Raw genomic sequence first — 53,201 nt, forward strand, 5'->3', positions numbered from 1 at the left:
CATGCCAGGCGCGCGCGTTCGTCAAACGCGCGCAGGTTCGCTCTCGATTCGGGGCGATTCCGCGCGCGCCTGGCATGTGCGCGCGCGTTTGCGACCCGCCGCGGGCTACACCCTGATGCGCAGCACCGAGATCCGCCCGTCCTCAGCTGTCTCGACGTAGTAGCTCAGGTTCACCGGGCTGCCGGGAAAGTCACCCGAGATCTCCGCCGTTGCCACCCGTCCGGGCCCAGATTCGACGGTGGAGAGCACGTCGTAGTGCACCTGCGGCACCTCGGTTCGCCAGCGACGGATCTCGTCGATGCCGTGGTGCTCGCGCCCTTCGTCCTCGACGACGGCGTCGGGTGTGAACTGGGCGAAGTAGGGCTCGGAGTCCGCCAGGGTTGCGAGCTCGAAGTAGCGTTCGATGATCTGTGATTCGTTCATGAACTCAGCGTCACCCCTCCCCTAGAGGGAGAGTCCAGTCTCCCCCAGGGGGGAGGGGTCAGAATATCGACATGAACGGATTGCTGACGATCGGCGAGTTCTCCCGCATCACGCACCTGTCGGTGAAGACGCTGAGGCGCTATCACGAGTCCGGTCTGCTCGAGCCTGCGACAGTCGACGGCTTTTCCGGCTACCGGTACTACTGCACAGATCAGGTCGCGACCGCGCAGATCATCAGCCGATTTCGCGGCATGCAGATGCCCGAGCGTGAGGTGCGGGCGATCGTGCACACCCCGGACCCCGACGCACGAGCCCGGTTGATCACCGAACATCTGGCCCGACTCGAACGTCAGTTGGATGACACTCGATCTGCGGTGACTGCGCTGCGTCGCCTACTCGATCCAACCCCGTCGAACATCGAGGTTCGACGCGTTCTCACCCAACAGTGTTCTGTAGCAGCAATTTCCGAGGTGGTCGATGCGTCCGATGTGCTGGGGTGGTACTCCGATGCGATGGCCGAGATCGACTCCGCGGTTCCCGAAACCACCGGACCGCCGGGTGGCCTGTACGACAACGAGTTGTTCACGGAGGGCCGCGGTGTCATGACTGTGTACGTACCCACCACAGATGTGCCGTCGAGCAACAGGATTCGACCGATGACGCTGCCACCCACAGAGCTTGCGGTCACAGTCCATGATGGCCCGCACGACGATATCGATGTCACGTACGGCGCACTCGGGGTGTATGTCGAAACAAATGGCTTGGCGATCGCGGGTCCGGTACAGGAGGTCTACGCCGTGGGGCCACGAGATACCGAGGACTCGTCGCAGTGGCGCACGGAAATCGGGTGGCCGGTGTTCGCGGCATCACCGAACAGTCAATAGTCAGCGACCCAGCTGCCTACTCGCTCCGTCGATTTCGGCGTGTGCGCCGATCTTCGCGTTTCGTCCGGCACGATCTCCGGCCTTACGGGCTCCCTCCGAGTACCCCGCGTTCGCGCTCTGACTCCGCCAGTGTCCTCGGGCCGTCGATGTCTGTCGATAGTAGTCACGGAGCTCGATCTCTTTGTTGCGCAGCACCAGCGCCGTCCCCGCCCCCTGCTGCTCCTGTTCGATCGCCTCGGCTTCGGTCTCCTTCTTGACCTCGCTCAGTCGTACACCGATGCGCGACGCGAATGCGGTCTGAAAGTTCAGCCGCGCGGTCACGGCAGCGACGGGAACTTCCTCGCGTCGTGTGTAGCGTCGGCGATTCATGACCTCGGTCACGGTCCGGATCGCGGTCTCCGATTTGTAGGCACCGGATTTGATGTACGCGTCCGATGCTCGCACCATCTGGATGAGCAGGGAGGAGTACAGCGCCTCGGTGGTCTCGATGTCGGAGTCGAAGCCGTAGGCGAACACCTGCGTCGATGATCGGGCCACATCGCACTGGACGTCGTTGGCGTGTGCGATGGACACGAACAACTGCACGTAGGTCTTGAGCCCGCGCTTGCCCGGCTCTCCGATGGGGATCACCTTCTGGCTCGGCGTGGCCTGGCGCTCCCGTGATGCGCTGTGCGAGCGCGCCACCGCGAGATCGACCGATGCCGACGTCGCCAACCGCTGAGCCGCCTCCATGAAGGCCTCGGCCTCGTGTGGATTGTCGGTGGACTCGGCCTGGCGCAACAACCCGCCGATCCGCGTCAGCATCTTGTCCGAACTCATGAGCGAGAGGCTACCGGCAGCCTCCGACGTGTCCGGGTTGACCGATTCAGGAACGCGATAATGGCCACGGTGGGGTGAGTTGTGTGCCACAGTACGCAGCGACATATGTGTCGGGGGGTTCGTTGCACGTTTCTGCATGCTGATCTCCGGGCGCATACAACCGCGTAGAAGTAGTGGAGAGAACACATGGCGTCTTTGATCACGAAGGTGGCGGTGGTTGCAACGGCGGCCACGCTGCTGACGCTCACCGGATGTTCGAGCGACAGCGGAACGAGCGGCGATTCCGGTGGCGCATCCGAATCCGCCGACGGCCGCGGGCCCATCACGTACGTCGAGGGCAAGGACACCACCGAGACCGGGGTCGTCCAGCAGATCGTGGCGGAGTGGAACTCCACCCACCCGGATGAGCAGGTCACCTTCAAGGAGCAGTCCAACGACGCCGATCAGGCGCACGACGACTTCGTCCAGCAGCTCCAGGCTCAGCAGAGCAACTACGACGTGATGGCACTCGACGTCATCTGGACCGCAGAGTTCGCGGCGAAAGGCTGGCTCGTGCCGCTCGAGGGCGAGTTCGCCCTCGACAACTCGGGCATTCTGCCCGCGACCGTCGCCAGCGCCACGTACAACGGCAAGCAGTACGCCGCACCGAAGAACACCAACGGTGGCCTGCTGTTCTACCGCAGCGATCTGATCCCCGAGGCCCCGACCACCTGGTCCGAGCTCACCGAAGACTGCCAGGTCGCGACCGAGAACAACATCGATTGCTACGCCGGACAGTTCGCGTCCTACGAGGGCTTGACCGTCAACGCGTCGGAGATCATCAACGCCTACGGCGGATCGTTCGTCGCCGAGGACGGTAAGACCCCCACCGTCGACAGCCCCGAGGCCAAGGCCGGACTGCAGACTCTGGTCACCGCCTTCGAGACCGGCGTCATCCCGGCCCAGGACACCACGTTCAAGGAGCCCGAGAGCCAGCAGGCCTTCGAGGACGGCAAGGTGCTGTTCCTGCGCAACTGGCCGTACGTCTACGGCACCGCCTCCCAGGAAGGCTCCGAGGTGGTGGGCAAGTACTCCGTCGCACCGCTTCCCGGATCGACCGGCGTCGGAACCTCGACGCTCGGCGGCTACAACGCCGCGATCAGCGCGTACTCCGAGCACAAGGCAACTGCTGCCGACTTCCTGCGGTTCCTGCAGAGCGAGCAGGCTCAGCGCATCATCGCCGAGGGTGCACTGCCGCCCGTCCTGTCCTCGCTGTACGACGATCCCACGCTGATCGCAGAGATGCCGTACCTTCCCGCGTTGAAGTCGTCCATCGAGAACGCAATTCCGCGGCCCGTCACTCCGTTCTACCCGGCTGTGTCGAAGGCTGTGCAGGACAACGTTTTTGCTGCCATCAAGGGTGAGAAGAACGTGGATCAGGCGATCTCTGACATGCAGGCCGGTATCGAAACCGCCGGCGCCAACTGATATCGGGAGAACCAATGGCTGTACCTGCTGGGAAAACCAGTGGGGCCGGCGCAACCACCGCGGCCGGGGGCTCGTCCCCCGGCCGCGGTCGGCATGTGCGGTCCAAGAACAAGCGATTCGGCCTGACGCCGGGTAGGGCTTGGCTGCTGATCGCACCGACGTTGGTGATCCTCGCGATCGTCATCGTCTACCCGGTGATCCGAGCGCTGGTGATGTCTTTCTCCAAGGATCCCGGTCTCGACCCTGCTACCGGCATGTTCGTCTCGGGTGGCTCAGCAGGTTTCGACAACTACTTGCACTGGATCCTGCAACAGTGCACCTCGGCGTCGGGCACATTGGTGCCCTGCCCGCCGGGGACGCTCGGGTCCCAGTTCTGGGGCGCAGTCGGGAACACCGCGTTCTTCACCGTCGTGACGGTGTCCATCGAGGTGGTCATCGGCTTCGGTATGGCAGTGATCATGGGCAAGACCTTCGCTGGACGCGCTCTGCTGCGCGCCGCGATCCTGATCCCCTGGGCCATCCCCACAGCGGTCACCGCCAAGCTGTGGTACTTCATCTTCGCGTACGACGGCATCGCCAATCGCCTTCTGGGAACGAACATTCTGTGGACCGGCGACGCGTGGCCCGCGCGATTTGCAGTCATCATCGCCGACGTATGGAAGACGACGCCGTTCATGGCGCTGCTGATACTGGCCGGTCTGCAGATGATTCCCGCCGACGTCTACGAGGCGGCGCGGGTCGACGGCGCATCGGCGTGGCAGCGCTTCACCAAGATCACGTTGCCACTGGTCAAGCCTGCGCTGATGGTGGCGATTCTGTTTCGCACGATGGATGCGCTGCGCATGTACGACCTGCCGGCCATCCTCACCGAGGGCAACCCCGCGACGCGCACCGTGTCCATCCTGGTGGTCGAGCAGATCCGGCAGGGCTTCAACAGTGCTGCCTCGCTGTCGACGATCTCGTTCGTCATGATCTTCGTCGTGGCGTTCATCCTGGTTAAATTCCTCGGTGCCAATGCCGTTGCCACTCAGGAGGATCAGCGTAAGGGGGCCGGTCGATGAAGCAGGCCCGCATCTATCTCGGTGTCGTCGTCATCCTCGTCTGGGGCTTGGCACCGTTCTATTGGATGGTCGTCACCGCGTTCCGTGACCCGCGCTACACCTTCGATACGACGCCGTGGCCGACGCATGTCACGTGGGAGAACTTCGACAACGCTCTCTCGACCGCGAACGGCAACAATTTCCTCCGGGCGGTCGGTAACAGTCTCATCGTGGGCGGAGCGACGACTCTGATCGCGTTGGTGATCGGTATCTTCACCGCGTATGCACTCTCGCGCATCGACTTTCGTTTCAAGTACGTGGTGACAGGCGTCATTCTCGGAGCCTCGATGTTCCCGGTCGTGGCGTTGGTGACTCCGCTGTTCCAGTTCTTCACCAATATCGGCTGGATCGGCGGCTACCAGGCGATGATCATTCCGAACATCTCTTTCGTCCTGCCTCTGACGATCTACACGCTGGCGGCATTTTTTGCCGAATTGCCCTGGGAGCTGGAAGAAGCCGCACGAATCGACGGGGCCGGACGCTTCCAGGCGTTCCGTCTGGTGATGTTGCCACTGGCTGCGCCTGCCTTGTTCACCACCGCCATCCTCGCCTTCATCGCGGCCGTGAACGAATACTTGCTCGCAAGTCAGCTCTCGAGCGACAAGACCGAGCCGGTGACAGTGGCCATTGCTCGATTCTCCGGTAACGACCCACACGTGGTGCCGTATGCGGCGATCATGGCAGCGGGAACGATCGTTGCCATTCCGCTGGTGATCATGGTGCTGCTGTTCCAGCGCCGAATCATCTCCGGCCTCACCGCTGGTGGTGTCAAGTCGTGACGGCGCAGGATCATCTCCAGTTGCTGGCAGGCATTCTGGGTTTCTTTGCGCTCGTAGCGCTCGGCTTTGCCGTCGCCGGGATCATCGGAGGTGATCCCGGCGTGGTGCCGTCGGTGGCCCTGCTCGGTCTGCTCGTCGCATTGTGGTTCACGGTCAAGAGGATTCGCTGAGGCTCGGCGTCACTGTGCGCGGATTTTTCCTTCGACGTCGGCAGTACTGAGCTCACGTGTGCAGAAGAACCAGTCCTGGCATTCGACGTCGGAGTCGGTGCCGTCCATCCGGTCTGCGGCAGTGCCGCACGAACCTGCTGTCGGAACGATGACCGGATCGCCGGGACGCCAATCTGCCGGTGTCGCAACGTCGAATGCGTCTGCGGTGTGGAGTGCTTTGATCAGGCGCAGGATTTCGTCGAAATTCCGACCGGTACTGAGCGGGTAGTAGATCACGGCGCGCACCACGCTGTCGGGGTCGACGACGAACACCGCTCGCACAGCTTTCGTCGAGCTTTCACCGGGCATGATCATGCCGTAGAGGCGGGCGATGTCCATCGTGATGTCCTCGACCAGAGGGAATGTGACCTCGACCCCGGACATTCCATTGAAGGTGATCTTGTCCTTGATCGTGCGCAACCAGGCGATGTGGCTGTACAGCCCGTCGATCGAGAGTCCGACGAGTTCGGTGTTGTACTCGCGCAATTCGTCAGCCATCGAGGCGAATGTGATGAACTCGCTGGTGCAGACCGGTGTGAAGTCTGCGGGGTGCGAGAAGAGAATCACCCATTTTCCGCGGTAGTCGGCGGGAAAGTCGATCGGCCCCTGGGTGGTGACCGCTCTGAACGACGGCGCGCGGTCGCCGATTCGGGGCATTCCGAATTCGGTCGTGGGTGCTGGCTGTGTGCTGGTCATGTCGGCCTCGTCCTGTGCTGTCGATGTCGTGAATGGGATCGTGCTGGATGTGTTCGTCACAGGTGTCTGTAGTTGGCCTCGTAGGTCTCGCGGTCGCGCTCTGCGCCGGGCATCGTGCGAGGAATCGAGGCAGCATCGATGCCGTGTTGCCCAAGTCGGAACGCTCGATAGACCAGATGCAGCCCGGTGGCGAAGTAGAGGACCGGGATGAGGATGAGCAGCATCATCAAGCCGGCGATCCAGTTCGGCCCCGGAAACAGCAAGAACAGCATGAGAACTGGGACGAGCGGCAGTAGGAACCGAGCGAGATACCGAGCGGTGGATCTGGGACCGGTCAGGTCGTGTCGGACCCAGTCCTGCAAGTCCTTCGGTAGGACGCCTCCGAGGTCGTAGCGCAGGCGCTGACGAAAGGTAGGTGTCTTCATGTCCTGACCGTAGGTTCGCGCCTGCCTTCTGCGCTGGGGTAGGAGGTCCCGATAGCCGCGCCGAACGTCACCTGTGCGGGGTGCCGGTCAGGGTGAGACCAACCCGAAGGCGCTCTGCGCCATCGACACCAATCTCGCCGACGCGGCGCTCGGGTTCGGTGCCCAGACGAGAGCCAGCAGGGCCGACGTAGTCGAGTCCGTCAGTTCCACAGCGGTCAACCGATTCCGGTAGGCACCGAGCATCGATGCGCTGAGGATTGCGGCGCCGACACCGCGAGCAGCGAGATCTGCAACAGCGTCCGGAGCGCTGGCCTCCAACGCGATCGACGGGGTGATCCCGACGCCGCCGCAGTCGCGATCGAACACCGTCCGCACTCCTGTGCCCACGGGAAGGGAGACGATGGGGTATTCGTTGACCTGCTCGAGCGTCACCCGTTTCTGTGACCCCAGCGGATGCTCAGGCGGTACGGCTGCAACGATCCGCTCATCGATCACCACCATCGACGTCAGTCCGTCGGGGGCACGGGCTGCGACGCCGACGAGCGCGAGATCGAGCACCCCGGTGCGGACTTTGTCGACCAGAGAGTCCGAATTGCCCTCCTGCAGAGAAAGTTCGATGCCGGGATGTCTCGAATGGAACCCCGCCAACGCGTCGAACAATTGTGGGACGGTGCATGCGGTGACCATGCCGACTCGCACCGATCCGCGCAGAAGCCCAGTGACGTCGTCGACGGATTGTCGAACCGAACCTGCTGCCGCGAGAGTCGCCCGCGCTTGGGCCAGCGCGGCCTGGCCCGCGGTGGTCAATGTTGCTGTGCCGCCGGATCTGTCGATCAGTTCGGCACCGAGTTCGCGTTCGAGGGCGCGGATCTGGGCGCTGACACCGGATTGGCTGATGTGCACTCGGGCTGCGGCACGGGTGAAGTTTGCTTCCTCCGCGACGGCGACGAAGTACTCGAGCTGTCTCAATTCCACTGCTGAACACCGATATTCGGGCCTTCGCCGGCGTCGAGTCGTGCCACGGCACGCCTCGGGGCGGTGACGCGATAGCTGCAGTCGATCAACTCTGCCGCCTCGGCCCAGACATCGTCGTCGGCATCGGAGAGATCGAAGCCCACCCAACCGGCCGGTCCGAGGTAGGCGGGGTGGAAGTAGCGGGGTTCGAGCTCGCAGGCGCGCTGCTCCTCGGCGCTCTCGCATTTGACGAGAATCGACAGGTCGTACTGCTCGCCGCCCTTGACGCCACCGCCGAAGTAGACGAACACCGAGGCCGTGCGGAAGGTCGGCCGGCCATGGGAGATCTTCTCGGAGACCTCGGGATAGGCGAACGCGAGCGCGCGGACGCGTTCGAGGCAGGGATGCTTCGAGGTGGGGTCGATGGCCACCCACACAGGGTAGCGCTACACGCTGCGACTATCAGCAAAAGTTGTAGAGCCGATCTGAACCAGCTGTTGGACTTCTGGCGACGCGGGTTCGCGACTCGATGTCATGACACAGACACCGAAAGACATTGCAGCGACCTACTTCGAGGCCTGGAAAGGCAAGGACTTCGACACATTGGCGTCGATCCTGGACGAGAACGCGACGTTTCGGGGACCACTCGGCACCGCGGCCAGCGGGGCGGAATGCGTAGCCGGGCTGAAAGGAATGTCGCAGATCATCACCGACATCGATATCGCGCACGTGTTCGTGGACGGCGAGAACGTACTGACGTGGTTCGACCTGCACACGTCGATCGCACCGCCCGCGAGCACCGCGAACTGGCAGCGAATCGAGAACGGCAAAATTGTGGAGATCAAGGTGACATTCGATCCGCGAGAGATCCTCGCGGCCGGATAAGCGAACGCCCACCGGTACTCAATGTGACATTTGGTGGCCTTTCAGGGGGTCAATGTCACATCGAGTGGACCGGCGGGCGTTGTTGCGGGCCCTGCGGGACTACGCGTCGATGATGAACGCTTCGAGCTGCTCACGAGCGACGTCGTCCGCGAGCTGCTTCGGCGGGCTCTTCATCAGGTATGCCGAGGCCGGGATGACCGGTCCACCGATGCCGCGGTCCTTGGCGATCTTGGCGGCGCGCACTGCGTCGATGATGACGCCGGCGGAGTTGGGGGAGTCCCAGACCTCGAGCTTGTATTCGAGGTTGAGGGGAACGTCACCGAAGGCGCGGCCTTCGAGGCGGACGTAGGCCCACTTGCGGTCGTCGAGCCAGCCGACGTGGTCGGACGGTCCGATGTGGACGTCCTTGGCGTTGAACTCCTTCTGGAGGTTCGACGTGACGGCCTGGGTCTTGGAGATCTTCTTGGACTCGAGGCGGGTGCGCTCGAGCATGTTGAGGAAGTCCATGTTGCCGCCGACGTTGAGCTGCATGGTGCGGTCGAGCTGCACGCCGCGGTCTTCGAAGAGCTTGGCCATGACGCGGTGGGTGATGGTGGCACCGACCTGGCTCTTGATGTCGTCGCCGACGATGGGGACGCCTGCGTCCTCGAACTTCTTGGCCCAGACGGGGTCCGATGCGATGAAGACGGGCAGGGCGTTGACGAAGGCGACGCCTGCGTCGATGGAGGCCTGTGCGTAGAACTTGTCGGCTTCTTCGGATCCGACGGGCAGGTAGGACACGAGCACGTCCACCTTGGCGTCACGCAGGGCCTGCGCTACGTCGACTGCGTCGCCGTCGGCCTCGGTGATGGTCTCGCGGTAGTACTTGCCGAGGCCGTCGAGGGTCGGGCCGCGCTGAACGGTCACGTCGGACGGGGGTACGTCGGCGATCTTGATGGTGTTGTTCTCGCTGGAGAAGATGGCCTCGGAGAGATCGAAGCCGACCTTCTTGGCGTCCACGTCGAACGCGGCGACGAACTCGACGTCGCGGACGTGGTACTGGCCGAACGTGACGTGCATGAGGCCGGGAACGTTGGCGTTCTCGTCCGCGTCCTTGTAGTACTCGACACCCTGGACCAAAGATGAGGCGCAGTTGCCCACACCCACGATGGCCACGCGGATTGCGTTGTTGTTCTCACCCATGGTCGGGTTCTCCTTCTGTCTTGACTGTCCTGTTTGGTGCTGTGTTGGACGGTGCTGGGTTGGGGTCGGCCTGCTCGGCTGCGATGACTTCGTTGAGCCACCGCACCTCGCGTTCACTCGATTCGAGACCGAGCTGGTGTAGCTGTCGGGTGTAGCGGTCGAGAGTCCCGTTCGCCTTGGCCACAGCGTCGCGGAGGCCTTCGCGGCGCTCCTCGACCTGGCGACGTCTGCCTTCGAGAATGCGAACCCGAGCTTCTGCCGGGGTACGACTGAAGAAGGCGAGATGTACGCCGAATCCGTCGTCGGTGTAGTTCTGCGGTCCGGTGTCGGCCACCAATTCGGCAAATCGTTCCCTGCCGAGTGGGGTGAGTTCGTACACCCGTTTCGCTCGTCTTTTCACGAGTAAATCGGGCCCGGCGTCCTCGGCGATGAGGCCGTCGTTCTGGAGTCGACGGAGTGCCGGGTACAGCGATCCGTACGAAAACGCTCTGAAAGCACCGAGTAGGCCGGTCAGCCTCTTGCGGAGCTCGTAGCCGTGCATGGGTGATTCGAGAAGCAAACCGAGAATTGCGAGCTCGAGCATGCAACTCCCCCTTCTCGAATCCGGATCGCATCCATGCGATGCGATTGACCACACTATCGAACAATGTATCGCGCCGATACATTGTGTGACAAACCGGTGTCTGACAGCCCACTGGGAGTCGACCGGAAGGTGGCTGTTCGGGTTCGAGGTCGTCAGTAGCGGCGATGCGCGCCAACCGAAAAGTCCGGCTCCCCCATGCGTGGCATGGGCGAGCCGGACTGATGAGCAGCGAGTGTCAGCCGCAGTAGCTCAGCGTGGGTTTCGGGAGCTACGCGTCGAGGCGCGTGGAGAGTATCTGGGCCTCGCGCACCGGACGGCGGTTGGCCTCGGAGAAGTCGGGGGCCGTGCACAGGAACAGGGTTCGACCGTCCTCTCCACCCAGCGCGCAGGCGAAAACACCTGTGGGGGTGGCGATCTCCTCGATTATCTTGCCGCCCTCGGCGACGTGCACGACCCTCGCGCCGATGGCGTCGGCGATCCACAGGGTGCCGTCGGCCTCGAGGTCGCAACCGTCGGGAGCAATCACGAGGCGCGCCATGGCCGGTTCGAGCGCGTCCGCGACCGGATCCGGGCCGAAGGTTGCCCAGTTCGTACGGTTGGAGAGCGACCCGTCCTCGGCGATGTCGAAGGAGGTCACCCGGTTACCGAAGGACTCCCCGACCAGCAGACGACCGTCGGTGGTCACGACCATGCCGTTGGGGAACCACAGGTCGTCGGCAACCTCGGTGGCGCTGCCGTCGGTGTCGACCCGCACCAGGTTGGTCGAGGTCACGGAGTCCCCGGCCATGAGGTCGAAGCCGAAGTTGCCGACGAAGGCCCGGCCACGGTCGTCGACGACCATGTCGTTGACGTGATGCGAGAACAGGTCGGAGAGATCTGCGTGGGTCGCGAGAGAGCCATCGCTTTCACGCCGTACGACGAGGCGGTCGTGCTGCGAGGCAATCAACAGGCGACCGTCGGGCAGCCATCCGAGTCCGGACGGTTGGCCCGGAACCTCGGCCTCGACCCGTAGGTCGGAGCCATCTTCGAAGACGGACATCGTTCGGTTGGTGTAGAAATCGGAGAACCACAGTCTTCCGTCTCGCCAGCGTGGCCCTTCGGTGAACGACTGGTCGGTGACGACGGTGGTGAACTCGCGTGTGGCCATGGTGATCATGCGCCTTTCGGGTTGAGGTTGTCTTGCGGAGATGTGCTGTGACCGGCGTTCAGTCGGGGGTCGGCGCGATGCGCTCTGTCGGCCGCGGATAGGCGGCGCGAGCCCAACGAGGGGGGACGAACGGAGTCCAGCCGCCCTCGGGCTGCGCCAGTCGATCGGCGACGGCATAGAGAGCCGCCGCCTGGTAACCGAGGCCGAGGTGTGCGGCGTGGACCTCGATGTTCTCCGACCGCTGGGTCACGACGTCCAGGCAGGCGTGCCAGGAGACGATGCCGTCGAGGCGGCTGTAGATCGACGTGGTCGGCATCGGGAGCGGCGGCAGCCCCTCCTCGAGCGGCATGTCGAACTGCTCGACATGGCGCTTGCCGAACATCGCGTACAGACGGCGACCGTGGCTGTGATCGTGGGTTCGGATTCGGATCGGGCTGCCCAGGGTGATCACCTGACGGACCATCTCGGGCATCTCTCGGGCAAGTCGGCGCGCGATGAGCCCGCCCAGGCTCCAGCCGATGACGGTGACCGGCCGGCCATGCTTGTCGTGAATCGCTCGCAGCTTGGTCGGGGCTCCTTGGGCGATCTTCGCGGTGGGTCCGACATTGACGCCGAGGCCCCAGCCATACGCGTCGTAGCCCAGGACGGTCAGGTAATTGCGCAGCGCCATGGTGGACACGTCGCCGGTCCCCAGGCCGGGGATGACGAGGACGGGTTGACCATCGCCGCGCGGCGCGCTCAGCAGCACTGGCCAGGTCACCGACATCGAGCCGAGATCGGCGAGGCCCCTGAGGAAGTCGGTGCCGAGCAGGAGCTTCCCGGGCGCCCTGTCGGGTGCGGTGACGGGCGAAGGATCGCGCAGAGTGGAGCTCGATGTCATGTCAACAATTCCCATCACGGTTGAAGCGCGTCGGCTATTCCGACGGCATCTATGGCGGACCAGGTGTCATGTGCGTGGTGGGCGAGCACGATGACGTCGTGAAGTCGCCCGTCGCGGTCGCGGATGTGACCTTGCAGGAGAGCCTCGCCGGTGAAACCCAGGTTCGCGAACATGCTTGCCGCGCCCTCCTGGTCGACTGCCAGCTCGATGACGACCTTGCTGATGCCGCGCGCGAGGCTGCGCGTCAGCGCATGCTGGGCGAGGGACCGTCCCAGCCCCTGGCCACGGTGGGAGGGCCCCACCACCAACCGCAGCTCACCGACGTGATCCGACCATCCGGGCAACCGAGCCACACCGACGTAGCCGGTGATGTGCGCGGACTCGTCGACCGCGACCCAGCTGGACCCACCTCGGATCAGATCCTCGACCGTTCTCGGGTCGGACAGCTCCTCGCGGATCAAGGTCAGGTCCCGCTCGGACAATGTCGCGAAGAACGCTCCCAGGTGGTCGGCGTCGGGCGGGCCGAGAGGGCGGATGCTCATGAGTGGGTCTCGCTTCGCTGTTTCAGAAAATCGACGATGGTCGGGATGGTGTTCCTCTGGGCACTCTTGCCGACGATGAGCCCCACGTGGCCGCCGTCGAGCCGCAGGAGTTCCTTCTCCTTCGAGCCCACGAGTTCCATCACGGGAGCGGTCGCGGTCTCGGGGATGATCGTGTCCCGGGTGCCGAGCACTGCGAGGAACGGCACCGTGATGTCGCGAAGGCTCACTCGGTCGCCGCCGAGTTCGATCTTGTCGTTCATGAGCCCGTTGTCGCGGACCAACATCGTGTGGGCCTGACGCATCGTGGACCCGGGGAAGGGGATGTGATCGGTCGCCCAACGAGTCATCATCTGGTGGGCCGCAACGAAGTCAGCGCACCACATTCGGTCCAGCAGGTTGACGTAGTTGGTCAGGTCACCCATTGGCGAGAGTGAGCGAAAACCCTGGCGGATGACGCTTGCGGGGACGTTCCCGTCCTCGTCGACAAGCTCGTCGACGTCGAGTTCCGTGCGGCCCATGATGTCCACCAGCGGCCCGAGTCGAGTGAAATCCACGGGGCAGGCGATGACGGAGAGGCTGCGCAGCGGGGACTCGGGATGGTGCGCTGCGTGCAGCAGCGTCAGCACCCCGCCGAAGCAGTAGCCCAGCAGGTTGACGCTCTCCGCCCGAGAGCGGCGACGGATCTGCTCCAAGGCACCCGGGATGGCGAGGTCCACGTAGTCCTCGAGGCGGTTGGCTGCGTCACGCTCGTCGGGAACGCCCCAGTCGAGCATGTAGACGTCGAGGCCGGCGTCGACCAGCGACTCGATGAAGCTGTTGCCCGGAGTGACGTCGATGAGGTAGCTCCGGCTCACCAGGCTCGGCACGATCAGGATCGGGGTGCCGTACTGCGCGTTGCCGCTGTAGTGCCACAGCTCAGCACGACCGAAGGTCCACACGGTGGTCTTCGGTGTCTGTCCGGTGGGGGTGGTCGCCGCGCCCGTCACCAAGCGGATCCCGTTGCGGGCACGCTGCCCTGTGCGCTCGATCTCACGGCGCACGCGGTCGAGGGTCGATTCCTGTTCAGACATGGAAACCGTCCTCCCGGGAAGAGAGCGCGAGGCGTAGCTTCCTGACCTCGCGGTCGAGCTCGCCGACGTGTCGGGTCAGGCGGCTGATGTCGGATCTCGCCGGCATGTTCACGGCGTGCAGGGCCCAGGTATTGGCATTGCCGACCATCCGGCCGACGGTCCTCCTGCACGTGTGGACGACGCGCAGGGCCTGCGCGAACTCGTCGGTGTCGAGGGCGTCTTGCAGACGCGGGTTCACGTGTTGCTCGATGGTCGAGTAGAGAGCAAAGGGCGACAGTCGCGGCATTGTTGCGATCTCCTCTCTGCTCAGCGCGGATCGATGGTCATCGGGCCGGCCGGAGTGGCTGACGACCATCGTCGGCGCGATGGATCAAGTTGATCCCACCGCGAGGTTCGCCGTCTCGCGCGGATGCGCACACGACTGTCGCGGACGCGCATATGTACCGAGTGCGCTCCGTCCGCCCGGTACGACGGGTGGGCTACGCAGAGTTGGAGGTGCCGGCGCGTACGTCGCGGGGGCTGACACCGAACTGGCGGCGGAAGGCAGCCGCGAAAGCGCTGGCAGAACCGAATCCGACAGAGGCACCAACGGCTGCGACGTTGTGGCCCGAGAACGAGGCGCTCGTCAACCGGATCCGGGCCAGCTCCAGGCGTTCGGTGCGGATCAGCTCGGTGGCGGTGGTGCCGTGACGGGAGAGCGCGGCCTGGATGTAGCGGCCCGACCAGTTGACGGCCGTCGCCAGTGTCGCGACGGACAGATCCGGGTCGGTGACGTTCTCGCGGATGTGGCGGCGTACGGCCTGGAAGACGGCCTCGGTGCCGGTCTCTTCAGCGATGTCGAGCTCGCCTGCCATCGCGATGCTGGCAAGGTCGACGACTTGGTCGCAGATCAAGTCGAACTGGCTGGCCGAGATCTCCTCGCGGGAGGTGTTGAGGCTGACCAGGAGGTCGCGGCACACGCGCGGCAAACCGCTGTCCCCCAGTATCCGCAGATCGGTCTGGCAGTGGGAGCGAGAGAGTCGATCGTCCAGGCGGGACGCCGGAACGATCAGGGTGAGCGCAGATGCACCCCTGCGGTGGGCGAGATGGAACGGGGAGTCGATCGGCAGCAGCGCGATGGTCCCTGGTGTCAGCTGCTGCTCGGGGCTCGCTGAGCCGACGTGCTGGTCTCCGTGCAGTGGCACCAGGAGTTCGTAGTGTCCACGCTCGTCGGTGCGGATGTGGCGACGCGAGCGAGCGACGACCTCCTCGCCGCTGCACCAGTTCACCAACTCGTAGGTGTCCGTGCGCTGCCGGGTTGTGTGCCCTTCGAAGGCCTGATCGCCGAAGGAGATCTGCAGTGCTCCGTGGATACTGGAGCACCACTCGCGCCACGCGTCTATCGACTGGGCGTCCGATGCCTGCGCCGTGAAGGTGTCGAGCTGGTACATGTGTCTCCTTGGCGGCGAAACTACCTTAGAGAGTGACGCCAGTCACCATCATCGATGAGACGGACTCCCGCGGTCAGCCTGTGCGCGTTGGCGACAGTGCAGTGCGCTCGGCAGGCAGACCGCCGTGGGTCCTCGGCCGTGAACTTGTCGTACGACTCCCGTCGACCACAGCCGAGAGGAACCGTCCATGACCGCGATCATCGAGATCCCCCGCACGCACAACCCATTCGTCCGCCGCGGCGTCAGCACCGACCAGTCGGGGCCGTATTACGACGCGCTGCCCGCCTCGCTGGTCGAGCTGCTCAGGACGCGGGCCGAGCAGACCCCCGACGTGGAGGCGGTCGCGGAGATCGGCGGCGAGCGAATGACCTACAGCCAGCTGTGGGACCGTGCGTCCCGCGTCGCCGGTGGCCTGCGCCACGCAGGGATCACGCGGGGGGACCGGGTCGGCGTCCGCTACCCCGCTGGGACCAACTGGGTGCTCGCGTTCTGGGGAACGCTGATGGCCGGCGCAATCGTCGTCGCGACCAACGTCCGCTCCTCGGAGCCGGAGACTGCCTTCATGCTCGAGGACGCCGGGGTGAAGCTCGATCTCGCGGCCGACTCGTCGCTGCCCGATGGGCCTGCCCACGTGGAAGAAAGCCTGGGGAACAACGACGTCGCGGCCTTCTTCTACACCTCGGAAACAACCGGGCACCCCAAGGCCGTGCCGACGACCCATGCGGCCTTTCTCACCAACGCCGTCAACGTCTCTCGCTGCATCGGTATCCCGGCCGACTCCGGCGCGGAGATGCGGACGCTGATCTCGGTGCCACTCTTCCACGTCACCGGGTGCAACACGCAGCTGCTCGCCGCCCTCTATGTCGGTGGCACCGCGGTGATCCTGCCGACGTTCGATCAGAGCCTGCTCCTCGACACGCTCGTCACCGAGCAGATCACCTTCATGGTGTCGGTGCCGGCGATCTACGCGCTGATCCTGCGCAACCCGAACTTTGCCGCCACCGATGTTTCCCGCGTCCGATGGGTGGGCTATGGCGGCGCTCCGGTTGCTCCGACCCTGGTCGCCCAGATCCAGCGAGGATTCCCCGATGCCAGGGTTTTCAACGGCTACGGGATGACCGAGTCGGCCTCGCTGATGACGGTCCTGCCGCACGAGGATTCGATCGAGCACGCCGACTCGATCGGCTACGCGGTGCCCTCGATCGAACTCGGCGTGATCCCGCTGAGCGACGACGATCCGATGACCGGTGAGCTGGTCGCCCGAGGTGCCAACGTGACCGCCGGCTACTGGAACCGTCCCGAGGCCAACCGCGAGACCTTTGTCGATGGCTGGCTGCATACCGGAGACGTCGTGCGGGTCGACGAGGCGGGACGCGTGCACATCATCGATCGGAACAAGGACATCATCATTCGAGGCGGCGAGAACATCTCCAGCCTCGAGGTCGAGGCCGCTTTGCTGAGCGCACCCGGGGTCGCGGACGCGGCAGCCATCGCGGTGCCCGACGAGGTCATGGGCGAGAAAGTGGGCGCAGTTCTGTATGCGGACAGTGGTCACATAGTGCTCGACGACGTGATCGCGCACTGTCGAACGGTGCTCGCCGACTACAAAGTGCCTCAGTTCGTGCGGATCCTGGCGCAGCCCCTTCCGCGTAATGCGGGTGGAAAGCTACTCAAGGCCGAACTCCGCCGTTCGGATGCCTGGAGCGAGTTGCCGCGTTGAGCCGGACTCGATTGGTTCGAAAGCCGATGCATTGCTCAGTTGTTCTCTCTCGTAGAGGGTTCGGCCGTTGGGGGCGATGATCTTCGTCGGCAGTCCGAACGCGAACGTGCTCTGTGGTCGGTTGCCTGCCGAGTAGATCGGCGGCTCGTACGGGGCCCCGAGCTGTGCGGTCATCGCTTGATCGGTCCGTGGTAGTTACCGACTACACCTTCTGCAGCCGAGCCGAGAGTGTTCGAGACCGAGCCCGCAGTGCGGCCGGCGTGCGATTTGTGTCTCTCGCCCGTGTCGAGGGGAAGACCACGTCGGCGCAGGTGAAGGTCAATTTCCCGGTGTCGAAACGGACCGTCTTCGCCCGCGAGGCGGGGGTTCGCAGAGTCCCGCCGAAAGGGGCGCACGTACTCTGGTTCTCGTGCGACTTCAGCGACAGGTGGTGGACTACGCCCTTCAGCGTCGGTCGCTGCTGGCCGAGGTCTACTCCGGTAGGACCGGTGTCGCAGCGGTCTGCGATGCAGACCCCTATCTGCTCCGCGCTGCCAAGTTCCACGGACGCGGTAGCGATCTGGTGTGCCCCATCTGTCGCAAAGAGCAGCTCACCCTGGTTTCTTGGGTTTTCGGGGAGAAGCTCGGTCCGCTGTCCGGGTCAGCGAGAACGGCCGACGAACTGGTCCGACTCGCGTCGACCCAGGAGGAGTTCTCGGTCCATGTGGTCGAGGTCTGCCGCTCGTGCAGCTGGAACCATCTCGTCCAGTCGTATGTCCTCGGGGCCGTCCCCGCACCGAAGCAACCCCGTCGTTCCCGATCGGGTTCCCGCCAACCGAACCGTCGAACCGCGAGTGAATGACACAATCGCTCTTCTGATGCCCTCGCGTGAGACGCGGCCGCCGAAATTACTGGAGATTTGTACGTGAGTTCCTACGACGACAACCCGGGTAGCAACGAACCTGGCCGTAGCGACTCCGGACGGCGTCCCGACGTACCCGAGACTCCACGTGGCAGTCGACACTCCGATCCCCCCGGGCGTCGGCCCGGCCCCCCGCCCGGTCAGCGTCCAGGGCCTCCTCCTGGTCAGCGACCGATGCCGCCGCAGGGTCGACCCACACAGGGCAGACCACCACAGGGCAGACCACCACAGGGCAGACCCCCGGTGGATCCGGCCACCGGACGTCCCGTCGCCGATCGCCCCTACGGCGAACGCCGCTACGGCGAGCCGCCGATCACGCCCGCGGCAAGGACTGCGGCCGCGTCGGGTGTCACTCGGTCCGGCTCTGTGCCACCACCGGACGAACCGAACGATCCATCAGTCAGCTACTCGGGCAGTGAACCGCCCGAGCCACCCGAGAGAGGTACCGCCGCGAATACGAAGAAGAGGTCCAAGTGGCGGGTCGTCCGACGCACGCTCTACGCGTTCATCGCCCTGGGCATGATCGTGCCGATTCTGGGATTCATGGTGGCGTACACGTTGGTGGACGTCCCGCGGCCGGGTGACCTCAGAACGAACCAGGTTGCGACGATCTTCGCGTCCGACGGTTCGACTGTGCTCGGCAAGGTCGTACCCCCCGAGGGCAACAGGACCGACGTGACGATCGACCAGATTCCTGTGCACGTGCGCGATGCGGTGCTCTCGGCCGAGGACCGTGACTTCTATTCCAATCCCGGATTCTCGGTCACCGGATTCGGCCGAGCCCTGCGCGACAACATGCTCGGACGTGACAGCGCAGGTGGCGGCTCGACCATCACCCAGCAGTACGTGAAGAACGCACTGGTCGGTACCGATCGGACCTTGACGCGAAAGATGCGCGAGCTCGTCATCTCCTCGAAGATGGCGCGGCAGTGGTCCAAGGACGACATCCTGGCGGCCTACCTCAACACCATCTACTTCGGTCGCGGTGCCTACGGCATCGCTGCCGCGTCGAAAGCGTATTTCGGAAAGTCCGTCGATCAGCTCTCGATCGAGGAGGGTGCAGTTCTCGCTGCGACCATCCAGCAGCCCTCCGGGTTGGATCCCGAGAACAACCCGACCGGTGCGCGGGCCCGGTGGGACTACGTGCTCGACGGCATGGTGTCGCAGGGCACTCTCGATCCCGCCCAGCGCGCCACGATGCAGTACCCGGCCTGGATTCCCACCTCGCAGATCGACTCGGGAGATGCCGACGATGCCGGCCCCAACGGCCTGATCAAGTCCCAGGTGCTCAAGGAGCTCTCGGCGGTCGGGGTCAGCGATCAGGACCTCAACACCGAGGGGCTGCAGATCACCACCACCATCGACCCGAAGGCTCAGGCCGCGGCCGTCGATGCCGTGAACAACAGTCTCGAAGGTGAGCCCTCGGATCTGCGGACGGCCTCGGTGTCGATCGATCCGCGTACCGGCGCGGTCCGTTCGTACTACGGCGGAGCGGACGGGCGAGGATTCGACTTCGCGCAGTCCGGCCTCCAGACCGGATCGTCGTTCAAGGTGTTCGGGCTGGCCGCTGCGCTCGATCAGGGCATTCCGCTGTCGAAGATGTACGACAGCTCCCCGCTCGACGTCAACGGCATCCAGATCAGCAACGTCGAAGGCGAGTCCTGCGGCACCTGCACCATCGCCGAGGCCCTCAAGCGCTCGCTCAACACGAGCTTCTACCGCATGATGCTCGGCATGGACGATGGTCCGCAGGCCATCGCGGACATGGCCCACAAGCTCGGTATCCCGGAGGAGATCCCGGGCGTCGGGCCCACTCTCACCGAGCCCGACAACGCCGGCCCGAACTACGGAATCGTGCTCGGCCAGTACCAGTCCCGCGTCATCGACATGGCCTCGGCCTATGCGACGCTCGCGGCGTCCGGGGTCTATCACGCACCGCACTTCGTGCAGAAAGTCGTCACCGCCGACGGCACTGTGCTGCTCGATCGAGCGCCCGATGCGGGCCAGCAGGTGGTCTCGGCCGCGGTCGCAGACAACGTGACCTCGGCGATGCGTCCGATCGCGGGATACTCCAACGGTCACAACCTCGCAGGCGGCCGCCAGTCCGCGGCCAAGACCGGTACCGCGCAGCTCGGCGATACCGGCGAGAACAAGGACGCCTGGATGGTCGGCTACACGCCGTCGCTGTCCACGGCCGTCTGGGTCGGCACCGAACAGGGCGTGGCGCTGGAGAACAGCTACGGCGGGCAGATCTACGGATCCGGCATCCCGTCGGACATCTGGAAGGCGACGATGGACGGGGCGCTGCAAGGCACCTCGAACGAGAGCTTCCCGACGCCCGAGGCCATCGCCGGTCAGGCAGGCGTGCCGCAGTACACCGCGCCCGCACCGACTGCCACGGTGGCCCCGACCACCGCTCCGCCGCCGATAACCCTGCCGATTCCGACGGAGATCTCACCGCCGGTCGTCATCACCCCGCGTCAGGTCGAGATTCTGCCCGGAGTCACCATTCCGCTTCCGGGATTGGCTCCGGCCGAGCCGGCGCCAGCTCCAGCACCGGCAGCGCCTGAACCGGCGACACCCGGCCAGTAGCGACTTCACCGGTGACGACCGAACCCGAGCGCACAGGTCGCGCGCTGGCGAGCCCTGGTCGCCTCGACACGACAGGCGCAGCGGATCGCGATGCCCCCAGCCGGACCGATCCGATGACCGGGGAACTGTCCTCGGTCATCGGTGGTCCGGTCGGACGGCACGCGTTGATCGGACGGCAGCGCTGGTTCACGGCGCTGCGAGTGATCTTGTTGCTTGCGGTGATCTTCCTGAGCTTCGGTTGGTTCGCGAAAGCCGCGTGCATTCAACAGGCACCGGTCGGGGCCAACGGTGAGCTGGGCTTGGACTGGAGCGGCAGCCGCCAGTACGTGGCGATGTGCTACTCGGACACCGTGCCGCTCTACGGTGCCGAAAGACTCGATCAAGGTGCATTCCCGTACAAGAAGTCCTGGGAAGAGACCAAGGCCGATGGGTCGAGCCAGGTTCGCTACATGGAATACCCGGTGCTCGCGGGTCTGTACCAGTACGGCTCGATGGTGGTCGGCAAGATGTGGAACTCGGTGAGTTTCCTACCGCAGGCGCTGCCCGTCGTCGTCTACTTCAATGTGGTCGCCCTTGGGTTGGCGGTGGCCTGGTTGGTCACCGTCTGGGCGACGGCGATAGCTGCCGGACGCCGAATCTGGGATGCGGCCCTGGTGGCAGCATCACCGTTGGTGATCGTGCACGGTTTCACCAATTTCGATGCCCTCGCAACAGCATTCGCGCTTACCGGACTGCTGGCGTGGGCCAAGAAACGGCCGGTGCTCGCCGGTGTGCTGATCGGCCTCGGCGGTGCCACCAAGCTCTACCCCCTGTTGTTCCTCGGACCGCTGTTGGTGCTGTGCTGGCGCACCGGCCGGATGCGGGAGTGGGGGCTCACAGGAGGTGGTGCGCTCGGAGCCTGGCTGGCGGTCAATCTTCCTCTCGCCCTGCTCTATCCGTCGGGTTGGTACGAGTTCTTCAGGCTCAACTCCGAGCGTGGTGCCGACCCGGATTCGCTGTACAACGTCGTCTCGTCGTTCACCGGTTGGTCAGGCTTCGACGGTCCGCTCTACCCCGGCGACAAGCCGTTGATCCTCAATGCCGTGACGCTGGTGCTGTTCGCCATCGTGTGTGCGGTGATCGCGTATATCGGCACGACGGCTCCGACGCGGCCACGCCTGGCGCAATTGGTGTTCCTGGTGGTGGCCGGATTCTTGCTCACCAACAAGGTGTGGAGTCCGCAGTACTCGCTGTGGTTGGTTCCGCTGGCCGTGCTTGCGCTTCCGCACCGCCGAATCCTGTTGGCGTGGATGGCAATCGACGCGCTCGTCTGGTTTCCGCGGATGTACTACTACCTGGGGGTGGAGAACAAGGGCGTGCCCGAGCAGTGGTTCACCGCGGCCGTCGTGTTGCGCGATATCGCCGTGATCGGGTTGTGCGCGTTGATTGTTCGGCAGATCTATCGCCCGTCCGAGGATCTCATTCGAAACGGCAGCGCCGTCGATCCGCTCGGTGGCGTACTCGACGGCGCTGCAGATCGGGCCCCGGCTCGAAAGGCCCCGGCCCGCAAGGTCACATATAGCGGCCGAGCTGTTTGACGGCTTCACCGGCGTGCTTGGCCTGAATGCCGTCGCCGATGGCCTGCAGCTTCCATTCACTGCCCTGGCGATACACCTTGGCCATCACCAAGCCGGTGAAGGGCATTCCGCCTTGGAGGGTGAAGCGGGCCAGTTCGGTGTTGGTGGTGTTGTCCACCAACCGGCAGAATGCGTTGTCCACCTGTTCGAACGTCTGCCCGCGGTACGAGGTGACCGTGAAGATGATGCCGGTGACGTGCTGTGGCACTCGCGTCAGGTCGACCACGATCACCTCGTCATCGCCCTCGCCCTCACCGGTGAGGTTGTCGCCCTGGTGCAGAATCGAACCGTCTTTGGCTTTGAGCTGCCCGTAGTAGACGACGTCGTTGACGCTGCGATCGGCCAGCATGATCGCCGACGCGTCCAAGTCGATGTTCGTCGCCCGGCCGCCGCCGCCGAACAGTCCACCCCTTTTCGGTGTGGTCACCGGGTCCCAGCCCAGTCCCATGCGAATGACCGTCAACGCCACGCCGCCGTCCTTGCGGAGGGTGACCTTCTGGCCCTTGGTGAGGCTGACGGGCTTGGACTTGGTGAGACTGACCTCGGGTGCCTCGGTGCGTACGGCCCCAGAACAGGCCGACACGACCCACTCCTTCAAAATCGTCGCCTACGCCCTCGGCATCCCCATCACCGGCTACTTCGCAGCCATGGGCTTCATGTCGTTCCTCGTCGACCACGGCTGGCACGCCTGACCCCCGCCCACCCTTCGCGCCACCGCCACTACCCGAGGAGCACACGATGACGACCACCCACCGGCTCGCCCGCCCGGACGAAACCACCCCCACCGTCGTGCTCAGCTACGGCCTCGGCGAAGACAGCACCGCGATCCTCCTCCGCTGGATCGAAGACCCCACCTCCCGCGACTTCGACCTCTCCGACCTCGTCGTCATCACTGCCATGACCGGGAACGAATGGGAATCCACCCGCACCGCCGTCGAAACCCACGTGCTCCCACGGCTCGCCGCCGCCGGAATCCGATACATCCAAGTCGGCCGCGCCCGCCGCCACGTCACCAAAGCCGGGGACGGAGTCGTCGTCCTCGACGACTCACGCACCCCCACCCAGCTGCACATCGACGGCGACTACACCCTCTGGGACGAGATGGTCGAATCCGGAACCATCCCCCAATCCGGCGGCGCCAGAATGTGTTCCGTACACGCCAAAGGTGATGTACTCGACCCCGTCATCGCCGCCATCACCCGCGGAGAGCCCTACCGGCACGTCATGGGCTTCGAAGCCGGGGAGCAGGCCGCGCCGTCAAAGACGCCACCTACAACACGGAACGTCGCACCGGCGACTACCCCCTCATCGACTGGGGCTGGTCCCGCGCCGACGCGATCGCCTACACCGAATCCGTCACCGGAAGCAGCGTCGGAAAATCGGCATGCTTCTACTGCCCCTTCGCATTCAACCGCGCCAACCGGCGCGAGGTCTTCGCCCGCTACGCCGCCGACCCTGCCGTCGGCGCCCGGACCCTGCTGATGGAACACCTCGCCCTCGCGCTCAACCCCGCACAAGGACTCGTTGGCGGCACCCGCCTTATCGACCTCATCCGCGCCGAAGGCATGACAGAGGTCCTCGCCGCTTTCGACGAGCTCCTCGCCGAACAGGAGTACGCCTTCTACGAAGTGCGCCGAATCCTGCGCCCCCGCATGGCCGACCCGACCAAACTCGGCAACGCCGCCCGCTCCCTACGTATTCGCACCCGCGGTCCCCGCACCCTGCTGCAGGGGACACTCGACCGCCTCGCCGCCCAGGGTGAAGAGCAACGAAAGGTCAAGAGCATCGTCGGCGAGGACAAGATCATGCGCCTCTACCAGTACCAGCGCGGTGCGACCTTCCCCACCGTCGAACGATTCTTCGTCGTGGCACCGGCCCTCGCGCTGGCGAAAGAAGCCGACAACTTCGACACCTGGTGGGCCGAGGCGCTCGCTGTCGCCGAGGGCGTCAGGGTGGGGTCCTGACCGCGCCGCGAACCTACGGGACATGCTGGTGCGCAATGCCACTCGAATCCGCCGCCAACTCCGCAGCTGAACACGGCCACAGACGAATCGATAGGATGGATACATGTCCGAGCCAGATACCGGCAGTGAGCTCACACCCCCCGCATCGCTACTCGCTGCAGCCGTCTCGACCGCCGAATGGACTGCAGCACTGGCAATCCTGCGCGACTACACCACCCTGCAAGGAACAGCAGAACTGCAACCGCACACCATCTGGAGCGGCTTCGACCTCGGGGCCTGGGGCCGACGAGTGCGAGGAGTGCGTAACAAAGGCCTCCTCTCACACGCCCAAATCGCAGAACTCGAAGCACTGCCCGGTTGGACATGGAAATACAACCTCAAGACTCTCCCCTGGGACACCGGGATCGCCGCACTACGCGACTACGCCGCGCACTACGGACTCGCTGTCGTCCCACGCAAGACGATATGGAAGGGCCTCGAGCTGGACGAGTGGGTCGCGAGGGTCCGCAAAATCTACACGCAGGGCGAGCTCGCCACCGACCGTGCCGACGAGCTCGGCTCACTTCCCGGCTGGTTGTGGTTCGCGGACGACCGAAACCTCCTCACAACAGACGCCGTCGCCGCATACATCCGGAAATCACCTGTCGCGGTCGAACAATGGCGACGAGACGGCACCGGACCGGCCCACTACACACTCGGGGACACCGCCTACTACGACAGAACCGTCGTCGACCGTTGGCGCCGCGCACACCCACACCTCTTCACCGTCCGGCACCCACCCCAGGCGATCACCGACACCGGCACGGCAACAACACGGAGAGGATAGCCAGATGGGCGACTGGATGAGCACCGCAATCTCGACCCGCAGCCGGATGCAACCGCGACACTACGAATCGGGGATCCTCGGCAACTCCGAAGTCGGACCGTACGCCACAGTCCTCCCCGGGCAGACATGACCACCGCAGAACGTTCCACCCCGCCCTCTGGCCGTGTCCGGCGCCGCAACCCGGGGTCGCCCGCGACCACCGTGAGCCGAGATGCTCCGCGTTCACGGACGGAAAGCAGTCGGGGGTTCATCGACACCAAAGGCAGGCCTGAGCTGATCGTGAATCCAGCAATCAAGCTGGGCCGCGCCTTCTTCGTCCCTGTACACCCCGCAGCCTGACGGCGCGTTCAGCGCCGGACAGTAGTTGGTCGACGAGGTTTCGGCAGCCGGGGCGGGCCCCGCCGATCGAGCAGGCAATGCGCTGGGGGAGAGAATCGCCCGAAGCCATCGCAGTTCGGCGTGCTCTAATCTCCAATCACAGCCACAAAGCATCCGGCCCCTCGGATCGGCGACGTAGGAGAGGTCCCATGGACGATCGAGTGAAGTTGGATCCCTGGTTCGTCCACGATCGGCTGATCGTCGGCCTGCTGACCGACCTCGAGAAGGCCGCCGTGGAGCACTCCCTGGGGCCAGCCAACTCGTCCCTCGCCGCCGTCTACAAATCGACGGCGCTCAGTGACGCGGTAGCGAAGTATGTGGTGACTCGCAAGGTGCCGAGCGGAGCCCGAGAATACGTCGCCGGAACGCTCCACAAGGGGCAACTCGTGTGGTTCGACCAGAAGTTCCACTTCAAAGGTGTCGCCGCAGCACACGGCAAAGGTCTTACGAGAGGAGCGTTCCTGCACACGAAGCTCGACGTCGACGAAAGCGTACGAGTGCACGGCGAGTTCAATCCGCAACGGGTGACGTCCGGTTCGAGCCTCGTCCAACTCAAAGGGCACCAGCAGCAGTTCGTGTTCGCACATGTATCGGACATCGACGAAGGCGGAATCGAGATCCGGCCAATTCTGCTCGGCCACATGATCCGGCCTGACGGAATTTTCGACGAATACGTCTGCAATCGTGTGAGCGTCCACCCCTCCCAAATCGACCAATTCAAAGATGTGAAGTTCGCCGTGCCAGGAGCTTCGCCCAAAGACCTCGAACCACTTCGGACAGTGCCTGAAGAACAGGTCAAGCGTTGGTTCGCGGAAATTCTTCACGAGCCGGTAGTCCCCAAGGACTGGGGTGGGGAACAATTCGACCTGTGGACCGACAAGATGACGATCGACGGTGAGAATCAAGTTGCCGCGATTCAATTCAAAGGACCGGCAAAATTCTCCCGGATGACGATCAAGACTCTCGGGGCGAACGGCGACCAGATCGACCGCCTCGCTCAGACTGATGCAGACTTGCTTGTCGTTCAGCACTGCCACGAGATCACCGCACCCGTTTCCAACATGCTGCGCGCTGTCGTATCGCAACCAGGCCGACAGCGCCGGTACATGATCATTGACGGCTACAAGACGCTCGCCATCCTGCGTCACTACGGGTACCTCACAAAGCGCTAACTCGACTGTCGAAGAAGCAAGGTGGTCTCGATGTGCGTTGCGCGGGTGGAGGTTCCGTGAAGATCCAGGCTATCGACCTTCGAGGTTCCCGGCGGCGAGGACTACATTGCGCTCCCGCAGTTGAATGGGCGTGCGGAGATAGTCGAGCCAAAAGTAGCGGCCGGTGTCGAGTGGATCGAACAGGGCAGGCAGAAATCGATCCTGATCCCGGCACCAGTCCAGAATGAGCGGATCGGAAACCCGGTCTACACCGGTCATCTCGGCGACCCCGGCGAGGACGGCATCCCATGCCGGGCGTCCAGTCCGTGGGGGTTCGAGATGGAAGGCGTCGATGTCATTCGGTGTGGTGAGTTCATCTGCGGCCATGCGGCATTGACGTAGGACGCGCACCATGAACGGCCAGTCGTCGTCCGCGGCGACGATCGTCGCGAACCTCGCGTACGTGGTCAGGTGGCCGGTCAGCAGCTCGGAGGTGCTGTCCAGGCGTGCGAGGACGCCCGCGCGAATTTGCTCCCGGCGAAAGTCTCGGTCCCCCAACGCGGGATGGCCGGTAATCCAGGCAATCTCTTGTGCGCTCAGGGGCATCGCCAACGCATCCCTTCTGTGATCGTGCGGGTGCTGCACTCGACACTACTGACGAGCATCGTTGTTTGCGGCGATTCTCGGTCGGCATCACGCTGCCCATCCCGGGTGTGAGAGCGGTCCGCCCATGAGATCGCCGAACACTGAATACTGAGACGCAGATCCTGCCACGCAGACCACGGCAGGGGAATGTTCAGCGATGCAGAGTGTTTCGCTGTCGAACGGAGATGAGGGCAAAGACAATGGGACTCGACGGCTTCTGGGAGAACAGCGACGCTGCACTCGACAAGTGCGCGAAGGCGAAGACCGTGACGGAAATCGTGGACGCCCTCAATGAGCACTTCGACAAGTCCGCCGGTGATGCATTCTTCGGCGGATCCGGCGGTGACCGGCAGATGCTCGAGGTGATGTACGAAGCTGCGGGATGGACGGTGTACGACGTGGAGGCGGAGTATCACTTCAAGGCGCGCGACAGTAATGGCGACTCGTTCGAGTACTGCGAGGGAGACGTCTCGCAGCTCTGAGTGACCATGCGGTTGCGCTCACGTCGCGTAACCGGCTTCGTCATGTAGCGAGAAGGGTTCGTCCGCCCCGATCCGGGTGCGGACGAACCTTTCTGCATGTTCGGCTCGTGTTCGCGTCGATTCTGGTGCGGATCAGCGGTAACGGTGGCTCGGCCCGCTCTTGCTAGCGGTGCGGGCCGTTGCCGGAGGGTGGAGTGGTCCCGTTTGGGGTGTTGGCCTCGACGGAACGAGATCCGCACGTGGGGGGTGCGCACGTGGGGGGTGCGGTGTATGGTCGTTCTCATGACACCTCCTGAACCGGACTGGGGCGCGGTCCTTTCCGGGCACAGATCCCCAAAGAAGATTCCCCAGCTTGCCGCGATCTTCGAGGCGCACGGCATCGCCCCCGATGCGGTGGCCTCCGCGCTCGCCGCCCCCGAAGCGTTTGTGGCGGCAGCGGCCAGCAGGCCGGACTGGGTCGACGCTTACGGCGGACCGGTTGCCGCCGCACTGATCGCCGCGGAAATTCTCGAACAAGCAGCGGCGCTGCAGATCACGGTCTCGAATATTCGATCGCATCTCGTCGCTCAGCTCGTCGACGAATCGTCCGTCGTCGAAACCGCCCGGCAGCTCGGGTACAGCCACCAACACACTTCCCGTCTCCGTAAGAGTGGCGCGCTCGTACCTGCCCTCACTGCCCTGGTCCGGAAAGGACTCTGATGTCTACGCACACACATGAACCCGCTATCCATCCGGTGCAGATGCCCGGAACCCCTCGCCGCCGGTACCTGCTTGGATCCGCGATCAGTATTGCCGGACTCCTCCTGCTTCCCGTGAGCGCCGGATACCTCCTCCGGATGGAGCAAGGCGTCAGCGTGCCCTTCCTCCTTCTGCTGGTCACTTGCGTGGTGGGTTCCCAGGTCGCAGCGACGCAGATTGTGGAATCCGCATACTGGCACGTTCCGACAAAAGACCTCGATCGGCTACCTCGGTGGCCCAGTGTGATCAAACGCTCGGTCGTGACCGCCCTGATCGCACTGGTCGCGGCGGTGTCCATGGCATATGGCGACGGACTGATGCATTTGACGTGGGTGCTCACAGCTGCCGGGATCTTGGGGATTGCGTGGACGTTGACGCTGGGTTCGCTGTTGGATCGATTCTTCGGTGGCCGAAAGGAATTGGAACGGCGGGACGCGACGTGGATGGTCGGGGAAATGGTCTCCGCTGCGGTCATCGCCTCGGTGGTGTGGCTGCAGTTCGATGGCGGTCTTGTCGAGAGCGCCGTGGAGGGTGGTCGTGGGAGTGAAGCCGTCGAGGTGCTCATCGGCTTCGGGTTGGCTGTCGGTATCGCAGTTGTGGGGTTCCCCCTGGTTGCGCTGCGGTGGTGGAGGATTCTGTCGGCTCGTTCGAAAGTCTGAGATCGGGTAGGCCCAAAGTTATCCACGACATAAGCGCGGGGCGCGCGAAGTATGGTGTGCGCATGCCCCATTGATCCGGCCCGACGTACAGCTTCAATACACGGCCACACCGATATCAAGGGGAACGACATGAACGACAGCACTGGCACCGAATCCGACGACCGCGAAGCGCTGTCCATCGAAGTGATCCGTGAGCGCCTCGTTCTCGCGCAGGCGATCCCGTACGAGTTGGCGACATCATCGGAATTGGACGAATCACGTCTGCGGGAACTGTCGCCGTCCACAGTGCGCCGACTCGAACGCCGGACCAAAGCCGGATTGGCGAACCCTCTGCATGGACGTGGCAACAGGCACTTCACCGGATTCCGAAAGTGGCAAGCCACCGTTGAAGAGTCGGAACGTGCGTGGAGCATCTGGGACGGCTGGGACGAGGCCAACATCGTGCAGTGGCACCACGCGCACATGGACGTGGCCCGGGCACACCTCCGCGACATGGCGTCGTCGCCGCTCAACTTGCTCACGCCGATACCGTTCGACAGTGACAATCCGCGCGAACCGGCCCCTTCCTCTGCCCGCACTTTCCTGAGCCGCTTCGATGCGCGGAATCTCGCGTACCGATCGGCGCCGTTGACCGTTGCAGCGGTCACGGTCAGTGGTTGGTTGGCGCTCTACAACTACATCGCCGGACTCGGAGTATTTCTGTGCTTCCTCGCACTCGTCGCGGCAGCCGAGGTGTCGCGTCATCGTTCACTGGAACTGACGGCCAACGACTGGTACATGCTGGAGGAGGCGAGCGTTCGAAAGTCGGGGCCGATGCCGGGAACCCGGGAGTACGGACTCGCCCACGTGGCGGTCGAACTGATCCTGTTGATCACCAAAAGCCCGGTCTGGCAATCGGAAACACTTGATGGGCAGCGGACCCAGCTGAATCCCTATGTGGAAGCTGCCCAGATCATCGAGCATGCCGCCCGGATCAGTGAACTGCGTGGCAAGGTCGGGGAGCGATCCGACGGTGACAGTGACTCCGCGATCCGCGCGCAGCAGCAATTCGACACCAACGGCCGCATTCTCGACGCGGTCGAGGAAACACTGGTGGCCCGAGTCGCCGCGCTGTACCGGTACGCGATCGAATTACGCACTCTCGACCGCGAATACGTCGTCCTGGCCGAGCTGCAGAAGAGTCTCGAGTTGGCGCCAGATCTGGAAGTGTTGGCTCGCCAGACCGGCGCCGACGTTGTCGCCGCGATGAACATCAACGCGCTGACCGGGGACATCGAAGGCGTCCAGAACACCATCGAAGCGCAGATCAGCGTCCTCAGCGGTGATCTGAATGCGTTGAAGATGTATGCCGCCAAGCCGGAGTAACCTTCTTCGAATCGAGCTGCCGAGCTTGCTGCGCTGTATGAGAACGACGCAGCTAATTCACACTCGCAAATAGTGTGTCACGCAGTCGGGACCGCGCAAGAAAAGGTAACGCTGACAATGGCATTGGACGAACTGGTCATTCGAACCGGCCGATGCCATCGCGTCGTTGCAGTCGATCGTCCACCAGCGAGATCGAGGAGCTGCGCTCGCGCCAGTGGTTCCCGCCGGAGATCCGGACGAGCTGATGCCGCACGATGCGTTCGTTCGCGATCTGCCACCCGATCACGTCATCTGGCGGATCCTGGGGAGCGCATCGGCGAGCTGCTCGAACAAGGTCGGCCACCCGCGCCGTAGCCACGTCAAGCGGCCACGATCGAGGTGGCTGCCATCGAGGATGTGCGAAACCCGGCGCTGGACTTCCGGGACGCCGAGATCGGCGAGTTTGCCGTAGAGCGGGTTGACAGGCAGATCGTGCCGACGGATGTAACTCCACACGTCGGCCGTCGACCAGTTCCAGATCGGCCCGTAGGCGACGGTCCCGTCTGCGCGTGAGATGACGCCGTCCACTGTCTGAGCTCGGGCGTACAGCACGCGCCGTCCCGCGGACTCGTCAGCTCGCACGCCCCACAGCTCACCAGGGCCGAGAAGCTGATGAGCCTTGCGGGATGGAGCGCCGATCAGCACGTCGTGCAGGTCCGGCAGCGGCCCTGCGGGGGAGTCGTGATCCCAGGAGCCACTGTCGACGAGCGCGTCGAGAAGTGGTGGATCGGCCGCGATGCGATGCAAGTCAAGGTTCCACTGCTCGGCGACGGTGCGAATGTAGTCGAGTGTTTCCGGGTACTCGAGCCCGCTGTCGAAGAACACCACGGGAATGTCGCGGTCGGCGCGCAATGCGAGGTGGAGGACGGCGAGGGAGTCCTTTCCCCCGGAAAATGCGATGTACCCGTCGTGGCGGTTGAAATGAGCGCCGATGCGGTCGACGAGGTGATCGAGGGCCGCGCGATCGGTGCGCCGAGTGCTGGGACGCAGCGCGAGTAGACGATCAACATTCAGGCCCGGATCCGGTGTGGTGGTCACCGACTCGACGATAGTGCAGACGTGACACCGGTGGTCGTTCGTTGAGTAGTATTGGCGCGGAATGCAATTCCGCGCGCAGGTGCGGAAGATGAGAAGGGGAGAAGCATGGCGGAACTCAACGAGATCTCGGTCCTCGAAATCGAAGACGGTGACCGCGTCCATGAACGTAACGCCGATTGGCCGCAGCCGTTCAGCGACGGCGACGTCTACATCTACACCGCTGAAGGTGTCGACCGGCTCAACGAGGACACCGTCCAGGTGCGGATCACCGGCGGCGACATCCCCTCGGCGATCACCTACGGCGCCACCGACACCGTCAAGATCGAACCCCGCTGACCATGGTCAGCGGCGACGTCGTCTCGAGCGCTCACCTCGCAGCGTTCGGGGCGGCGTCAGCCCCCGGCGTCACTGGAGGGCCGGGGTGCGGGCGGTGCGGCTCCGTCGGCGCCGTCATGACCCCGGTCAGACAGGTGGTCTCGAAACAGTTCACTGCCTACTCCCGTTGGCTCGACCCAGGTGCGGACACCCTCTGCGAGACATGCGTGTGGCTGTACCGGAACAGGTCCCTCCGTTCGGACATCCACCTAGTCCGGCAATCCGGGCCGACCCTGGACGTACTGACTGAACGGCAACTGGCGCAGCTACTTTCCGTACCACTGGCGCACGATACTGCGGTGATCGTTCCCTCGCGCATGGGGCGCAAGCACATCTTCGCGGACGCCCAATGGGGACACATCGCTGTCGACGACGCACAAATCCCGTGGACCGCCCGCGACGTCGGCACGCTCGCTGCAGTGATGCGACTGCGACAAGCTGGATTCAGTGAACGCCATCTCCTCGATCCGGCACCCGATTACACCGTTCTGCGGAGACTTCCGAGCACACAGTGGCAGATCGTTCTCGAGGATTGGCAGACCATCGACGGATGGCGAACGGCTCCGCCGTGGTGGACCGTCGCGTTACGCAGTGCCACCACCAGTTCGTGACTACACCTGGCGCTTAACTGCAGGTCGCCGAACAGTCGCCCGCCGCGATGCGAGGTGCACTACTGGCCGCTCAGCAGGCCGCACCCAAGCGTGCACGGACTTCGATAAAGTCGACCGAGACCGAAAAGCGTTGCAGCAGCGTGACGAAATAACCCGAAGGGCTGATCATAGAAGTGGTTGCGAAAGCAAGCGTGACTGAACAATGGTTGGCCGCAGCGCCCCACCTTCCGCCCCTGACGGATCCGGCGGCAGTGGTCGCTGAGCGGCTTCTGCTCCTGCTGCACTACGGGATGGACTGGACTGCCTCGAACTGGGTCGCCGCCCGGCGTGCAGACTATTGGGACCACCTACTGCCCGCTCACGTTCGGCTCGGAACATACAGCAGCGGAACGAACCTGCACCACTGGTGGAGCACTGTGTCCGGCAAACTCGGGTCGACACCACGAACCGACGGGGAGCGTCTCGAGGTGGCGCAGCTGCTCACCTCCGAACCCAAAGACGTCATCCAAACGCTGCGGGACCAAACGATGGCGCTGACATTGCGAACGCGGATCGTTGCGGACGCCGTCCGCACACACAAAGGAGCAGGACTGTGACCGTCTCTGTCCGATGGGATCTGGACATCACTGCCACCTCCCCGATCGCCCACCGCGGCGACATGCTCGGAACCACAGCCTTGATGCGGCGAATGAAGATCGTCCAACCCGACGGCCGCACCGAACTGGTGCCGGTGATCTCGGGTAACTCCCTACGCGGTGTGCTTCGCCGCATCGGGGAGGAAATGCTCCGCGACGTTCTCGGTTACGAGGGATTGCTGCCGTTGCCGGTGGCGCACCTGCTGCGCAACGGCGGGTCGATCGTGAAGTCGACGACAGATCCCCTGACAGGAAGGCGGCTGAACGAATTCCGCGCACTGGTACCGCAAGTGAGCGTGTTCGGTGGCGCGATCGGATCCGCCCCGATCGGGGGCTGCCTGCGAGTGGGCCACGTGATGCCGATCATCACCGAAGCGGTACCAGCGCTCCGGTACGAATACGAAGGTCCGCTCCCGAGTCGACTCGATGTCGAATCGCACGGATCGTACAGTCACACCGACGATGTCACGACCGGGCGCGATCACGGCACCGGCGACAGCAGTGGGTCCCCGCTGATGCGTTTCGACGTCGAAGCCCTCGCTCCGGGCACACGATTCGAGTCCTGGGTGCACCTCGACCGAGGAAGCGAACTCGACCACGCGTTCGCTGCCGACGTCCTCAGCGAGTTCACGCGCCGCGGCTGGCTGGGCGGGCGCACAGCATCAGGGCACGGGCAGATCCGCACCGTCGTCGACCCGGATCCAGCAGATGGCGTGGAGCTGGACTGGAAGGCCGTCGTCGCAGCCCGCCGCGACGAAGCGATCGAAGCCCTGCAATCACTGTCGCTGACACGCGCATCGACCACCGGCAGCTGAACCCGACGAGAAAGAACGAACATGGCCGCACCCATCGACACAGAATCGATCATCGGCGAACTCGAATCGGACTACCCGGGAACAAAAGTAGGGATCCGCATCGACCCGATCGGTGATCTGGTGATCGACAAGATCATCGTCCCTGCCGGTCAGCAGTCGTCAGGCACGGGTACCGCGATCATGGAAGTGCTTCTCGGCATCGCGGACGCGAACCACCTCCGGGTGACATTGACGCCGTCCGGGGACTACGGCGGATCAGTGACACGACTCCGCGCGTTCTACAAACGATTCGGGTTCGTCGAGAACTCCGGACGCAACAAGGACTTCGAGACGAAGCAGACGATGCTGCGCGACCCGATCAGCAACTGAACCAAGCCCGCTCAACCACTGACATCCAAGTGGGCGATCGCAATCCGATCCTCTTCGGCGTCGGCCAGCACCACCGTGTGATCCTCTCCGGCATGGAGAAACGGCCGCGTCGGCACTGGAAGGCTTCGGCGATCAAGGGCACGACCCAAAACGGCTGCCGCCCAACCCTCGCCGCGGCGGTCGAGCACTTCCACACAGCGGTGCAGCACTCGCGGATCCACAAAACCGCCCTGCAAGCCGCTGGCGACCTTGCCGTCGCTACGAAGCTCCACCAAACGCTGTTCCGGAATTGAAGTCGTGGCCATAGGTCCTCCTCGTGACCGCCCTCACTGTGGCGCGCAACCGAATGCGGCCGTCAGGCGAAAAACTCACGATAGCAGCGTAATTCGAGATCCGTTCAGGCTTCATGAGCCGCGACCACAACCGGTGCGCAGCGCATCGATCGCTGCAGGAGTGTTCGCCGCTCGCCCCGTCTCGGCACGGACGTCAGATGCGGTTGCACTCGAATCCGAATGTTTGTACTTTATGTATGCGGCTAGTCGCGTTGGCCGCTCCCCGTTCGAATTCGACGCCGTGCCAGCCGAATTCCATCGAGGGCAAGGGTCCAAGACTCACGCGAGACCCCCGTGTGTTCCAGCGCACCGGGTCGGCACGGGGCCAGGTGCTCGGTAACCCACGAGGAGACAACTCTCATGCGCCACAACAAAGCTGCCAAAGTCGCTGCCCGCGAACGCGCCCGTACCACCGGTAAGTACACCAGCGCTCGACGCGAAGTGGTGCAACAGCACGCGACGTTCGACGCAGATATATGCGTTCCGCATTCCGAAATTGCCGGAATCGTCACCGACTTGTCCGGCCGCAACGAAGGTGCTGATGCCATCAACATCGGACGGTACGGCGGACACGGCGTGGTGGTCTCGGCCGGTGAATCCAACGCGGGTGGCCTCAGTATCGCCCTGATGAGAACGCTCGCAGACAAATACAGCCCCCAACGGTTGAACCTGATGACGTGGGGCTTCGACGACGTCCAACTCCGAACCGCCAGACTGGGCGATCACCTTGTCAACGCCGAATCCGATTCACTCAGCTCATGGCTCGCGGCAGCACTCCTCGAGATGGACATCCGCCTAACCCGACTCGAGAGGGCGCAAGTTCCGTCCGTCACGGACTACCGCAGCGCAGTGTCGGCGAGCGAAGCTGCGAAGATCCCTGACATCGTGATCGTTGTCCGCCTCGAACTCGGCACCGGCGCAACTCCGTCCCGCGAAGAACTGCGACCACTCTCCAAGCTGCTGCATTGCGGACGCAGCCTCGGCATGTTCGTCGTGATCGACCCAGTCACGGGGGACCTCTCCGCTGACGCCACCGCCACCACTCTCGACGCACTGGACGCGGATAAGGTGCCCATGCGACACCTGTGCGGTTGGACGCTGCAGAGCCCGAACGGCCCCCGGTGACACCGGGTGAGGTGACCCGGATCATCAGTGAACGCATCGCGGCCGGGGAGTACTCGATCGGGGAGAAGCTACCGACACTCGAGGAACTGCAAGATGCGTTCTTCGCCGGGAAATCGACCGCAGTCGCCCGAGTCGCGTACACCCCACTGATCGACTGTGGCATGGTCCAGGTACGCCAAGGTCGCTACGGCGGACATTTCGTCGTCTCGACGCAGCCGATACCGAAGTCACCCAACGAATTCGCAGGGATCAGCGGACAACTTGCGCGGCTTGTCAGCGCGCTCGCCCAGGTTACCGACCGAACCTTCTACGGCGTCGAATTCCAGGACACCGTCAGCGGTGAGAGATTCGGACGGAGCTTCCACGCCACGCTCATCGGCGCATGCGAATTCTCTTCCACGATGTTGATGGCACTCGGCGAAAAACAGGGATACGCCGACAAAGCAGCGTCCGCCGCCACATTCGATCTACCCGCACCCGATGACAGCGACGGCAAGTACACCGTCCAGATCTACGAACAGCAGCTGTTCAGCGAGTGTTCCTGACCGAACGCTGACAACACCTCTGAAGAGGGGAGTGCGATCGGCGCAGGGCGAGCGGACATCGCGACGATGGGTCCACTCGCGATGTTCTGTCAGTGGCGCCCGTCCTCGAATCCGCAACCCACCCAACTGCGGTTGCGACACCACGTGAGAGTTTGTACCTTGATGGTGCGGCTGATCGCGTTAGCCGTTCCCCGTTCGAATTCGACACCGTGCCAGACGAATTCCACCGAGGGCAAGGGCCTCCGGCTCACGCGAACGCTCCACCCCCGTGTGTTCCAGCGCACCGGGTCGGCACGGGGCCAGGTGCTCGAAAACTCACGAGGAGAACTCAACATGACGCGTACGAACAATGCCGCCAAAAATGCTGCCCGCGAACACCAACGGAAGGCTGGCGGCAACTACACGACCGCGTTGCGGCACGTGAAGCGCGTGCCTGCACACGACGGAGACCGGAACCTGATGGTCCCCTTCGCTGCTGTGGACGGATGGTTCAAGCAAATCCATTCGGATATGCACCGGCAGTGCATCGCGATCGATTCCCCCGCCGGTGGTGTCGTACTCTCTGACGGCGAAGCGCGCGAAGGCGGCCTCAGTATCAGCCTGCTGGCTGCGCTCGCTGACCGCTACAGTCCGCAACGTGTGAACTTCATGACGTGGGGTTTCGATGACGAACGGCTCCGCAAGGCTGGCCTCGCCGACTACCTGGTGGATTCCTCGCACGGTTCACTCACCGAGTTTCTTGCTGCGGCTGTCGACGAAGACAGGGCCCGCAGCAACAAGTTCGATGAGTCGGGTGTGGGCACCCTTGCGGACTATCGTGAAAAGGGAGGAATTCACGGTCCGGCCATGGCGAACTTGGTCATCGTGGTGAAAGTACATCTCGATCACGAATCTCGCCCGACCGGCAATGATGGCAATGCACTGGAAAGGCTGAAGAACAGCAACTTTAGTGGGCTGACTGTGATCGTGGACCTGATCACGGATGGGAAATCGGCGAGTGGGGCACTGAGCGCAGCAAAGATCAGCCTGGGTATTGACCATTCTTACGGATGGGTTCTGCAGGCGAAACTCGATGGGGCGAAAAATCGTTGGAGCCCGCGGCCAGGCGAGGGCCGCAACCGAGATCAGTTCCTGGCGCACGCAGACAGTGAACTGAACCGCCTCATAGGTCTGGATGAACCGAAAAAGCAGGTGCAGTTGCTCCGTCAGCAAGTGCTCCTGGAGTTCGAATACCGGAAACGTGGTATGCCCCTGGCGAAGCGACCCAGACACTTGCTCTTGGAGGGTCCTGTCGGATCTGGTAAGTCAACGATGGCGAGGGTCGTTGCAGACCTGTATACCGGACTTGGGGTACTGCGAACTGGGCTGTTCGAAACGCTGTCGTGCGAGCCCTCGAAACTCGGTTTCCTTACTGATCGCCCCAGAGGGGGCGTGCAGTTCATGGACACATCCAGATGGGCTTCGAGGAGCGTGATCGACGCGATAGACGCGATCGTGTCGAGGGAAGTGGACGATGTGATGTTCATAGTGGCTGGTGATAGCGCGGTACTCGAAATGGCGATTGACGCGGTCGACGGGGCCAGTCGTGATTTCCCGACCACCATCACGTTCCAGCCGTTCCAGCCGTCGGAGATCGCGGAACTCGCCACTGAAGTGGCCGGAGAGACTGGACAGAAGCTCACGGCTGACGCTGGACGAGCTATCGAAGACCACCTCGGGATGGTTTACCGCGGGAATCCGAATCTTGCGGCGAAAGCACTCACGGGAAATGCACGGCTTGCGCGCGCGATCGTGGAAGGCGCGGAAACACACCGCGGTCTGCGGCTGCCCACAGACTTCACCGATCTCACTGACGACGAGCTGCGAACGCTCACTGAGGTAGACGTGACTCTGGCGCTGCGGAAAATCTTCCGCGATTCTCGAAACTGACCGCGCCAGGTTAGGCGGGGAGTAGTTAAGGGGGCGGGACATCTGTGGAAGATGCCCCGCCCCCTTACGGTTCGGTGGGTTGCGGGTGCTGTTCCCCGAGTTGTGATGGGCAGTCGGAGTGAGGTGACCACAGATGCCGAGATGCCTCTATGCTGCTGGTAACAAACAAAATTCGGACGGTCATGCGACGCGCGCAGGTGCGCACATCCGGCGGTCCAGGTGAGGATGTGCATCGTATGGCCATGGATCTCAGGCTCGACGGCGACACTTGGCAAGGGACGTACGCGACGGTCGTGCTTGCCGCGTGTGTAGATCTACTCGCCGACGGGGAGCCGATCCCGGGCGTGACGTTCTTCGTCGACGGGTTTCCGACCGTGGACAATGTCTCGGTCATCGCAGTACGTGATGACGTGATCGTTGCACGCACAGCGAGAGGTGACGAGGTGATCGTCAACTCCGCTGACGTCACGAGGATTCTGATTCCCTGACCGACGGCTTGCTTGGTTCCTGTGAGTGGGTGGACTGCCGGGTTGCCGGTGACAATGACGAAACACAAGGCTTGCCAACACCTTAACTGAAATGAAGAAATGAGACCGATCCGGTGATTCCCGACATTCCTTTCAATCCGTCCCATGCGACGCCAGACAGCACATCCAGCAGAGCGGACGCCTTCACCGTCCGGGATGGGGTCCAGTGGCTCGGAATCGGTTGGGACACCTACGTGGTAGCGGAGAAACTTGCCGCTGGTGTCCATGGTGGGCCGCTGAGCGCCGCCATTCTCGACGCCCGCGCAGCCCAGAGCAGCGCCACAAGCCATGCGCGTCCGGGAATCGTCCCCGGGGTAACCACCGCCGAAGATGTCTTGTCCAAGTACGGAATCGACCCGAAAGATCCTGCCGCCGCAGTGCGGGAGTTTCTCGGGGACCGCTCGAGAACGTGGTGACTGCGTGACTTCGATGTGATCGATGAGCATGCCCGCCGGTGTGCAAGCGAGGCGAACACACGGTGGCGGAAGTGTGAAATTGTCTGTGTAGGAACCAGGTAGCCGTAATGGCTGCTGTGGCCGTAACATTCGGCCACTCAACGGGGTCGGGGTCGTTCCCGCCCCCCGAACAGCACTGTCGCGTTGCGACACAACAGGAGCAGGAGATGGCCATGGCCGAACCGACTAACACCAACCGCTGGGATATCGAACTGAAGAACTCGTACGGCGAGTTCTGGAAGCTCTCGACGATTCTCGCCCCGAACGCTGAGGCAGCTCAAGCTGATGCGCTCGCCCGCTGGGGGCATCTCAACGGCGGCGGCTGGACCATCTGCTCGTGCAACGCTGCGTGAGCGAGGACTGAGGGCGGGAACAACAGCGACGTTCGCCGCATCCAACACGTCAGTGCATTGACGATCAGGGGATGAGAGATGTCCAAGGAACGCAGTGAGACCGGTATGGGGAGCGAGGGCATGTCGGACGCAAAGTTCGCCACCATGATCGAACGGGCCGTGGACCCGTCCACGCCGCCGGTGGACCCGTCCATCGTCCCCGAGTAGGCAGCGATGAGCGTGCCGTTCACCGTGCGGGCACGGCTGTCTGCTGGGTATGCACATGCGACACCGTGGGGGATCAGTTTGGACGGCCTGCTGGCGTCCGAGGTGTGGGAGTCGCGGAAAGCGACGGCCCGCGCCACGAACACCGAGTGGTCTGCATACGACGTGCGAGGCGTTCCCGAGGACATCGACTTGCCGTTGGAGCGGTGCGGCGGCGACGGAAACTGGCATTGGGCGGCGACGTTCGCGTACCCCGAAGGCGCCGTGCCAGGTCCTCACGTACAGATGTGGACCGGCCGTCCAGACCAGCAGGCATTGGCGCAGCTCACCGACAACCTTCCTGCGCACGTCGATCCACGGAAAGGCCGATTCCGGTCGTGGGTGATGCCACTGCCGATGACCGTGGCTCCTACCCTCGTGTGGCGCGGTCTCGGAGATCCAGGCGCAGTGGGGGAGATGTTGTCGTCGGTGGTCTCGATCGGAAAGAAACGTGCCTCCGGCCACGGGCTGGTGCTGGATTGGTCGATCGAGCCGGATGCGGATGCTGATCGGTGGGAGTTCGGCCACCTGCACCCGGACGGCACTCTCGGACGCACTGTCCCGGCGGCATGTCTGGGCGGTCGTGAGTCCATTGTTCACGGCGGTGTCGGGCGCATGGGAATGCGCCCGCCCTACATGCATCCGGGGATGCGGGCGGACGTTGTACTTCCCGCTATGTGAGCGGCTACGCGGAGAGGCGGAAAGGGTCGGTCAGGATGGCGCTGGCCGACCTTTCGTACTTGTCCGCTACATCGCTTGACGGTTTTTTGTCGGGCGAACTGCAGGGCTGGAAAGTGTGAAAGGCTAAGTAGCAGTCGGGATTACCACACTTTGCTGCCGACCCGAAAGAGGCTGAGAATGACAATCACCGTGACTGAATCTCACACCTTCGGGCAGCGCACGGTCCGGGTGGTCGAACTTCCTGCGCTCTCCGCCACTGCGATAGCGGACATGCTGGACGCCTCGCCGTACCGAAGCCTGTGGGAAGGCGTCGAATCGGACTCTCTGGCCACTGCGATTGCCGACGCGCTCATCCGGTGGGGGCACATCAGCACACGCTGGGGCGCATACGAAGTCGTCGACATCAACCCGTACCCGGGGAAGCTGTCCAGCATGACCGGCCAGCCGGATGACAGCGACCGCGCGCAGCTGCCGCGCCCCACCGCCGGTCGTGTCACCTTGACCGAGTCCATCCACTTCGCCGACCGTCTAGTCCGGGTCATCGAACTGCCGTCACTGACCGACGTTGCCGTCGCTGCCATGCTGTACGACTCCCCACACCGATCTATCCGCGGCAAGATCGGAACTTGCGGCCTCGTCAAACGCCTCGTCGACAACCTCGCCGATCACGGCCGCGCCGAAATGGAATGGGGCGACTACCAACTGGTCACCATCGAACCTGCACACGAACACCACCTCGGTGCTGCACGCTCCTTCGTCAACTGAAAGGCAGAACCACTGTGAAAAAGGTCTACGCACGCATCATCACCTCCGGATCCGTCGGTGGACTCAACTGGTGGCCGACCAGCGAGGACCGAACTGCGGTCGTTCCCGCCGATCCCCAGGACTGGGCAGATCTCGATGTCACCCTTCCTTCCCGATTCAACCCCATCACCGACGCAGGAGCCGTCACCGACTTCCTCGACGACGATGACCAGTTGGGGCCGATGGAAGCAGCAGCCGCCGCCGGAGACACGACGATCGACTTCGGGAATCGTTGATAACGAACAGAATCGACGCTCCCGCCGGGCGCAGTCACTGGTCGAGGATGCATTACCGTTGGACAACAACAGACAGATAGCGAGACAAACATGAGCACAGACACCACGCCCTACCCGGATCCGCGCCTGAGCGTGGCGTACACAGACATCGAAGTCGGTGATGTCATCCGCTACGAACTCAAAGACAGTCGTGGCCGCGAAGTCGACGACCAGGACTACCTCGTCACCGCCATCGACACCGAAGGCCTGAACTTCGGCGCGCGTCGGCTGCACGTCAGTGCAATCAAACGCCCCGCGGACAGCGCGAGCAGCCGCACCATCGGAGACGTCGAAGTTCGCCTCGACACCACCCGGATCGTTGACAGCACCGACACCCTGCTGCGGGCCGACAAGCGGCACGTCGGCAAGCTCGTCGCCTACATCGGGCGCGACAGCCAATGAGATGGCCCACCAGCGCGCGGCGGGCAGAGAAGATCGCCCGTCAAGCCGAGGAGTTCGCATGGGCGCGCAGCCAATGGGAAGCGGGCGGTGTTGTGCCGTACTACCTCACCAGCGCCATGGACAGGAAAGGCCTGTCCGGGCCTAGCGTCGACATTGCATGCGGCGCAGCTGAACCTGCAGTGAACGAGTGGGAAGCGGGCACGAGGTACCCGACATGGGAGCAGTTGCTCAAAGCTGCGACGCTGTGCGAAGTCTCCCCGGCTGCGCTGGTGCGACGCCCCACAGATCCGGAGATGGCAGCGCGGTTCCCCACACCGCCGACGGTCTACCTCGGCCGGTGCGCGTCGCATCAGCGTCCGTGCATCATGGAGTTCACCGAAGATGCTGTCGCGGCTGCCGTGGGCGCTGAGCGCCGATAGGCCCCGCCCTGGCAATGCAAAGCGGCGCCCGCCCATCCGTGGAGGATAGGGCGGGCGCCGCTGGTTTACTCGGGCGCAGTCAGCGCGAGTAGATCGCGGTGTACCAGCTCGTGCACTGCTCGGGGTAGATATTCGCGCGGTCGAGGCGGAGTCGCAGCTCCTCCATCAGCGCGTAGTCGCCGTAGTCAGGATTGAAAGCCGCCGCGTGATCTCCGCCGTCGTGAGTGATGATCAGCTGCGAACCGAGACCGTACTCCTCTTCACGGTCCCGCCATTGCTGCGGCGTGTAGAACTGCCCGCCGCCGCCGTGATCGGTGAGGCCCTTCTCCACGAGCAGCGCCCGAATGACCTCTGCAGCTTCCTTGCCTTCTTTGGACAGTCCTGCCGGTATCGGCCAATTGTCTGCCATCTCAATTCCTCCGTGCGAGTCGTGGTGTGTGTCGATGAGCGTAGTGCGAGAGCCGAAGCGGTTGTCGGAGTTGGTCAGTGAGGTGTGCGTCGAGAACGCGCGGGCGCCGGAACGAGCGCTGCTCCGGCGGCCCATCGTTCATTCGCTCTGCGACTCGAGTGGTCGGATTCCGGTGTACCAACTCGCGTAGTGCTCGGGCACCAAACCGATCGTGCTCAGACGGTGTCGCAGTTCGGCCATCAGCGAATGCTGTTCGTACGCTTCATTGAAGGCAGCGGAGTGCGCTCCGCCGTCGTGGGTGATGATCAACAGCGACTTGCGGCCCCAACGCTGGTTCCACTCCGCCGGTAGGTGAAATCGGTCGCTGTCCCCGTGCTCGGTGATTCCCTTGTCGACGAAGAACTGGTAGATCAGTTCCGCGGCAAGACGTCCTCGCGGATCGAGACCTTCAGGTATAGGCCAATCGTTCGCCATGTGCGCCCCTCCTGGTGTGGTCGTGTCCATGTCAGCGTATCGCGCAATCCGGACCTGTTGGCGCCCCAGCAATTCGGGTGACACGCAGTGAACCTCCCGTTCCCGTCGGGTGAACCACGGACCGCGCCGATGTGGAAGTCTATGGACGACAACACGTTGCGCGACGCAATCAACCGTGCAAGTAGGGGAGACCCGGGCTGGATCCGTCAGGCCCGCCGGTTCCCGCAGGACGGCCGACCACCCGCTGCTTGCCCGGACGTGCGCGAACCCCTTCACCTGAAAGGACATACACCGATGGAACAACCACAATCGAAAAGCCCGCTCACCCGAGCAGCGGACGGAACCTACGACCTGAGTACACCCGAACCCCGCGCGGTCGTGACAGTGAAGTTCCGGGGCAAGGTGCCCGGCGGAGGCGATTCGACCTACGAGCGCACCGAACGCCTCCGTGCAGCGAACCAACCCAGCAGCGTGCTCGTCCCGATGCTCGAAGCGATGGGCGTGCACGTCGAGGAGATCCTCGAAGTGACGTTGGTCTGCGAGGCCTGCCATTACCCGGCAGACGGACTCGTCCACACAGGCTGCTGACGATGAGCGAAACAGTGAGCGATGTTCACCCCGAAGGATTCATTCCCCGGTCGGCGGACGGCACCTACAACCTGAACACCAACTACCCGTAGGCAGAAGTGCGAGTGCGGTTCGTAGCATCGAATCCCACCCCGATCAGCAATAAGTACAGCGGAACCGAATATCTGCGCGCAGCGAACCTGTCCAGCAACACGCTGATTCCGATGCTCGAAGACCTCGGTCACTTCGCCGTCCAGATCGTCGACGTCGTCCTCGTCTGCCAGTCCTGCCAGTTCCCGATCGACGGCATGACGCACCCCGCCTGCTGAATCGAAACCGAGAAAGAAGACAGAGCCCCATGCCTGAACCATCACCTGTCCGGCGCAGTTCGGACTACACCGTCGAGGAAAAGCAAGCGCTGGTCGGCCCCGGCCTGACCGTCAACGGCCACCCAGCCGTCGTGAGCGGATACCAGCACGAATTCGCCACCGTCACCCGCAAGGACGACGGAATGTCCGCCGAATTTGCCTGGGGCACAATCGAACGAGCCCGATCCGCCGGAGCCGACCTCACCACCTGAACACGCCGGAAGCGGTACCCTCATTCGCGGCGCGGGAGGCTGCGTGCGTGGCCGAGTGAAGATTCCGGCTGATCGGTCCCGCACCCGGGTAGAGAGACGAAAGGCGCTGAACCGCAAACGGTGTCAGCGCCTTTGGTCTTCGGCTGATGGATTGTGGAAGTTCAGCGCTCGCGGATAATGGTGCGTCCCGCGAGATCGTCGATGGAAACGCGGAAATGCTGCTCGCCGTCGGGAAACTCGTCGTCGAGGTGAGCGACGGTGACCGGGACATCTACGGACAGGACGGCAGTGCCGTAGCCGTCGGCCTCACCGCCGGACTGAGCGCTCGAGAAGTACACCTCCTGGGTGTTCTCCTTGCTCACCCACGATTGTGAGGCGATGATCGCGTCGGCCGCGGACTCCGTAGTGCGGTGGAAGAGCTTCATGTGTGGTCCTTCGAGTGTGTAGACAGGCGTTGTCCATTATCGCGATGGTATGTCGCAGTCGGCGTGGTGGGACTGGGGTGCGATAGTTTTCCGGCTAGGGATCACGGGTTGATGTCGAGCGACCATTCGTCGTCCGTCCCGTTGTCGGAGTAGCGGGTCAGTGTCCCGCCCAGGATCTCTGCAGTTTCCGGGATGCCTTCGGTTCCATCGGGGTACTCCCCGAACCGTGGGTGGTCGCGTCGTAGATCGCCGAGTGTGGAACCGAATGCCGCCTGAACCGCGGCGACCAACTCTGCCTCATCCGCATAGGGGCCGATGTTTCCGACCGCTTGGCGAAACCCTTCGTGATCGATGCCGAGGTCCGCTTCGTACTTCCAATTTCCCACTATAGGAGCCCTTTCCGAGGTCACGAGACGTGTTGTTTCGACCGTAGCGGAACTCGGAGATTTCCGGTCGGGGCGAGAGCGGGGATTTTCGGGTGATCGCGTTTGGCCGGATGGTGATTTCACCAACTCTTGGGGTCGCCGCTGCGACCTCTTGGACACTAGCTGGATCTAAAGTGCCGGGCGGAGAGCGAAGCCCGACAACGAGATACACGTTGCGCGATATGATTGGCGTTCAGTCGCTTGATCTTTGACGAAACCTGGGGGCGCATAGATGAACAGCCGATGGACAACGCGCGCAGTGACCGCAGCGATCACAGTCACCCTTCTCGGGGCGACAAGCGCGTGCTCGACGCCCGGCAGCGCTGCACCCGAATCGGCGCCCGCTGCGACGCGTCCCGCGGTGCCGGGCGCACCGGCGATCACCTTGCCCTCGTTCTGGGATGGCCGGAGCGGCGGAGTATTCGAATTCTCCTCGAGCAAAACGGTGTACACCCCCGAAGCCGTCCTGACCATCGGGTCCGCGAAGACGCCGGTCCTGTGGAGTTGGGACGGACAGTCGACCGCGCTCGCACCGGCCAGCACCGGCGACAGTGCGATCGAGGACTCCTACATCTTCGACCGCGACGGACAATGGCTTCTGGCGACGCTCTGGCGCGGCACCGTACCTGCGGTCGGCGACACCCCGGCAGGTTCGAAGGTGACGCTCAACATCTCGACGTGGAACAGCAAGGGCGAGACTCTCTTCCAAGGCCCAGTGGACAAGATCGATGTCAGCCTCGATCAGAGCGCACCCTGGTCGGCCTCGGGTGGGATGCTCGTGCGCGGCGCGGGTCTCGCCGAGAAGTCGTTCGGTGATCCGCGGGACGTGCAGATCAGCCCGCTCACCGGGCAGGTCAGCCGCGGGCCGGAACGCGACCAAGGCGACAGCGATGCTCCGTTCTCCGCCGACAACGGGCGCTCAGGAACGAACCCGAACCTGATGATCGAGCACGCAGGCGCCGCAGCGCCGTGGCGGATCACGAACACCACGACCGGCGCTGTCACCGACCTCCCCACTATGGACCCCTGCGAGCCCACTTCCACTCCGACAACGCTCGTATCGTCCTTCGACGGGCGCTATCTCGCGTTCGGGCGCAACGTGATCGACAGCAAGGACGGCACTGCTGCATGCCTCGACGGCGGTGGATCCGCGAACTTGACCGCCATCACCTCCGGCGGCGTCGGGTACGGAACCGATACCCGTAACGGGAAGAATGCGACCGTCTCGTACGACTTCGCCCGCGCTGAGACGACACAGCCCAACGAGCAGGCCATCGCCCCTGTCTTCGTCGGCCCCGATGACGTCGCTGTCGTCGCCGGATCCGCGACGAACGGTGCGTTCAGTGTGTACCGGACCGCCGAGTGAGCGCGATGAGCAGCAATGTCGTTGCTTTCGCCGGGGACTGGCATCTGTCGGGGAACTGGGCCAGGCACCGTATCGCCGAGGTCGGTGCCCGCGGGGTGCGGACCCTCTTCCACGTCGGTGACTTCGAGATCAGAGCAGGCCTGCCCGGCGAACGGTTTCGTGCGGTCGTCGACGAGGCCTGCCGTGAGCACGACGTCACGATCTATGTCACGCCCGGCAACCGTGAAGACTGGCCGATGATTCTGGGTGCCTCAGTGGACGAACGCGACGACTTCGGCCCGCTGGCGTGGTTCGGTGACCGGATCGCCGTTTTGCCCCGCGGGCACCGCTTCACCCATGGTGGCCGCAGCTTCGTCTCGCTCGGAGGTGCGCCGTCGATCAACTTCGAAACGTGCGTTCGAGGTGTGGACTGGTTTCCGGAGGAAATGATTACCCGGGACGATGTCGCCGCTGTCGTTGCGGGCGGACCGGCAGAGGTGATGATCGCGCACGACGCTCCGGATGCCCCGTGGCAGACCGGGCAAGTCGAGGGGATCTGCACGCACAACCCGGGCGGGTGGTCGGCGATGGCGTTGGCGTACGCGGCGATCGGTCGGCGCCGCATCACCGAAGCATTCTTGGCTGTCGCGCCGGAACTGTTCGTCCATGGGCACTACCACGTCGACGACTCCCGGATTGTGGAGCTGCCCAGCGGCGACGAATGCCGGATGGTGTCGTTGGACTGTGACGGTACGGATGGGAGTCTGGCGTTCGTCGACCTGGACACTCTCGGACCGGCCGCAGGGTCGTAGCCCGGTCCGCTTGGTGTGAGGGGCGCGGCGTTGCGGGGTCAGTGACGCCGCAAAGTAGGGCGTGAGGGGCGTTGAGTTGCGATGCAGCTCAACGCCCCTTCGTCGTTTCTGGGGGAGTGTCGGACCGGAGGCCGTGCTCGCGGCTCTTCGCCGGTGCCGTGGGCGGGCCGATTCGGGAAGAAACAGGGGTCGATCGACCCCTACCCACCCAGGCCCCGGACCTGGATGGGTAGGTGGCTGTGGGGGCTTGACTTCCAGCCTCCCCGATGGGCCAAAACGTGCGAAAGAGATTGGAATGCAGCGCATTTCGGTACTTGTTTTGTGTCGGTGGGTGTGTCTAGAGTTCGTGGTGTCCCAGTTGATTGCGGGCACTGCCGACTGACCTCCGGCGGTCCCGCCCAGTTGTAAAGGATCTTCGCGATGTCTGTTGAAACTTTGACGTGGCTGAACACGAACACTCTGATCGGTATGACGGATGAGCGAGGCGAGTCGTGGCATTACCGAGCCGAGGAACAAGGGGAGCGTTCCAATCACTATCCGGGGGCGATTCCGGTGGGGGATGTGGCGGATCGTCTGTTCCACTGGGACGCGATCAAGATTCCGGTGTTGGCGGAATTTCCAGCTGATGTGGACACGATGACACGTCTGGACGACCTCGGCTATCCCGTTGAGGTGAAGCGCCTTCCGGCATTGGTGGCTGTGGCGCGCAGCGACAATCGGCATGTCTTCAAAGTGTTCTCCGACGGGTACGAGCCGCATCAGTATCGGGAATGGCTGTTGGGTGCGGTGTCGAACGTGCTCGGGGACACCCTGGTGGTCACGTCGGCGGGACTGCTGCGCAAGGGCGGGCAGGCCTGGGTCGAGGTGTCGGTGCCGGAGACGATGCACGATTCGCGCACGGGGTTCGCCTACCGGCCCAACGTGTTGGCGGCGACCTCGCTTGACGGCAGTCTTGCCACGACCTACGGGCGGACAGTGACGGCGACCGTGTGCGACAACACGATGTCGGCGGCGCTGGCGGAGTCGATCGACCAACGTGTGAAGTTCCGGCACAGCCGCAACTCGACCTTGCAGAGCGCAAAGGTGCGGGAAGCGTTGAATCTGCTGGAAGTGACGTCGGACGAGTTCACCGAGACGTTGCACCGACTGTCGGCGATGACGGTCACCGATCGGCAGTGGTTCGCCTTCCTCGACGCGTGGCATCCGTTGCCGGTGGAGGAAGGTCGCTCGCGTACGACGTCGATGCGCATCCGTGACGAGTTGGTCGACATGTACCGCAGCGATGTGCGCGCGAACACCTGGCGTGGAACTGGTCTGGGTGTCGTGCAGGCCGTCAACACCTGGGCGCACCACAAGCAGGCAGTCAAGGGCGCTACGCGATCCGAACGCAACCAAGAGGGCGCGATCTCAGGCCGCTTCGAGAAGTTGGATTCGTCGGTGCTGACGACCCTGAATCGGGTTCTCGCAGCGTGACGACACCTCGGGCCGGGCGGTGTGCGAGCGCGCACCGCCCGGCCCTGCTGGCGAGCTGTCAGCACCACCTCACCAGCTCCACGTACACCGACAAACGCAATTGCGAAAGGGTGCAGACGATGAGCCAGAACTTGATTATGGTGCTTCACCGCATACCGTTTCTTCCCCGCACCACCGTGGATGGGGAATGGGATCTGTGCGAGCAGTATCGGTCCGTTATCGAGCGCACCGCCGCGCGATGGATTGCCGATGCAATGGTCGCAGATCGAGACTTCGACGTCAGCGACTTCGGTATCGACGACGACGATTTCCACGATGGTGCTGCCGACGCCGTTCGGGAGCTCGAGCAGAATCCGGACGGGATCGCCGCGGCGCGGACCCGTCTGAACGAGATCGCCGAGACGTATGCGATCGGGTATTGCGGCGCACGGGCTGAGTTCGTGATCTCTGGCATGTGGGTCGCAATGTACGGCGGATTGTCCTGGGGGGATGAGCCGTTCGAGGGGTACGGCCAGGTGTGTGCGCTGGCGGCGTTGCCGGAGTTGGCTGTCGGCGCAACCAGTTACGTCCCGACGGCGTTGCAGGCGAGTGTCGTGGACAGTCTTCTCAACGACGGTTCTCGGCCCTCGGCGCAAACTCGCTGGATCGATGACAACGCGATATTGGTGTCGGGGTGGATTGCCGCTGAGGTCGATGCCCGTGAAGCGGTGATCGCCGAAACGGTGCGATCGGCAGTCGATTCCGTCGAGTTGGATGTGTTGGTTGCGGTGTCGGAGAAGGTCGCCGAACACTTCGCATAGGGCTCCGGCTGTTGCTGTGCGGCGCCATCCCGACTGTCAGGGGTGGCGCCGCTGCTCGTTCGCGGACTCTGTGCAGGGCGTCGGTGGTCGGATCACGATTCCGTCGGCATGTCCAGATCATGCGGTGACCCCTTTCCCCACGGGCCCCGGACCCGGATGGGCTGGCGGCTCGGACACTTGACAGGGGGAGTTGACTATGGTGGATGGGTGGCTTAAAGCGGTTGGTGGTCAACGGTTTCCGTGTTTGGTATCTGTCGGTGGGTGTGGCTATGGTGTGGGAGTCCCAGTTGATTTCGGGCGGTTGCCGACCACTTCCGCTCGGGTAGATCCGCGACGACAGTGCGCGGGAATGGAGAGATCCCATGACGAACTTGACTAGTAGTGCGCCGGGCGCGACGACGAATCGGTGGAAGCTCGGTTATGACCGAGAGGCTGTGAGCGCGTTGATCGCCGACGGCGAGATGGATGTGACTGCAGCGATCGTTTCGGCGAACGAGCGCACTTCTGACGGACTCGGTGTGATTCGAGAGATCGTCGAGGCGGTGAGCCGGTGCTCGGCGTGGAAGTGGGGTGACCGTGCCACTGATCCTACTGTGACAGTGTCCGCCGACTTCACCTGCGATGAAGAGGGATTCATTGTCAACGACAGCTATCTGACCCTGTCGGTTCTTCTCCCGACCGGCGTCTGTCTTGCAGACACCGGCCTTCGCCGCCTCGGGGATCTACCGTGGACCCGTTTCGACGACGCCCACGACGTGCTCGACGGAGTGACCGAACTGCTCACCGACCTGGCCGAACGCGCTATGCGGGCATTCGCCCCGGCGGCAGTGGTAGCCAGCGGCATCGAGTGCTCGTTCCACCACGGAGACGAGCGCAGTCCCCTCGCCTGCGTCTGCGCCGACGCAACGCTCTCGGCGGGAGAGTAGAGATCATGGGTTACTACGTCTCTTCACGTGGCGGCATCGACCTTCCGGAGGCAGCGCTCGACGCGGTGTGGGCTGATCTGGTTGCCGCAGCCGCGGAGAACCGGGTGGACCTCGCGGACGCTGACAATTGGAGGGCCGAGTTCGGTGTCGAGGGAATGATCGCCGTGGTCATCGCGGCTGCGATCGGCTCCGATTGCCCCCGCGAAACCTGGGAACGCGGTGGCAACGGAAGCACGGTCCATTTGGAGGTCTGGGGTGACGGCGATGTCGGCGAAGCGATGGAGGTGCTCAGCATCGTCGCCGCAGGTGGCGGCACGGGTGTCATCTATTCCGACAGCGACGGCAGCAAATGGCGCTGGCGGCTGGAAGATGGCGAGGCGCACGACGAAACAGGGCGCACGTGTTACGGCGACGAGGTGGACGCGACCGCCTGGGTTGTCCAGCTTCAACGCCCAGGACAGGGGGCTCTCGATCGTGTCGCGGTGGTGGCGTCGGAGGCCGCTGCGACGGCGCAGCTCGCTGCCTGGGTTCGCCACGACTATCCGGAGTTCAACCAAAGTGGTGAGGGCGGGGCTGATCCGATCGACTCCCAGTCCGATGCCGCGGTCCTCGAAGCTATGTCCGTCATCGGCGGCGGTATCGGCAGCCACATGATCCGCATCGGCGATATGGTCCAGAACGTCCCCGCCATCCCCAATGAAAGGCAAACACAGTGAGCAGCAACGAAACACAGAACCTCCGAGTAGTGCTGGACACCCTCGACGCATTCTTCGCCGGGGGTGCCGAGGACATCGAGTCATTGGATGGACTCCGCGACAAGGTCCGCACAAAACTGGCGTCATCCGATTAGCAAGCAGGCTCGCGCGGTCCGTTCGGCGCCGAGCGGACCACACGAGCGACTCGGCCACTATGGTCTGTGCCGAGGATACTCACGCGATCAAATGGAGGAGTAGACAATGGAATTGACGATCACAGGCGAATGGAAGCGACCACTTCCCGAGGACGTGCTGCACTTGGAAGTCGGCAATTACACGGCCATCGCCCACGACAAAGGTGACGTCATCGAGTGGTCGGCGAAGCGCGCTGGCGTCGAGTTCGCATCCGGTGTCACCGACGACATCGTGGACGCCCAGGATGCAGCCGAAACGGCGATCCGCGCGGACAATGCCTGACACTGTGATGCGGAGCTGACCGCCGCTAGGTGAACGCTGGCGAGGGCCGTACCCGGGCAGAGGAAACGTAGCTTCGGGTACGGCCCTCGTCGCTGCCACTGACGACTTTCGATGGCTGTGGCCGCGCCATGCTACTCAGAACACCCACATGCGAGGGGGTGGAGTTGCGTCGGAATCGATCAGGGCCGCGGTGTGGTGCTCGCGCGGGACAGGTTGGCGCAGCGCCTGTTTGTTTATTGCCGTCCCGCCATCAGGACGTATCCTGCGACGCATGACCCCGGTCGACGCGCTCTCCGCCGCTGCCGCCCTGCATCTGGGCTTTCAGCTGGTGGTGACCGCCGTTGTCTACCCGGCGTTGGCGGAGGTGCCGGACGACGACTGGCCGCGTGCCCACGACGCCAACTCGCGGCGGATCACCCTTGTCGTCGGACCGGTCTACGGGCTACTCGCTGCTGCGTGTCTGTGGGTGTTGGTGTCCGGTTCAACCCAACCTTTGGTCCTCATCAGCGTTGCCGGCGCGGTGATTTCCGCGCTCGCGACTGCGTTCGGGGCCGCTCCCGTTCACGGCGATCTAGGGCGGAGGGGACGCACCGGGCACTTGATGGGTCGGCTGCGATCAGCTGACCGCATACGTCTCGGTGGTGCAGTGTTGTGTGCCGTCTTCGCTCTGTTGGCGTGATCGAACTCGGGCAAACATGAGTCGGATGACTGGTTCAGCGAACCGGCGCCACCATGAGCACCGCGTCCACTCGGTACTCGCCCCACTGTTGCGCAGCCGTCCCGATTCGGTGCCAGCCTCGCCTGTCGTAGAAGCCGAGAGCGGCGCTACTCGGATCGACCAGCAATACAGGTACCCGGCCCATGTCCCGTGCCGCATTCACTGCATGAGTGAGCAACGTCGTTCCGCTGCCCGGTACGGTGCCGTCGGTTACCAAGCGTGAGACGACGGCGAGTCGATCGGCCGCGACACCCGTTGCTCGCTGCCACTGCTCGCTAGCGTCGTCCGTACCGGGATCCTGTCCGGGTGTTGCCGTCGGATGCAGCGCGACATGTCCGACGACGGCGTCGTGATACTCCGCTACCCAGGCTTCGAGTTCGTCCGGTGCGGCAAGCCAGTCTGCTCGTACCACTGCTGCGCGCACGGGATAGCGATGCGTCGAGTGCGAACGTTGCAGGATGGGGAGGAGGGCGCTCAGGTCGTCGTCCCGTCGGGGTCGCACGCGGATTCCCGATGTGGCGAACATGTGAACGAGTGTAGGGACCGGACGAACCTGTTCGCCGCCGATCGAGACCCACACGCAGCGAACGC

The 53,201-nt window shown here is 63.8% G+C and carries 71 protein-coding genes and 1 pseudogene; 48 read left to right on the plus strand and 24 right to left on the minus strand.

What is annotated here, in order from left to right:
* Positions 1-105 precede the first annotated feature (105 nt).
* Positions 106-423 carry a nuclear transport factor 2 family protein gene (locus J1M87_RS00960; protein WP_206486824.1) on the minus strand — a complete coding sequence of 106 codons (318 nt, stop codon included), beginning with the start codon at positions 421-423 and terminating at the stop codon, positions 106-108.
* Positions 424-494: 71 nt separating this feature from the next.
* Here J1M87_RS00960 and J1M87_RS00965 point away from each other — a divergent pair, with 71 nt between their 5' ends.
* The gene (locus tag J1M87_RS00965; protein ID WP_206486825.1) at positions 495-1,307 is read left to right on the plus strand and encodes a MerR family transcriptional regulator; all 813 of its coding nucleotides are present in this window, start codon (positions 495-497) and stop codon (positions 1,305-1,307) included.
* Here J1M87_RS00965 and J1M87_RS00970 read toward each other — a convergent pair whose 3' ends face one another.
* On the minus strand, positions 1,308-2,126 hold the full coding sequence (locus tag J1M87_RS00970; protein WP_206486826.1) for a DUF2786 domain-containing protein: 819 nt from the start codon (positions 2,124-2,126) through the stop codon (positions 1,308-1,310).
* A 186-nt stretch (positions 2,127-2,312) separates the two neighbouring features.
* On the opposite strand from J1M87_RS00970, the gene J1M87_RS00975 reads away from it, so the two are divergent.
* Genes J1M87_RS00975 through J1M87_RS00990 form a run of 4 tightly spaced genes read left to right on the plus strand, consistent with a single transcriptional unit; the run spans position 2,313 to position 5,642 of the window.
* Positions 2,313-3,593 (plus strand): ABC transporter substrate-binding protein, encoded by a 1,281-nt coding sequence (locus J1M87_RS00975; RefSeq protein WP_206486827.1) that lies wholly within the window; start codon positions 2,313-2,315, stop codon positions 3,591-3,593.
* A 14-nt stretch (positions 3,594-3,607) separates the two neighbouring features.
* Positions 3,608-4,654, plus strand: a complete 1,047-nt coding sequence (locus J1M87_RS00980) for a carbohydrate ABC transporter permease (RefSeq protein WP_206486828.1) — start codon at positions 3,608-3,610, stop codon at positions 4,652-4,654.
* On the plus strand, positions 4,651-5,472 hold the full coding sequence (locus J1M87_RS00985; RefSeq protein ID WP_206486829.1) for a carbohydrate ABC transporter permease: 822 nt from the start codon (positions 4,651-4,653) through the stop codon (positions 5,470-5,472). Before J1M87_RS00980 ends, J1M87_RS00985 begins: the two co-directional genes overlap by 4 nt.
* Positions 5,469-5,642 (plus strand): hypothetical protein, encoded by a 174-nt coding sequence (locus J1M87_RS00990; protein ID WP_206486830.1) that lies wholly within the window; start codon positions 5,469-5,471, stop codon positions 5,640-5,642. The genes J1M87_RS00985 and J1M87_RS00990 overlap by 4 nt, the downstream gene beginning before the upstream one ends.
* 9 nt (positions 5,643-5,651) lie before the next feature.
* On the opposite strand, the gene J1M87_RS00995 is transcribed toward J1M87_RS00990, so the two are convergent.
* From J1M87_RS00995 to J1M87_RS01010, 4 genes are all read right to left on the minus strand, one after another.
* Positions 5,652-6,377: a peroxiredoxin gene (locus tag J1M87_RS00995; protein WP_241256218.1), complete on the minus strand. Its 726-nt coding sequence runs from the start codon at positions 6,375-6,377 to the stop codon at positions 5,652-5,654.
* Positions 6,378-6,433: 56 nt separating this feature from the next.
* Positions 6,434-6,802, minus strand: a complete 369-nt coding sequence (locus J1M87_RS01000) for a DUF5313 family protein (RefSeq protein ID WP_206486831.1) — start codon at positions 6,800-6,802, stop codon at positions 6,434-6,436.
* A gap of 87 nt (positions 6,803-6,889) precedes the next feature.
* A complete protein-coding gene (locus J1M87_RS01005; protein ID WP_206486832.1) occupies positions 6,890-7,777 on the minus strand; it encodes a LysR family transcriptional regulator in 888 nt (295 codons plus the stop codon).
* Complete coding sequence (locus J1M87_RS01010) at positions 7,768-8,187, minus strand: MmcQ/YjbR family DNA-binding protein (RefSeq protein WP_374222342.1); 420 nt, start codon at positions 8,185-8,187, stop codon at positions 7,768-7,770. Before J1M87_RS01010 ends, J1M87_RS01005 begins: the two co-directional genes overlap by 10 nt.
* A gap of 103 nt (positions 8,188-8,290) precedes the next feature.
* Here J1M87_RS01010 and J1M87_RS01015 point away from each other — a divergent pair, with 103 nt between their 5' ends.
* Positions 8,291-8,641 (plus strand): nuclear transport factor 2 family protein, encoded by a 351-nt coding sequence (locus tag J1M87_RS01015; protein ID WP_206486834.1) that lies wholly within the window; start codon positions 8,291-8,293, stop codon positions 8,639-8,641.
* 99 nt (positions 8,642-8,740) lie between these two features.
* Here the strand turns inward: J1M87_RS01015 and J1M87_RS01020 are convergent, their stop codons facing one another.
* The 8 genes from J1M87_RS01020 to J1M87_RS01055 all read right to left on the minus strand — a co-directional run bounded on the left by J1M87_RS01020 (position 8,741) and on the right by J1M87_RS01055 (position 15,475).
* Positions 8,741-9,823: an inositol-3-phosphate synthase gene (locus J1M87_RS01020; protein ID WP_206486835.1), complete on the minus strand. Its 1,083-nt coding sequence runs from the start codon at positions 9,821-9,823 to the stop codon at positions 8,741-8,743.
* Complete coding sequence (locus J1M87_RS01025; RefSeq protein ID WP_206486836.1) at positions 9,816-10,406, minus strand: PadR family transcriptional regulator; 591 nt, start codon at positions 10,404-10,406, stop codon at positions 9,816-9,818. Before J1M87_RS01025 ends, J1M87_RS01020 begins: the two co-directional genes overlap by 8 nt.
* 268 nt (positions 10,407-10,674) lie before the next feature.
* The gene (locus J1M87_RS01030; protein ID WP_206486837.1) at positions 10,675-11,553 is read right to left on the minus strand and encodes an SMP-30/gluconolactonase/LRE family protein; all 879 of its coding nucleotides are present in this window, start codon (positions 11,551-11,553) and stop codon (positions 10,675-10,677) included.
* 58 nt (positions 11,554-11,611) lie between these two features.
* Positions 11,612-12,433, minus strand: a complete 822-nt coding sequence (locus tag J1M87_RS01035; RefSeq protein WP_241256219.1) for an alpha/beta hydrolase — start codon at positions 12,431-12,433, stop codon at positions 11,612-11,614.
* Between the two features lie 14 nt (positions 12,434-12,447).
* Complete coding sequence (locus tag J1M87_RS01040) at positions 12,448-12,975, minus strand: GNAT family N-acetyltransferase (RefSeq protein WP_206486838.1); 528 nt, start codon at positions 12,973-12,975, stop codon at positions 12,448-12,450.
* A complete protein-coding gene (locus tag J1M87_RS01045; RefSeq protein ID WP_206486839.1) occupies positions 12,972-14,045 on the minus strand; it encodes an alpha/beta fold hydrolase in 1,074 nt (357 codons plus the stop codon). Before J1M87_RS01045 ends, J1M87_RS01040 begins: the two co-directional genes overlap by 4 nt.
* Positions 14,038-14,331 (minus strand): hypothetical protein, encoded by a 294-nt coding sequence (locus tag J1M87_RS01050; RefSeq protein WP_206486840.1) that lies wholly within the window; start codon positions 14,329-14,331, stop codon positions 14,038-14,040. Before J1M87_RS01050 ends, J1M87_RS01045 begins: the two co-directional genes overlap by 8 nt.
* 193 nt (positions 14,332-14,524) lie before the next feature.
* Positions 14,525-15,475 (minus strand): helix-turn-helix domain-containing protein, encoded by a 951-nt coding sequence (locus J1M87_RS01055; protein ID WP_206486841.1) that lies wholly within the window; start codon positions 15,473-15,475, stop codon positions 14,525-14,527.
* 187 nt (positions 15,476-15,662) lie between these two features.
* Between J1M87_RS01055 and J1M87_RS01060 the strand changes: the two genes are divergently transcribed.
* The 4 genes from J1M87_RS01060 to J1M87_RS01075 all read left to right on the plus strand — a co-directional run bounded on the left by J1M87_RS01060 (position 15,663) and on the right by J1M87_RS01075 (position 22,265).
* Complete coding sequence (locus J1M87_RS01060) at positions 15,663-17,195, plus strand: class I adenylate-forming enzyme family protein (protein ID WP_206486842.1); 1,533 nt, start codon at positions 15,663-15,665, stop codon at positions 17,193-17,195.
* Between the two features lie 409 nt (positions 17,196-17,604).
* Positions 17,605-18,036 (plus strand): DUF5318 domain-containing protein, encoded by a 432-nt coding sequence (locus J1M87_RS01065; RefSeq protein WP_206486843.1) that lies wholly within the window; start codon positions 17,605-17,607, stop codon positions 18,034-18,036.
* A 579-nt stretch (positions 18,037-18,615) separates the two neighbouring features.
* Positions 18,616-20,688 carry a transglycosylase domain-containing protein gene (locus tag J1M87_RS01070; RefSeq protein WP_241256243.1) on the plus strand — a complete coding sequence of 691 codons (2,073 nt, stop codon included), beginning with the start codon at positions 18,616-18,618 and terminating at the stop codon, positions 20,686-20,688.
* Positions 20,689-20,801: 113 nt separating this feature from the next.
* Positions 20,802-22,265, plus strand: coding sequence for a glycosyltransferase family 87 protein (locus J1M87_RS01075; RefSeq protein ID WP_241256244.1), 1,464 nt, complete (start codon positions 20,802-20,804; stop codon positions 22,263-22,265).
* Here the strand turns inward: J1M87_RS01075 and J1M87_RS01080 are convergent.
* Positions 22,240-22,851 (minus strand): annotated as a pseudogene (locus J1M87_RS01080) (TerD family protein); the annotation flags it as partial. The gene J1M87_RS01075 and the pseudogene J1M87_RS01080 sit on opposite strands and share 26 nt — an antisense overlap.
* 7 nt (positions 22,852-22,858) lie before the next feature.
* Here J1M87_RS01080 and J1M87_RS01085 point away from each other — a divergent pair.
* From J1M87_RS01085 to J1M87_RS01105, 5 genes are all read left to right on the plus strand, one after another.
* Positions 22,859-22,996, plus strand: a complete 138-nt coding sequence (locus J1M87_RS01085; RefSeq protein WP_206486846.1) for a hypothetical protein — start codon at positions 22,859-22,861, stop codon at positions 22,994-22,996.
* A 46-nt stretch (positions 22,997-23,042) separates the two neighbouring features.
* Positions 23,043-23,786, plus strand: coding sequence for a hypothetical protein (locus J1M87_RS28430; protein ID WP_241256220.1), 744 nt, complete (start codon positions 23,043-23,045; stop codon positions 23,784-23,786).
* A complete protein-coding gene (locus J1M87_RS01095) occupies positions 23,786-24,268 on the plus strand; it encodes a hypothetical protein (protein ID WP_206487475.1) in 483 nt (160 codons plus the stop codon). Before J1M87_RS28430 ends, J1M87_RS01095 begins: the two co-directional genes overlap by 1 nt.
* Positions 24,269-24,371: 103 nt before the next feature.
* Positions 24,372-25,094, plus strand: coding sequence for a Helicase associated domain protein (locus tag J1M87_RS01100; protein ID WP_206486847.1), 723 nt, complete (start codon positions 24,372-24,374; stop codon positions 25,092-25,094).
* A 527-nt stretch (positions 25,095-25,621) separates the two neighbouring features.
* A complete protein-coding gene (locus tag J1M87_RS01105; RefSeq protein WP_206486848.1) occupies positions 25,622-26,644 on the plus strand; it encodes a hypothetical protein in 1,023 nt (340 codons plus the stop codon).
* 69 nt (positions 26,645-26,713) lie between these two features.
* Here the strand turns inward: J1M87_RS01105 and J1M87_RS01110 are convergent, their stop codons facing one another.
* Positions 26,714-27,229: a hypothetical protein gene (locus J1M87_RS01110; RefSeq protein WP_241256221.1), complete on the minus strand. Its 516-nt coding sequence runs from the start codon at positions 27,227-27,229 to the stop codon at positions 26,714-26,716.
* Between the two features lie 224 nt (positions 27,230-27,453).
* On the opposite strand from J1M87_RS01110, the gene J1M87_RS01115 reads away from it, so the two are divergent.
* The 4 genes from J1M87_RS01115 to J1M87_RS01130 all read left to right on the plus strand — a co-directional run bounded on the left by J1M87_RS01115 (position 27,454) and on the right by J1M87_RS01130 (position 30,512).
* Positions 27,454-27,750 (plus strand): hypothetical protein, encoded by a 297-nt coding sequence (locus J1M87_RS01115; RefSeq protein ID WP_241256222.1) that lies wholly within the window; start codon positions 27,454-27,456, stop codon positions 27,748-27,750.
* A 282-nt stretch (positions 27,751-28,032) separates the two neighbouring features.
* Entirely contained in the window at positions 28,033-28,449 is a 417-nt protein-coding gene (locus tag J1M87_RS01120; protein ID WP_206486849.1) for a hypothetical protein, read from the plus strand.
* Complete coding sequence (locus J1M87_RS01125) at positions 28,449-29,147, plus strand: hypothetical protein (RefSeq protein ID WP_206486850.1); 699 nt, start codon at positions 28,449-28,451, stop codon at positions 29,145-29,147. Before J1M87_RS01120 ends, J1M87_RS01125 begins: the two co-directional genes overlap by 1 nt.
* A 129-nt stretch (positions 29,148-29,276) precedes the next feature.
* On the plus strand, positions 29,277-30,512 hold the full coding sequence (locus J1M87_RS01130) for a hypothetical protein (protein ID WP_206486851.1): 1,236 nt from the start codon (positions 29,277-29,279) through the stop codon (positions 30,510-30,512).
* 136 nt (positions 30,513-30,648) lie between these two features.
* On the opposite strand, the gene J1M87_RS01135 is transcribed toward J1M87_RS01130, so the two are convergent.
* Complete coding sequence (locus tag J1M87_RS01135) at positions 30,649-30,798, minus strand: hypothetical protein (protein WP_206486852.1); 150 nt, start codon at positions 30,796-30,798, stop codon at positions 30,649-30,651.
* Positions 30,795-31,589, minus strand: a complete 795-nt coding sequence (locus J1M87_RS01140; protein ID WP_206486853.1) for a phosphoadenosine phosphosulfate reductase family protein — start codon at positions 31,587-31,589, stop codon at positions 30,795-30,797. The genes J1M87_RS01135 and J1M87_RS01140 overlap by 4 nt, the downstream gene beginning before the upstream one ends.
* A gap of 105 nt (positions 31,590-31,694) precedes the next feature.
* Between J1M87_RS01140 and J1M87_RS01145 the strand changes: the two genes are divergently transcribed.
* The 5 genes from J1M87_RS01145 (at position 31,695) to J1M87_RS01165 (ending at position 34,394) form a co-directional block, all read left to right on the plus strand.
* Positions 31,695-31,925, plus strand: a complete 231-nt coding sequence (locus J1M87_RS01145; RefSeq protein WP_206486854.1) for a hypothetical protein — start codon at positions 31,695-31,697, stop codon at positions 31,923-31,925.
* A gap of 338 nt (positions 31,926-32,263) precedes the next feature.
* Complete coding sequence (locus J1M87_RS28435) at positions 32,264-32,575, plus strand: hypothetical protein (RefSeq protein ID WP_241256223.1); 312 nt, start codon at positions 32,264-32,266, stop codon at positions 32,573-32,575.
* Positions 32,576-32,766: 191 nt separating this feature from the next.
* Positions 32,767-33,171, plus strand: a complete 405-nt coding sequence (locus J1M87_RS01155; RefSeq protein WP_307830705.1) for a hypothetical protein — start codon at positions 32,767-32,769, stop codon at positions 33,169-33,171.
* The gene (locus J1M87_RS01160; RefSeq protein ID WP_206486856.1) at positions 33,168-34,025 is read left to right on the plus strand and encodes an RAMP superfamily CRISPR-associated protein; all 858 of its coding nucleotides are present in this window, start codon (positions 33,168-33,170) and stop codon (positions 34,023-34,025) included. Before J1M87_RS01155 ends, J1M87_RS01160 begins: the two co-directional genes overlap by 4 nt.
* A 21-nt stretch (positions 34,026-34,046) precedes the next feature.
* On the plus strand, positions 34,047-34,394 hold the full coding sequence (locus tag J1M87_RS01165; protein WP_206486857.1) for a GNAT family N-acetyltransferase: 348 nt from the start codon (positions 34,047-34,049) through the stop codon (positions 34,392-34,394).
* Between the two features lie 11 nt (positions 34,395-34,405).
* Here the strand turns inward: J1M87_RS01165 and J1M87_RS01170 are convergent, their stop codons facing one another.
* Positions 34,406-34,699, minus strand: a complete 294-nt coding sequence (locus J1M87_RS01170) for a hypothetical protein (RefSeq protein ID WP_206486858.1) — start codon at positions 34,697-34,699, stop codon at positions 34,406-34,408.
* Between the two features lie 387 nt (positions 34,700-35,086).
* Here J1M87_RS01170 and J1M87_RS01175 point away from each other — a divergent pair, with 387 nt between their 5' ends.
* The 12 genes from J1M87_RS01175 (at position 35,087) to J1M87_RS01225 (ending at position 42,484) form a co-directional block, all read left to right on the plus strand.
* Positions 35,087-35,851: a hypothetical protein gene (locus tag J1M87_RS01175; RefSeq protein WP_206486859.1), complete on the plus strand. Its 765-nt coding sequence runs from the start codon at positions 35,087-35,089 to the stop codon at positions 35,849-35,851.
* Positions 35,852-35,862: 11 nt separating this feature from the next.
* The gene (locus tag J1M87_RS01180) at positions 35,863-36,396 is read left to right on the plus strand and encodes a GntR family transcriptional regulator (RefSeq protein ID WP_206486860.1); all 534 of its coding nucleotides are present in this window, start codon (positions 35,863-35,865) and stop codon (positions 36,394-36,396) included.
* A gap of 333 nt (positions 36,397-36,729) precedes the next feature.
* A complete protein-coding gene (locus J1M87_RS01185; RefSeq protein WP_206486861.1) occupies positions 36,730-38,325 on the plus strand; it encodes a hypothetical protein in 1,596 nt (531 codons plus the stop codon).
* A gap of 236 nt (positions 38,326-38,561) precedes the next feature.
* Positions 38,562-38,813 carry a hypothetical protein gene (locus J1M87_RS01190; protein ID WP_206486862.1) on the plus strand — a complete coding sequence of 84 codons (252 nt, stop codon included), beginning with the start codon at positions 38,562-38,564 and terminating at the stop codon, positions 38,811-38,813.
* Positions 38,814-38,926: 113 nt separating this feature from the next.
* Positions 38,927-39,268, plus strand: coding sequence for a hypothetical protein (locus J1M87_RS01195; protein ID WP_206486863.1), 342 nt, complete (start codon positions 38,927-38,929; stop codon positions 39,266-39,268).
* Positions 39,269-39,480: 212 nt separating this feature from the next.
* The gene (locus J1M87_RS01200) at positions 39,481-39,660 is read left to right on the plus strand and encodes a hypothetical protein (RefSeq protein ID WP_206486864.1); all 180 of its coding nucleotides are present in this window, start codon (positions 39,481-39,483) and stop codon (positions 39,658-39,660) included.
* 78 nt (positions 39,661-39,738) lie between these two features.
* Positions 39,739-39,867 (plus strand): hypothetical protein, encoded by a 129-nt coding sequence (locus J1M87_RS28970; protein ID WP_274610812.1) that lies wholly within the window; start codon positions 39,739-39,741, stop codon positions 39,865-39,867.
* A gap of 6 nt (positions 39,868-39,873) precedes the next feature.
* Positions 39,874-40,584, plus strand: coding sequence for a hypothetical protein (locus J1M87_RS01205; protein ID WP_206486865.1), 711 nt, complete (start codon positions 39,874-39,876; stop codon positions 40,582-40,584).
* Positions 40,585-40,773: 189 nt separating this feature from the next.
* Positions 40,774-41,349 (plus strand): hypothetical protein, encoded by a 576-nt coding sequence (locus J1M87_RS01210; protein ID WP_206486866.1) that lies wholly within the window; start codon positions 40,774-40,776, stop codon positions 41,347-41,349.
* 14 nt (positions 41,350-41,363) lie between these two features.
* On the plus strand, positions 41,364-41,624 hold the full coding sequence (locus tag J1M87_RS01215) for a hypothetical protein (protein WP_206486867.1): 261 nt from the start codon (positions 41,364-41,366) through the stop codon (positions 41,622-41,624).
* 90 nt (positions 41,625-41,714) lie between these two features.
* The gene (locus J1M87_RS01220) at positions 41,715-42,065 is read left to right on the plus strand and encodes a hypothetical protein (RefSeq protein WP_206486868.1); all 351 of its coding nucleotides are present in this window, start codon (positions 41,715-41,717) and stop codon (positions 42,063-42,065) included.
* Positions 42,062-42,484 carry a helix-turn-helix domain-containing protein gene (locus J1M87_RS01225; RefSeq protein ID WP_206486869.1) on the plus strand — a complete coding sequence of 141 codons (423 nt, stop codon included), beginning with the start codon at positions 42,062-42,064 and terminating at the stop codon, positions 42,482-42,484. The genes J1M87_RS01220 and J1M87_RS01225 overlap by 4 nt, the downstream gene beginning before the upstream one ends.
* A gap of 79 nt (positions 42,485-42,563) precedes the next feature.
* On the opposite strand, the gene J1M87_RS01230 is transcribed toward J1M87_RS01225, so the two are convergent.
* Both J1M87_RS01230 and J1M87_RS01235 read right to left on the minus strand, forming a co-directional pair.
* The gene (locus J1M87_RS01230; protein ID WP_206486870.1) at positions 42,564-42,893 is read right to left on the minus strand and encodes a hypothetical protein; all 330 of its coding nucleotides are present in this window, start codon (positions 42,891-42,893) and stop codon (positions 42,564-42,566) included.
* A 138-nt stretch (positions 42,894-43,031) separates the two neighbouring features.
* Complete coding sequence (locus tag J1M87_RS01235) at positions 43,032-43,367, minus strand: hypothetical protein (protein ID WP_206486871.1); 336 nt, start codon at positions 43,365-43,367, stop codon at positions 43,032-43,034.
* A 294-nt stretch (positions 43,368-43,661) separates the two neighbouring features.
* Between J1M87_RS01235 and J1M87_RS01240 the strand changes: the two genes are divergently transcribed.
* The 3 genes from J1M87_RS01240 to J1M87_RS01250 all read left to right on the plus strand — a co-directional run bounded on the left by J1M87_RS01240 (position 43,662) and on the right by J1M87_RS01250 (position 44,514).
* Entirely contained in the window at positions 43,662-43,955 is a 294-nt protein-coding gene (locus J1M87_RS01240) for a hypothetical protein (protein ID WP_206486872.1), read from the plus strand.
* A gap of 104 nt (positions 43,956-44,059) precedes the next feature.
* On the plus strand, positions 44,060-44,263 hold the full coding sequence (locus J1M87_RS01245; protein WP_206486873.1) for a hypothetical protein: 204 nt from the start codon (positions 44,060-44,062) through the stop codon (positions 44,261-44,263).
* Positions 44,264-44,292: 29 nt separating this feature from the next.
* Positions 44,293-44,514, plus strand: coding sequence for a hypothetical protein (locus tag J1M87_RS01250; RefSeq protein ID WP_206486875.1), 222 nt, complete (start codon positions 44,293-44,295; stop codon positions 44,512-44,514).
* Between the two features lie 161 nt (positions 44,515-44,675).
* Here the strand turns inward: J1M87_RS01250 and J1M87_RS01255 are convergent, their stop codons facing one another.
* On the minus strand, positions 44,676-44,939 hold the full coding sequence (locus tag J1M87_RS01255) for a hypothetical protein (protein WP_206486877.1): 264 nt from the start codon (positions 44,937-44,939) through the stop codon (positions 44,676-44,678).
* Between the two features lie 101 nt (positions 44,940-45,040).
* The gene (locus tag J1M87_RS01260) at positions 45,041-45,325 is read right to left on the minus strand and encodes a hypothetical protein (protein WP_206486879.1); all 285 of its coding nucleotides are present in this window, start codon (positions 45,323-45,325) and stop codon (positions 45,041-45,043) included.
* 298 nt (positions 45,326-45,623) lie between these two features.
* Here J1M87_RS01260 and J1M87_RS01265 point away from each other — a divergent pair, with 298 nt between their 5' ends.
* From J1M87_RS01265 to J1M87_RS01305, 9 genes are all read left to right on the plus strand, one after another.
* Positions 45,624-46,730: a hypothetical protein gene (locus J1M87_RS01265; protein ID WP_206486881.1), complete on the plus strand. Its 1,107-nt coding sequence runs from the start codon at positions 45,624-45,626 to the stop codon at positions 46,728-46,730.
* Between the two features lie 5 nt (positions 46,731-46,735).
* Positions 46,736-47,521, plus strand: a complete 786-nt coding sequence (locus J1M87_RS01270) for a metallophosphoesterase (protein ID WP_206486883.1) — start codon at positions 46,736-46,738, stop codon at positions 47,519-47,521.
* Between the two features lie 420 nt (positions 47,522-47,941).
* A complete protein-coding gene (locus J1M87_RS01275; protein WP_097388522.1) occupies positions 47,942-48,994 on the plus strand; it encodes a DUF932 domain-containing protein in 1,053 nt (350 codons plus the stop codon).
* A gap of 119 nt (positions 48,995-49,113) precedes the next feature.
* The gene (locus tag J1M87_RS01280) at positions 49,114-49,794 is read left to right on the plus strand and encodes a hypothetical protein (protein ID WP_206486885.1); all 681 of its coding nucleotides are present in this window, start codon (positions 49,114-49,116) and stop codon (positions 49,792-49,794) included.
* 362 nt (positions 49,795-50,156) lie between these two features.
* Complete coding sequence (locus tag J1M87_RS01285) at positions 50,157-50,720, plus strand: hypothetical protein (RefSeq protein ID WP_206486887.1); 564 nt, start codon at positions 50,157-50,159, stop codon at positions 50,718-50,720.
* Between the two features lie 5 nt (positions 50,721-50,725).
* Entirely contained in the window at positions 50,726-51,436 is a 711-nt protein-coding gene (locus tag J1M87_RS01290; protein ID WP_206486889.1) for a hypothetical protein, read from the plus strand.
* Positions 51,433-51,570 carry a hypothetical protein gene (locus J1M87_RS01295; RefSeq protein WP_206486895.1) on the plus strand — a complete coding sequence of 46 codons (138 nt, stop codon included), beginning with the start codon at positions 51,433-51,435 and terminating at the stop codon, positions 51,568-51,570. Before J1M87_RS01290 ends, J1M87_RS01295 begins: the two co-directional genes overlap by 4 nt.
* A gap of 106 nt (positions 51,571-51,676) precedes the next feature.
* Positions 51,677-51,892 (plus strand): hypothetical protein, encoded by a 216-nt coding sequence (locus J1M87_RS01300; protein WP_206486897.1) that lies wholly within the window; start codon positions 51,677-51,679, stop codon positions 51,890-51,892.
* Positions 51,893-52,163: 271 nt separating this feature from the next.
* Entirely contained in the window at positions 52,164-52,571 is a 408-nt protein-coding gene (locus J1M87_RS01305; RefSeq protein WP_206486899.1) for a hypothetical protein, read from the plus strand.
* 34 nt (positions 52,572-52,605) lie between these two features.
* On the opposite strand, the gene J1M87_RS01310 is transcribed toward J1M87_RS01305, so the two are convergent.
* Positions 52,606-53,136 (minus strand): GNAT family N-acetyltransferase, encoded by a 531-nt coding sequence (locus tag J1M87_RS01310; protein WP_206486910.1) that lies wholly within the window; start codon positions 53,134-53,136, stop codon positions 52,606-52,608.
* Positions 53,137-53,201: the final 65 nt, after the last annotated feature.

Source organism: Rhodococcus sp. KRD162, assembly GCF_017168335.1.
Taxonomy (GTDB): Bacteria; Actinomycetota; Actinomycetes; order Mycobacteriales; family Mycobacteriaceae; genus Rhodococcoides.

What these genes read in the sequence shown, in the direction of transcription:
- J1M87_RS00960 (WP_206486824.1), bottom strand. Translation starts at nt 423, where the DNA reads ATGAACGAATCACAGATCATCGAACGCTACTTCGAGCTCGCAACCCTG.
- J1M87_RS00965 (WP_206486825.1), top strand. Translation starts at nt 495, where the DNA reads ATGAACGGATTGCTGACGATCGGCGAGTTCTCCCGCATCACGCACCTG.
- J1M87_RS00970 (WP_206486826.1), bottom strand. Translation starts at nt 2,126, where the DNA reads ATGAGTTCGGACAAGATGCTGACGCGGATCGGCGGGTTGTTGCGCCAG.
- J1M87_RS00975 (WP_206486827.1), top strand. Translation starts at nt 2,313, where the DNA reads ATGGCGTCTTTGATCACGAAGGTGGCGGTGGTTGCAACGGCGGCCACG.
- J1M87_RS00980 (WP_206486828.1), top strand. Translation starts at nt 3,608, where the DNA reads ATGGCTGTACCTGCTGGGAAAACCAGTGGGGCCGGCGCAACCACCGCG.
- J1M87_RS00985 (WP_206486829.1), top strand. Translation starts at nt 4,651, where the DNA reads ATGAAGCAGGCCCGCATCTATCTCGGTGTCGTCGTCATCCTCGTCTGG.
- J1M87_RS00995 (WP_241256218.1), bottom strand. Translation starts at nt 6,377, where the DNA reads ATGACCAGCACACAGCCAGCACCCACGACCGAATTCGGAATGCCCCGA.
- J1M87_RS01000 (WP_206486831.1), bottom strand. Translation starts at nt 6,802, where the DNA reads ATGAAGACACCTACCTTTCGTCAGCGCCTGCGCTACGACCTCGGAGGC.
- J1M87_RS01015 (WP_206486834.1), top strand. Translation starts at nt 8,291, where the DNA reads ATGACACAGACACCGAAAGACATTGCAGCGACCTACTTCGAGGCCTGG.
- J1M87_RS01020 (WP_206486835.1), bottom strand. Translation starts at nt 9,823, where the DNA reads ATGGGTGAGAACAACAACGCAATCCGCGTGGCCATCGTGGGTGTGGGC.
- J1M87_RS01025 (WP_206486836.1), bottom strand. Translation starts at nt 10,406, where the DNA reads ATGCTCGAGCTCGCAATTCTCGGTTTGCTTCTCGAATCACCCATGCAC.
- J1M87_RS01030 (WP_206486837.1), bottom strand. Translation starts at nt 11,553, where the DNA reads ATGGCCACACGCGAGTTCACCACCGTCGTCACCGACCAGTCGTTCACC.
- J1M87_RS01035 (WP_241256219.1), bottom strand. Translation starts at nt 12,433, where the DNA reads ATGACATCGAGCTCCACTCTGCGCGATCCTTCGCCCGTCACCGCACCC.
- J1M87_RS01040 (WP_206486838.1), bottom strand. Translation starts at nt 12,975, where the DNA reads ATGAGCATCCGCCCTCTCGGCCCGCCCGACGCCGACCACCTGGGAGCG.
- J1M87_RS01045 (WP_206486839.1), bottom strand. Translation starts at nt 14,045, where the DNA reads ATGTCTGAACAGGAATCGACCCTCGACCGCGTGCGCCGTGAGATCGAG.
- J1M87_RS01050 (WP_206486840.1), bottom strand. Translation starts at nt 14,331, where the DNA reads ATGCCGCGACTGTCGCCCTTTGCTCTCTACTCGACCATCGAGCAACAC.
- J1M87_RS01055 (WP_206486841.1), bottom strand. Translation starts at nt 15,475, where the DNA reads ATGTACCAGCTCGACACCTTCACGGCGCAGGCATCGGACGCCCAGTCG.
- J1M87_RS01060 (WP_206486842.1), top strand. Translation starts at nt 15,663, where the DNA reads ATGACCGCGATCATCGAGATCCCCCGCACGCACAACCCATTCGTCCGC.
- J1M87_RS01070 (WP_241256243.1), top strand. Translation starts at nt 18,616, where the DNA reads ATGATCGTGCCGATTCTGGGATTCATGGTGGCGTACACGTTGGTGGAC.
- J1M87_RS01075 (WP_241256244.1), top strand. Translation starts at nt 20,802, where the DNA reads ATGACCGGGGAACTGTCCTCGGTCATCGGTGGTCCGGTCGGACGGCAC.
- J1M87_RS28430 (WP_241256220.1), top strand. Translation starts at nt 23,043, where the DNA reads ATGACGACCACCCACCGGCTCGCCCGCCCGGACGAAACCACCCCCACC.
- J1M87_RS01095 (WP_206487475.1), top strand. Translation starts at nt 23,786, where the DNA reads ATGGAACACCTCGCCCTCGCGCTCAACCCCGCACAAGGACTCGTTGGC.
- J1M87_RS01100 (WP_206486847.1), top strand. Translation starts at nt 24,372, where the DNA reads ATGTCCGAGCCAGATACCGGCAGTGAGCTCACACCCCCCGCATCGCTA.
- J1M87_RS01105 (WP_206486848.1), top strand. Translation starts at nt 25,622, where the DNA reads ATGGACGATCGAGTGAAGTTGGATCCCTGGTTCGTCCACGATCGGCTG.
- J1M87_RS01110 (WP_241256221.1), bottom strand. Translation starts at nt 27,229, where the DNA reads ATGCCCCTGAGCGCACAAGAGATTGCCTGGATTACCGGCCATCCCGCG.
- J1M87_RS01115 (WP_241256222.1), top strand. Translation starts at nt 27,454, where the DNA reads ATGAGGGCAAAGACAATGGGACTCGACGGCTTCTGGGAGAACAGCGAC.
- J1M87_RS01120 (WP_206486849.1), top strand. Translation starts at nt 28,033, where the DNA reads ATGACACCTCCTGAACCGGACTGGGGCGCGGTCCTTTCCGGGCACAGA.
- J1M87_RS01125 (WP_206486850.1), top strand. Translation starts at nt 28,449, where the DNA reads ATGTCTACGCACACACATGAACCCGCTATCCATCCGGTGCAGATGCCC.
- J1M87_RS01130 (WP_206486851.1), top strand. Translation starts at nt 29,277, where the DNA reads ATGAACGACAGCACTGGCACCGAATCCGACGACCGCGAAGCGCTGTCC.
- J1M87_RS01145 (WP_206486854.1), top strand. Translation starts at nt 31,695, where the DNA reads ATGGCGGAACTCAACGAGATCTCGGTCCTCGAAATCGAAGACGGTGAC.
- J1M87_RS01165 (WP_206486857.1), top strand. Translation starts at nt 34,047, where the DNA reads ATGGCCGCACCCATCGACACAGAATCGATCATCGGCGAACTCGAATCG.
- J1M87_RS01170 (WP_206486858.1), bottom strand. Translation starts at nt 34,699, where the DNA reads ATGGCCACGACTTCAATTCCGGAACAGCGTTTGGTGGAGCTTCGTAGC.
- J1M87_RS01175 (WP_206486859.1), top strand. Translation starts at nt 35,087, where the DNA reads ATGCGCCACAACAAAGCTGCCAAAGTCGCTGCCCGCGAACGCGCCCGT.
- J1M87_RS01185 (WP_206486861.1), top strand. Translation starts at nt 36,730, where the DNA reads ATGACGCGTACGAACAATGCCGCCAAAAATGCTGCCCGCGAACACCAA.
- J1M87_RS01190 (WP_206486862.1), top strand. Translation starts at nt 38,562, where the DNA reads ATGGCCATGGATCTCAGGCTCGACGGCGACACTTGGCAAGGGACGTAC.
- J1M87_RS01200 (WP_206486864.1), top strand. Translation starts at nt 39,481, where the DNA reads ATGGCCGAACCGACTAACACCAACCGCTGGGATATCGAACTGAAGAAC.
- J1M87_RS28970 (WP_274610812.1), top strand. Translation starts at nt 39,739, where the DNA reads ATGTCCAAGGAACGCAGTGAGACCGGTATGGGGAGCGAGGGCATGTCG.
- J1M87_RS01205 (WP_206486865.1), top strand. Translation starts at nt 39,874, where the DNA reads ATGAGCGTGCCGTTCACCGTGCGGGCACGGCTGTCTGCTGGGTATGCA.
- J1M87_RS01220 (WP_206486868.1), top strand. Translation starts at nt 41,715, where the DNA reads ATGAGCACAGACACCACGCCCTACCCGGATCCGCGCCTGAGCGTGGCG.
- J1M87_RS01225 (WP_206486869.1), top strand. Translation starts at nt 42,062, where the DNA reads ATGAGATGGCCCACCAGCGCGCGGCGGGCAGAGAAGATCGCCCGTCAA.
- J1M87_RS01230 (WP_206486870.1), bottom strand. Translation starts at nt 42,893, where the DNA reads ATGGCAGACAATTGGCCGATACCGGCAGGACTGTCCAAAGAAGGCAAG.
- J1M87_RS01235 (WP_206486871.1), bottom strand. Translation starts at nt 43,367, where the DNA reads ATGGCGAACGATTGGCCTATACCTGAAGGTCTCGATCCGCGAGGACGT.
- J1M87_RS01240 (WP_206486872.1), top strand. Translation starts at nt 43,662, where the DNA reads ATGGAACAACCACAATCGAAAAGCCCGCTCACCCGAGCAGCGGACGGA.
- J1M87_RS01250 (WP_206486875.1), top strand. Translation starts at nt 44,293, where the DNA reads ATGCCTGAACCATCACCTGTCCGGCGCAGTTCGGACTACACCGTCGAG.
- J1M87_RS01255 (WP_206486877.1), bottom strand. Translation starts at nt 44,939, where the DNA reads ATGAAGCTCTTCCACCGCACTACGGAGTCCGCGGCCGACGCGATCATC.
- J1M87_RS01270 (WP_206486883.1), top strand. Translation starts at nt 46,736, where the DNA reads ATGAGCAGCAATGTCGTTGCTTTCGCCGGGGACTGGCATCTGTCGGGG.
- J1M87_RS01275 (WP_097388522.1), top strand. Translation starts at nt 47,942, where the DNA reads ATGTCTGTTGAAACTTTGACGTGGCTGAACACGAACACTCTGATCGGT.
- J1M87_RS01280 (WP_206486885.1), top strand. Translation starts at nt 49,114, where the DNA reads ATGAGCCAGAACTTGATTATGGTGCTTCACCGCATACCGTTTCTTCCC.
- J1M87_RS01285 (WP_206486887.1), top strand. Translation starts at nt 50,157, where the DNA reads ATGACGAACTTGACTAGTAGTGCGCCGGGCGCGACGACGAATCGGTGG.
- J1M87_RS01290 (WP_206486889.1), top strand. Translation starts at nt 50,726, where the DNA reads ATGGGTTACTACGTCTCTTCACGTGGCGGCATCGACCTTCCGGAGGCA.
- J1M87_RS01300 (WP_206486897.1), top strand. Translation starts at nt 51,677, where the DNA reads ATGGAATTGACGATCACAGGCGAATGGAAGCGACCACTTCCCGAGGAC.
- J1M87_RS01305 (WP_206486899.1), top strand. Translation starts at nt 52,164, where the DNA reads ATGACCCCGGTCGACGCGCTCTCCGCCGCTGCCGCCCTGCATCTGGGC.
- J1M87_RS01310 (WP_206486910.1), bottom strand. Translation starts at nt 53,136, where the DNA reads ATGTTCGCCACATCGGGAATCCGCGTGCGACCCCGACGGGACGACGAC.